The organism is Pantoea sp. alder81, assembly GCF_020179835.1.
Classification (GTDB): domain Bacteria; phylum Pseudomonadota; class Gammaproteobacteria; order Enterobacterales; family Enterobacteriaceae; genus Pantoea.
Genome location: NZ_JAIUDA010000001.1, coordinates 403,329 through 459,991, shown reverse-complemented (window position 1 = coordinate 459,991; position 56,663 = coordinate 403,329). Strand labels below are relative to the sequence as shown.

The following is a 56,663-nucleotide window of genomic DNA, read 5'->3' as shown; positions in this document are numbered from 1 at the left end:
TCCATCAATCAGCAGGTAATCTTTGGCATAACCCTCTTTCTCGAATCCGAGACGCGCCAGCAAATCGCCGCTGCGCTGATTATGCGGCATATAGTTGGCCATGATGCGGTGAATGCGTTGCTGTCGTTGCATATAGCGAATCGCTGACTGCAGTGCTTCAAACATCATTCCTTGCCCCTGCCACTTTTCCCCCAGCGAATAACCGAGGTAACAGGCGTGAAATGAACCGCGCAGCACGTTGCTAAAATTGGCGACACCGCGCACTTCATGCTCTTCCGGGTCCATCAGCACGAAATAGTAGGCTGAGCCCTGTTTATGCATATCCGCGATCAGTCCAAGGCGCGCCTGCCAGCCCGAGGGATAGCAGTGGCTCTCGTCGCGCACCGGCTCCCAGGGTTTAAGGAAGACGCGGTTCTCCGCATAATAATCTGCCAATCGCCAGGCATCGCGCTCGTGAACTAAACGGACCACCAAACGATCGGTAGTCAGGCGCACGCGGGGTCCAGCAGAACGATAGCCAAACATCATGACTCCTGAAATCCATAACTTTAAGAAAGATGTACGCCTGAGGCGATACTTCTCACTATAACCGTGACCTGAGCTACGGTAAAACCCTCGACAGCATGCCACGCCATTCATCCTTATCCAGGATTAATTTTTCTGCGGATTCGATGAAAAAATATCATCCTGGATACGCTGTCTTTCCCGTTAGCGCAGGCGGAAAATAGACCAACTGGTCCCTTTTCACCTCTCTTGCTCAGGATTAAGCATGTCTCGGGTTGCGCGGGCACGACGCCTCGGTAAAACATTCCTTTTAGTCGATAACATGTTGGTGGTGTTAGGCTTTTTCGTGGTATTCCCGCTGATTTCCATCCATTTCGTTGAACAGCTTGGCTGGGCGGCATTAATGGTGGGTATTGCGCTGGGTTTGCGCCAATTCGTGCAGCAGGGGCTGGGGATTTTTGGCGGTGCGGTGGCCGACCGTTTTGGTGCCCGCCCGCTGATCGTGACGGGCATGCTGATGCGCGCCGCCGGATTTGCCTGCATGGCGCTGGCTCACCAACCGTGGATGCTGTGGCTGGCTTGCTTACTCTCCGGACTTGGCGGCACTTTGTTTGATCCTCCCCGCAGCGCCATGGTAGTGAAATTGGTGCGTGCACGCGAGCGCGGTCGCTTCTTCTCGCTGCTGATGATGCAGGACAGCGCGGGGGCGGTGCTGGGTGCGTTGATTGGCAGTTGGCTGCTGGCGTGGGATTTCCGCCTGGTATGCTGGGTGGGTGCGGCGGTGTTTGTCGTCGCGGCGATATTTAACGCCGTGTGGCTACCGGCGTGGCGCATTTCAACCGAACGTATTGCCATGCGCGAAGGTATGCAGCGCGTCTGGCAGGATAAACGCTTCCGCCTCTATGTGCTGACGTTGACCGGCTACTACATTCTGGCCGTGCAGGTGATGCTAATGTTGCCGGTGATGGTGAATCAGGTGGCGGGCGCGCCCGCCGCTGTGAAATGGATGTACGCCATCGAAGCCATGCTGTCACTCAGCCTGCTCTATCCGCTGGCACGCTGGAGCGAAAAGCGCTTCCGCCTGGAAACCCGCCTGATGGCCGGTTTATTCCTGATGACCTTTAGCCTGTTGCCCGTCGGGATGACCCAATCTCTGCCTTCGCTGTTCCTGTTAATCGGCGTGTTTTACCTCGGTTCCATCATCGCCGAACCGGCGCGTGAAACCCTCAGCGCGTCGCTGGCCAGTTCACGCGCGCGTGGCAGCTATATGGGTTTCAGCCGACTGGGGCTCGCCATCGGCGGTTTAATTGGCTACTCCGGCGGCGGCTGGATGTTCGACGTCGGGCAGCAGATGGCGCTGCCGGAACTGCCGTGGATGCTGCTAAGCAGCGTGGGCATGGTTACGCTCATGGCATTATGGTGGCAGTTCCAGCCACGTTCCGTGGCACCGGCTATCTTCAGCAGCTAGTTTGCCCCTTCGGGTGATCTCTTCCATACTTCCCGCACGTCCGAAAAAAGGGTGACCTTCGTCACCCTTAGATTTACACAGGAGAAACGGGATGAAACTCTACATCTACGATCACTGCCCTTTCTGCGTGAAAGCACGCATGATTTTTGGCTTAAAGAACCTGCCGGTTGAACTGATCGTTATGCTGAATGACGACGAGCAGGTGCCTAAAAAACTCATAGGGCAGAAGATGGCGCCGATTCTGCAAAAAGCCGATGGCAGTGCGATACCGGAAAGTATGGACATTGTCCGCCTGGTGGATAAGCAGGATCGCGAGCCACTGCTGAACGGCAAAAACAACCCCGCCATCAGCGAATGGCTGCGTCGCGTTAACGGCTACATTAACAAACTGCTGATTCCACGTATCGCTGACGCCTCGTTTGCGGAATTTGCCACGCCGGAAGCGCGTAGCTACTTCCGTGAGAAAAAACAGGCCAGCATTGGTGATTTCACGGAACTGCGCAAACATGCACCGGGACTGATCAAAAACATCAGTGATGACCTGCGTCAGCTCGATAAGCTCATCGTCAAACCTAATGCTGTGAACGGTGAACTGTCAGAAGACGATATTAATCTGTTCCCACTGCTACGTTCTTTGACCCTCGTAGCAGGCATTGATTGGCCGAGTCGCGTTGCGGATTACCGCGACAATATGGCTAAGCAAACCCAGATTAACCTGCTCTCTTCCATCGCGGCTTAGCCCCGTCTGATGAGAAACGCTGCGGCGTTTCTCATCCCTCACCTGGTGACACCTGGCCCGGTTTCAGGCAGGCTATGGCTGTTTTGCCGTATCGTTCAGGATGAGGAACTATGAAAAAGGCGATGTCTGGGCTGCTGGCCCTGTTTTTAGCCGTGCTATTGAGCGGCTGTAACCAATTGACGCAATACACCATCAGCGAACAGGAAGTGAATCAGGCGCTGCAGAAGCGTAATAACTTCGAAAAAGACATCGGCGTGTCCGGGTTGGTCAATGCACATATTGTGCTGAGCGATCTCAACAGCCAGATTGGTCGTGAGGAACCCGGCAAGATTACTCTGTCCGGCAAAGCGAACATTAATGTCAGTTCGCTGTTTGGCCCGCAGCAGGCGGAAATGCAGCTGAAGATGAAAGCGCAGCCGATTTTCAATGCTCAGGAAGGCGCGATTTATCTGCATGATATTGAAATTGTCGATGCGCAGGTTCAGCCAGAAAAGATGGCGTCCATCATGAAAACGCTGACGCCTTATCTGAATGAATCACTCAAACGCTACTTCAATGAGAAGCCCGCCTATGTGCTGAGCGAAGATCGCAGCAAAGGCGAAGCGCTGGCGAAGAAATTTGCCAAAGGTATTGAAGTGAAGCCGGGTCAATTGGTGATTCCGTTTACGGATTAACCGCCATCACCGCACCTTCGGGTGCGGTTTTTGTTTGCCGCAATAAAATCCCGTGCAAACGGTTGCTCGCACCCTTATGATTACTCCCCGGCCTAAACGTGCCCATTCGTTTTTTCACAGCCGGAGCCTTTTTGAATGACAGCCCAACCCCAGCAAATCACGATTCGCCGCCCTGACGATTGGCATATCCATCTGCGCGATGGCGCAATGCTCAATGCAGTTCTGCCTTATACCAGTGCGGTCAATGGTCGTGCGATTGTCATGCCAAACCTGGTTCCACCGGTGACCAGCGTCGAGGCCGCCATTGCCTATCGCGAGCGCATTATGGCTGCGCTGCCCGCTGAACACGCTTTTACGCCACTGATGACCTGCTACCTCACCGATTCATTAGATGCGGATGAAATTGAGCGTGGCTTCCGCGACGGGACCTTCACGGCAGCAAAACTCTATCCCGCGCATGCCACCACCAACTCCAGCCACGGCGTCACCAATATTGACTCCATTGCCAGCGTGCTGGATCGTATGCAGCAGATCGGTATGCCGATGCTGGTACACGGTGAAGTCACGGATTCGCACATCGATATCTTTGATCGCGAAGCACGCTTTATCGAAACCGTGCTGGAACCGCTGCGTCAGCGCTTCCCTGCCCTGAAAGTGGTGATGGAACACATCACCACTAAAGAAGCGGCAGAATATCTGGCTGCAGGCAACGACCTGTTGGGTGCCACCATTACACCGCAGCATTTGATGTTTAACCGTAACCACATGCTGGTGGGCGGCGTTCGTCCTCATCTCTATTGCCTGCCCATCCTGAAACGCAATATTCATCAGGAAGCGCTGCGCGCCCTGGTGGCGAGCGGCAATCGTCGCGTGTTCCTTGGCACGGACACGGCACCGCATCTGCGTCATCTCAAAGAAGCAAGCTGCGGGTGTGCCGGCGTGTTTAACGCACCGACCTCGCTGCCCGCCTATGCCACGGTATTCGAAGAGTTGAATGCGCTGGAACATTTTGAAGCGTTCTGTTCAGAAAACGGCCCTAACTTCTACGGCCTGCCACTCAATGAAGGCACGCTGACGCTGATTCGCGAGTCATGGACAGTACAGGACACCATTAATGTGGCCGATGACACGCTGGTTCCGTTCCTTGCCGGCGAGACTCTGAACTGGCGTATTCAAGAATAATATTACCCAGCTTGCCTTTGGGATAATTTTACTGTACAAATAACCAGTATATTATCCCGGAGGCTTTTATGCGTGTTGAAATTACCGTAGCGAAAACTCAGCCCCTTCCCGCAGGTGCACTGGATGCACTGAGTGCCGAACTCACCCGTCGTATTTCCCGTGATTTTCCCGAAGATAATCACCATGTCAAAGTCCGTTATGCGGGCGGTAATCAATTGAGCGTATTTGGTGGCTGCAAAGAGTCACGCGAACGCATTAGCGATATTTTACAAGAAACGTGGGAAAGCGCAGACGACTGGTTTATTACTGATTAACTGCCACTGTGCCGTTTTTGCCGGGTTTCGCCACCCGGTTTTTTTGTTTTTATTTCTCTCTCGCCAGATAAAGTCGCTGCATCTAGACTCATGTTTAACGATCCCCTATTCTTGCCTCGTCATGCTGACAGGAGGTGTTTTACATGACTACTGAAAAACCAGAAGAGGCGATGACCTTCGGTGAATTGCTGGCATTGATTGCTGAACAGCAGCGACGTTTAACGGTAATAGAGAATGCCTTTGCCAGTTTGACGTTCTGTCTTGACGATCGCGCCAGTCAGTTACTGGTGCATAATCTGTTCCTCGAAGCGCAAAACCAGAACCATGACACACAGTTACAGCAGCATTTTACCCGGCTGGCGGAAGAGATTCAGCGGCGTAATGGTCAGGTTCCTCCGGAAGCACAGGCCTGAAGCTTGCCCTTTTTTATCGGTCGCGGCGGCGTAAAGTTTTCTCTTAACGCCGCCGATAACTAAGGTGTATCCGCTGTCACGATTATCGAATAAATGCCCGAAGCTGCGGGCACTTTATTATTCGACATAAGTCGCATTCTGAAGGCATTTATTACCGTTCTCTTTTTAATCGCCACACGTTTTAACTATTGTACCGCCTGTTTCATGTTATAATTGTTCCGCTAGTGCAAGAAAAGCCGCATTGAACCTCAAGAAGCACTTCGTTTAACGAGTAATATGGAGGTTATAATGGACAGAAATAAAGACGTCATTCAGACTCATCCGCTGGTTGGATGGGATATCAGTACTGTAGACAGTTATGACGCCATGATGATCCGCCTGCACTCGCTCTCATCGCAGGATCAGAAAGAAGAAGAAGCTGACGTAGGCCCCACCTACTGGCTGACTACCGATGTAGCCAGACAGTTCATCTCCATACTCGAAGCTGGCATTGCAAAGATTGAATCCACAGAGCAATACCTACGCGATAATCAAAAGCACTAATTTCTTATCTTCGCGTGAAAGGGCACCCAATAGGGTGCCTTTTTCATGAGCGCGCTCTTTTGGTATGCTGTTGAAAAATTTCGTCGTTTGGCAGGAGTGATGTGGTTATGGTTTATGATCTGATTGTGGTGGGCAGCGGTTCGGTCGGTGCCGCCGCCGGGTTTTACGCAACCCAGGCTGGCTTATCAGTATTGATGATTGATAGTGCGCATCCTCCGCACAGCCATGGTACTCATCACGGTGAAACCCGCCTGATCCGCCATGCCTACGGCGAGGGTGAACGCTATGTCCCGCTGGTGCTGCGTGCACAAACCTTGTGGGATGAGCTGGAACGTCAGGGCGGTGAACGCATCATGCATCGAAGCGGCATACTCAACCTCGCCCCGCTCACCTCCTCATTCATCCAGAATGTTATCGATAGTGCCAAAGCTTACCAGCTGGACGTCAAAATCCTGCAGGCAGATGAAGTGCGTAAGCGCTGGCCGCAGATCTCCGTGCCCGATGGCTACATTGGCGTATTCGAGCCACACTCCGGCTTCCTCAAATGTGAGCAAGCGGTACGCAGTTGGATACAGCTGGCTGAACAGGCGGGCTGCGCGCAATTGTTTAATTGCCCGGTTACTGAGATTGCGCGCGATGGCGACTTGCAGCAGGTTACCACGCATGATGGCGTGTTCCGCGCGCGCAAATTATTGGTCAGCGCCGGCACCTGGGTGAGTGAACTGGTCAAAGATTTGCCGGTACAACCGGTGCGTAAAGTCTTCGCCTGGTATCAGGCGGACGGACGTTACAGCGAGAACAACCAATTTCCGGGTTTCACGGTGGAGATGCCTGATGGCAGCCACTTTTATGGTTTTCCCGCGGACAACAATGCATTGAAAGTCGGACGTCATGATGGCGGACAACTGATGCACAAACCCGAAGATCGTAAACCTTTCGGCAGTATCGCTGCGGATGGTAGTGAAGCCTTCAGTTTCCTGCGGCAGTTCTTACCGGGTGTGGGCGTTTGCTTACACGGTGAGGCCTGCAGCTATGACAACACGCCTGACGAAGACTTCATTATTGATACCCTGCCTGGCGAACCGAATCGCTTGATCATTACGGGTTTGAGTGGACACGGATTTAAGTTTGCCAGCGTATTAGGCGAACTCGCCAGTGAATTTGCCCAGAATAAACCCTTCTCCTTCGACCTGAAGCCATTTTCACTTTCGCGTTTTGCTTAATGTGGTCACGCTGGCGCGCTCAGTGCGCCAGCGATATTGACTCAAGCTGACAATAATCGTTATTTCCTGACGTTGAATGCTGAAGATTGCCGCATTAGGTGTAGCAATATTCAATCTAATTTTATTTCCCTCCCGTCAGCTCCTTCATGGTCAATATTATTGACTTAATTGCCGATATAAACGCACGATTTCCGAATATCTTTTTTAACTTTATAGAAAGGTAAGCTCGATTGCTTTTATATTTCAAAGTGTGGATGATTATTGCCACCTATTTCAATATATTGGCCCATTCTTATGTGGCGTAACTCCAAACAACATTTCGGGCTACTGACCATTATGTTGCACTGGCTAATGGCGCTGGCTATTTACGGCATGTTCGCACTGGGTTTGTGGATGGTCGGGTTGGGATATTACGATGGCTGGTATCACAGCGCGCCTGAAATCCATAAAGGCATTGGCATCCTGCTATTTGCCACCTTACTGCTGCGTCTGGGCTGGCGTTTCATCTCGCCCCCACCGGCTCCTTTGTCAAATTACTCCCCTTTGATCCGCCGTTCCGCCACCGTTGCGCATGGGCTGTTGTACGGCGTGTTACTCCTGCTCCTGATTAGCGGCTACCTGATTTCCACCGCCGATGGCAAAGCTATCTCTGTTTTTGGTTGGTTCGAAGTACCAGCCCTGGTGAGTGGAGCCGGTGAACAGGCCGATTTGGCCGGCGCTCTGCATTTGTGGCTCGCCTGGGGATTGGTGTTGTTTTCCGCTCTGCACGGACTGGCAGCACTGAAACACCATTTTGTTGATCGAGACGTGACACTGAAAAGGATGTTGGGTTACCGCATCCCGTTAACCTCTGAAAAGGAAAAATAATATGCTAAAGAAGACGTTACTGACACTGAGCGCCGCCAGCCTGTTAGGCACCAGTTTGCTGGCCAGCGCTGCAGACTACAAATTTGATAATGAAGGCCAGCACGCCTTTGTACAGTTTCGCATTCAGCACCTCGGTTATAGCTGGCTGTACGGGACGTTCAAAGACTTTGACGGCACTTTTACTTTTGACGAAGCGAACCCAGCAGCTGATAAGGTTTACGTGACCCTGAACACTGCCAGCCTCGATACCAATCATGCAGAACGTGACAAGCATATTCGCAGCGCGGATTTCCTTAACACCGCCAAATTCCCACAAGCCACCTTTGCCTCAACCGCAGTCCAAAAAGAGGGTAAAGAGTACAAGATTACGGGTGACCTGACGCTCAATGGCGTGACTAAACCGATCACGCTGGATGCACGACTGCTGGGCGAAGGCAAGGATCCCTGGGGCGGTTATCGCGCCGGATTTGAAGCTAACGGTGAGATCGTGTTGAAGGAGTTCAATATCACTAAAGATCTTGGACCGGCATCGCAGAAAGCTGAGCTGATTATCTCAGTGGAAGGCGTGCGGCAGTAAGGCAAAACCAGCCTGAGGTCATGCGGCCTCAGGCTGGATGCGGTTTACTTCTTCTCTGGCGCGGGGATCGCCATGGTCATATTGAGTAAACCGCGCGACTTGTTGAACACCTTATTACCGTTTTCACGGCCTGCGCGGCGTGAACGCTGCTCTTCCGGTGTTAACGTCGCCTCTTCCATACACAGCGGGCTGCAGCAGTTTTGATATTTCTCCGCACAGCTTGGGCACTGAATGAATAACAGATGGCAACCGTCATTGACGCAGTTGGTGTGACTGTCGCACGGCACGCCGCACTGGTGGCAGCTGGAGAGAATATCGTCAGAGATACGCTCGCCCATACGTTCATCAAAGACAAAGTTTTTGCCTTTAAAACGCACCGGTAAACCCTGCTCACGCGCGCGTCGGGTGTATTCAATGATGCCGCCTTCAATGTGATAAACATCATTGAAGCCTTTGTGTTTCATCCAGGCGCTGGCTTTTTCACAGCGAATCCCACCGGTGCAGTACATGACAATCTTTTTGTCTTTATGCTCCTGCAGCATATCCACTGCCATCGGCAGCTGATCGCGGAAGGTATCGGCGGGCACTTCCATCGCCTGATCGAAATGGCCCACTTCGAATTCGTAATGGTTACGCATGTCGACAAACACCGCATCGGGATCGTCGAGCATCGCATTGACGTCTGCAGCTTTCAAATACGCACCGACATCGCTGGCATCAAAGCTTTCATCTTCAATGCCATCCGCCACGATACGCTCGCGGACTTTCAAACGCAGTACCCAGAATGATTTGCCATCATCATCCAGCGCAATGTTCATACGCAGATGATTTAACGCCGGATCAAACGCATACAGCGCGGTTTTCATGGCTTCGTATTGACTGGCAGGGACGCTGATTTGCGCGTTGATCCCCTCTTTAGCCACGTAAACGCGTCCAAATACCTTGAGCTTTGTTAGCGCAACGTACAGGGCATCACGGAATGCTTTCGGGTCGGCAATCTGGAAGTACTTATAAAAAGAGACTGTGGTACGCGGCTCGCTTTCAGCCAGCATGCGATCTTTCAGCTCTTTATTGGAAACAAGGTTATGTAACACTGGCATGGTGTTCGATCCTGTTAGCAATCAGAGAAATTTAGCGCGCACATGATACCTGAATTCAGCTCGATGCAAAGCCCCTGGTCGGATAATCCTGAACGTCGTGATTACAGGCGCAATTCTCCGCCACAATTGTAGATAAATGCGCAAACCCACTGCCCGAGACGCAGCGGCAGGCTATGCTTGATTTCAGTCAGCTCGAAAAAATGGCATAATCACGGCAAATAACAGAAACCGGACTCTCTGGCATAAGACGCAGGATACTGACATTTCAATGACTCAACTTCCCCAATTTTCCCGTGAACTTCTTCATCCTCGCTACTGGTTAACCTGGATGGGTATTGGATTTCTTTATCTGCTGGTGCTACTTCCTTACCCGGTGTTGCATGCAGTTGGCTGTGGATTGGGCCGCATAGCGATGCGTTTCCTGAAACGTCGTGTGGAAGTGGCACAGCGTAACCTGGAACTCTGTTTTCCAGATATGCCCACTAGCGAACGTGAAGCCATGGTGAAGCACAACTTTGAATCGGTTGGCATGGGGTTGATTGAAACCGGTATGGCGTGGTTCTGGCCTGACTGGCGCATTCAGAAATGGGTTGCGACTTCCGGGCTCGAGCATGTCAGCCATGCGCTGGCGGAAAAACGCGGTATTCTCCTGATTGGCATGCATTTTCTGACGCTAGAGTTAGGCGCTCGCGTATTTGGCATGCATAATCCCGGCATTGGTGTTTACCGCCCGAATGACAATAAACTCATCGACTGGCTGCAAACCTGGGGACGGATGCGCTCAAATAAGAGCATGCTGGATCGTAAAGATCTTAAGGGCATGATTCGCGCCATGAAGAACAACGATATCATCTGGTACGCGCCCGATCATGACTACGGCCCACGCAGCAGTGTGTTTGCCCCCTTCTTTGCCGTACAGGATGCCGCGACCACCACGGGCACGCATATGCTGATTCGTTTGGGCAATCCCAGCGTGATCCCCTTTCTCGCACGCCGCCTGCCCAACGGACGTGGCTATGAGCTCAAAATGATGCCTGACATTCGCCATAAGTTCTCGCTCGAGAATGAAATGGATACCGCTATCGTGATGAATAAAGTGGTAGAAGAGACCGTCCTGCTGGCACCTGAGCAGTACATGTGGTTGCACCGCCGATTTAAAACCCGCCCTGAAGGTCAACCATCACTGTATTAATGTGATGTGGAGCACAGTACGTGCTCCACCCTTTCCTGAGTTAATTTGTGTTATTTCACGATGTTACTCTGTCAATTTTAGTAAATTCGGACCAGTCTGAATTCAGGCTGAGAGCATTAACCGGTCCAGGTTAAGCTTTATCCGCAAGGTAGAATAACCTGTAGAAATGCAGAATCTTAATCTTTGTTAACGAAATGTGAACACAAAACTGCGCATCTTATTGAATTTACGTTCAACCGTATAAAAAAGCTTTATCCATGGAAACATCTGCTCACGGATCTAATTCCCACGCATTCCAGGCCTTTTCCTATTTAATTTTGCTGAATGCTTTGGCTTCGCTTATCAATCCAGTAAAATTAACTTACTTAACAAGGTTTTGTCTGAGTCCGCCCCCCGCATATTCTGTTTCTATAGAAGAAGTACTATCCTTATTCCTTTCTGGAATTTGTTAGCGAAATCGATTCCAGTTAATTTCAACCGTGACAGTTAGCCAATTAACTGCCCTTCTAAAAATATAAAAAGATTACACACAGCAAATATATCGCAGGAACCTATAATATGAATAAAGGCATCTATTACTACGTGACAATCAGTACCGATCAAGAGGGATATCACCTCTTGCATCGGAAAGAGTGTAAACGCCTACCCGTTAAGGAGGATATGGTTTTTATCGGTACGCTCTATAATTTAAATCAGGCTTTATCTACTGCTCGTATTAATTTCAAAAAGGTGAAACCCTGTATTAAATGCTGCATTCGTTACTCTGCTCCTATTATTCGCGAGTCAGTACGTCCTGTACTACATTTCCCGCAAAAGATGATTTAAACGGTTTGGGCGGCTGAATTTTATTCATCCGCCCGCCGTTATTCCCCTCCCGTCCTGCACACTCTCATTTTTCGTCTATTCTTCTGAGAAATCCATTTTCAACAGACAAGGAGTTCATCATGAGCTTGTACAGCACCCTTGAAGAAGCTATCGACGCCGCTCGCGAAGAGTTTCTGGCCAGTCAGCCCGATCTGCATGAAGACGATGCCAGTGTCAGCCAGTTTTCGCTGCAAAAGTACGTGATGCAGGATGGCGATATTATGTGGCAGGCAGAGTTCTTTGCCGGTGAAGATGAGCAAGGTGAATGCCTGCCGATCTGCAGTGGTGAAGCTGCTCAGGCGGTATTTGACGGTGATTTCGATGAGGTCGAACTGCGTCAGGAGTGGCAGTCGGAGAACACGCTGCACGAATGGGATGAAGGTGAATTCCAGCTTGAGCCACCGCGCGACCTCGAAGAGGGTGAAGCAGCCGCGCAGGAGTGGGAAGATGACGATAGCCCATCGGATAAATGGGCGTAAGCGTTATTCGTAAGGGCCGTGACTGGCATCGACGGGCAGCAACAGCGTATCCATCACCAGCGAGAGTGGCAGATCAAGGATGGTCAGCACACGCCAGGGGCCGTCACGAACATCCCATTGCACGCCAGGGTAATACTGGCTGCCATGTCCCTGCCCAGGAATGGTGCGACTGATAATGCTGCCGCAGCCACTCAGCAAAAACGCGGCGGCGCAAACAACCGTTAATTTCAGGAAATAATTCACAACATTTACTCACAATGAACTGGCGTTAGTTTAACCGGGCAACGGGTGGAATAACTACACCTGCGCGCGTAAAGATTGTGTTAGTCAGAATGTTGGCAAAAAAAAAGCGGCATCGCTGCCGCTTTTAGATTTTCAATGTTAGCGCTGTGGAAGCGCTTCAGGATTGAGTTTCAATTTCTGATAACTCTCCACCCATTGATGATATTTCTCTGCACTTTCCCACAGGCGTGAGTGCACGCGCGCCAGCACCACAGGATCGCTGATCAACTGCAAACGCTGCTCGCGGTTCAGTTTCTCAGGCGCATCGCTCAGTGCCTGGTCGACCCGGCGATCGCGAGCATGATCAAGCAACGCACTCTGCTTATGGCGCGAGGTTGCCATAGCAGTCGCCAGCGCGTTAAACGCAGGGTTGAACAAGGCATGCATAAAGCCATTCTTCAACGCACGCTCGCGGTTCAACTGCAGGTAGTGGTCGGTATCAACCAGCTCTTTCGGCGGTTCATACTCTTCCGGGATCAGGAACAGCTTCGCATTCTTACTCTTCTGCCCCACCGTTGCACGGCTCGACATCACCGACACAAATGGCGACAGGATCAGTGAGAACACAATCGGTGACAACCACCACAGGAAGTTCAGATCGAGCAGACCCATACCGCCCGCCCAAACGATACCTAACAGCATCTGAGAACCATGACGACGGAAGGCTTCACTCCACGGTGTCGCATCATCATCACGCTGCGGTGAATTCCATACCACTTCCCAGCCCAGGAAGGCACTGACCACGAACACCGTGTGGAACAGCATACGCACCGGTGCGAGCAGCACCGAGAACAGCATTTCCAGAATCAGTGAGCAGAACAGGCGAATAGCACCGCCGTATGGCTTCGCACCTTTAAACCAGATCAACACCACACTGAGCAGCTTCGGCAGGAACAGCAGCACCAACGTGGTAGAGAACAGCGCAATCGCCAGATCCGGACGCCACTGCGGCCACACCGGGAAGAGCTGGCGTGGTTGCAGGAAGTAGGTCGGTTCCATCAGCGTATGCACCACCTGCAACGCCGTGGACAAGGCAAGGAACATAAACCACAACGGCGCTGACAGATAAGACATCACACCGGTCAGGAACACCGCACGGTGAACAGGGTGCATGCCTTTCACCAGGAACAGGCGGAAGTTCATCAGGTTACCGTGGCACCAGCGACGGTCACGCTTCAGTTCATCCAGCAGGTTCGGCGGCAGTTCTTCATAGGAGCCCGGCAGATCATAGGCGATCCACACACCCCAACCGGCGCGGCGCATCAATGCGGCTTCAACGAAGTCATGCGACAGAATTGAACCGGCAAAAGAACCTTCGCCTGGCAGCGGTGCTAACGCACAGTGCTCAATGAACGGCTGAACACGGATGATGGCGTTATGGCCCCAGTAGTGCGATTCACCCAACTGCCAGAAGTGCAGACCGGCGGTAAACAACGGGCCATAGACGCGGGTAGCGAACTGCTGGCAACGTGCATACAGCGTATCCATGCCTGACGCTTTTGGCGAAGACTGGATGATACCGGCGTTCGGATTGGCTTCCATCATGCGGACCAGACCGGTAAGACACTCACCGCTCATCACGCTATCGGCATCGAGCACTACCATGTAGCTGTAGTTACTACCCCAGCGACGGCAGAAGTCATCGATGTTACCGCTTTTACGCTTCACACGACGGCGACGGCGACGATAGAAGATCTTGCCTGCGCCTCCGACATCACGTACCAGCTCCATCCAGGCTTTCTGCTCGGCGATGGCGATATCGGCATCGTAGCTGTCGCTCAGGATATAGACATCAAAGTGCTCGGCGTTACCAGTGCGCTGCACCGATTCCCAGGTCGCACGCAGACCGGCGAATACGCGTTCAACGTCTTCGTTACAGATCGGCATGATCAACGCGGTACGGTGTTCCGGGTTAAGCGGTTCATCGCCGGTGGTCGAATACGAAATGCTGTATTTGTCGCGACCAATCAGCAACTGCAGGAAGCCCATCAACGCGGTCCAGAAGCCTGCGGACACCCAACAGAACAGAATCGCAAACAGGAATAGAATTCCGGTTTGCAAAATGTACGGCAGGACCAGCTCCACCGACTGCAGCCAGTTCTGGTTAAACAACTCGATTGGATCGAGCAGTGTCCATCCCTGATACGGCAGAATGGTTTTCATGTACCAGGTCGCCACCACCGTCTGCAAAATCGTCAGAATCAGCAGCACATAACGACGCATGGAACCGACATGACGCCACTTGTCTTCGGTCTTTTGCTCTTCCGCTGTGGCATAGCGCGGCGTGGATTTTTTTCCACGCACGGAATCCCATGCACGCGCGATAGGGTTGGTGCGCCAGATCTCAGGGAACATCAACGAACGCTTCACTTTAGGCATCGCCTTCAGCGTGGTGCGATCGAGGTAGTCTTTACTGAGTTGTTGACCATTCGCCAGTGAATCCGGCCAGGCCATCTGCACGCGTGATGACACCGATTTTAACGGTGCATCATCCGGGCGATCGCTGGCGGCAACATCTTGCCCCAGCGCCGTATGAATAGCGTGGAACGCCTGTGCATTCTGTAACGAATCACTCAGACGAGCGCGCCCCGCCGCATCAAGCGGCAGGGCCTCCACGTAAGATTGAGGTAAATAAGTCGAATTATTCATTGGCAGGTAGCTGATAGCTCCAGGTTTCCGTCAATGTCTTGTCGCCGCTTACCAGCGCCGCACGCATTTCGGTCGGCTGCTTGTTATCTTTCACGCGCAGACGCAGTACCAGACGCCAGCCTTTGGTCACCGGGTTGTAGCGTACACTCTGCTCAACCACGTCGGCATTGTTGCCCACACTGACCTGTGGCGCGACCTGAGTATTGTCCGGCAATTTGCTCATCGCTTTACCGACGAAGTCGATGGTAAAGGCAATGGAGCCATCCGGCTGACGTACCAGGTTAGACTGTTTCACATCACCCGCAGAACGCAGCGTGTTTTTCACCCATGCCACATCGTCCTGATGCAGTTGGTTTTCATCACGCGTGAAGTGCAGACGATACTGGAAGTTCATCTCTTTGCCCGGCTCAGGCAATGACTCTGGCGTCCAGAAGGCGACGATGTTGTCGTTGGTTTCATCCGCTGTCGGGATTTCGACCAGTTCGACACGACCTTTACCCCAGTCGCCCTGTGGCTCAACCCAACCGCTTGGACGCAGGTCGTAGCGATCGTCGAGATCCTGATAATGGCTGAAATCACGGCCACGCTGCAGCAAACCGAACCCTTTAGGGTTTTCCACGGTGAACGTGCTCACCGCCAGATGTTTCGGGTTGTTCAGCGGACGCCAGATCCATTCACCGTTGCCAGCATGAATCGACAATCCGTTTGAGTCGTGCAGCTCATTACGGAAATTGGTCACCGGTGAAGGCTGGTTAGCCCCAAACAGGAACATGCTGGTCAGTGGCGCCACACCCAGTTTGCCGACGTTATCACGCAGGTAAACCTTGGACTGCACATCCACCGTCGACTCTTTGCCCGGCTTGATAATGAAGCGATAAGCACCTGACGCACGTGGTGAATCCAGCAGTGCGTAGATCACCAGCTGCTTGTCCTGAGGTTTTGGACGTTCAATCCAGAACTCTTTAAAGCGCGGGAACTCTTCACCTGATGGCAGTGCGGTATCAATCGCTAACCCACGAGCTGACAGACCATAAACCTGGCCTTCGCCAATTACGCGGAAATAGCTGGCACCCAGGAAGCTGGAGATTTCGTCGTCTTTACCCTTTTTATTTAAAGGATACAGTACTTTGAATCCGGCAAACCCGAGGTTTTTGACGGAATCAGCATCGTGTTTCACGTTGCCGAAGTTGAAATAGTCAGGGTTATATTTGATTTCACGTACCGACGAGGCGGTGACTTCATTAATTTTCACCGGCGTATCGAAATACATGCCCTGATGATAGAACTCGAGCTTAAACGGCGTACGCAGTTTGCCCCAGTAAGCTTTATCGTGGTTAAACTGGATCTGCTGATAATCCGCAAATTTCATATCACGAAACTGAGAGGGTAAATTGCTCTTCGGCGCTTCGTAACCTTTCCCTGCCAGCGCCTTGGCTTGTTTTGCTACATCATCAATGTTGAACGCCCAGCTATTGTTGGCGTACAACGCCAGCAGAACTGCCGCGCCTACCCAGCGCATTTTTACCAGTCCTACTTTTTTATTCACTTTATTTAGCACATCCCCCCCTTTCGTGTGCACAGATCAAACCCGTTTATCTTAAAGGATTATTCGGTATTCCGACAGCTTATGCACAAGATTGTTGCGCTGATTTGTAAGCTGAAAGTGTGCTTTTCAGATAATTAAACCCTTCAGGTTAAGATACAGAATCACCTGATAGTATACGCTGTTTACAGGCGGTAGAATTTTAAACCAGCATAATCCGGTTTCAGGGCGAAACCGGCAAGTAAACTGACAAATTGGAAGCTTATGAGTTCAGCAAAACCCGAACGCGAATATTTTCTCGACTCCATTCGAGCGTATTTAATGTTATTAGGCGTGCCTTTTCACGTCTCGTTGATCTACTCCACGCAGCGTTGGGCCGTGAATAGCCACGATGCCTCGATGTGGTTAACCGTTTTGAATGACTTCATCCACGCCTTCCGCATGCAGGTGTTTTTTGTCATTTCCGGTTATTTTTCCTACATGCTGTACCTGCGCTATCAACCACAGCGCTGGCTGAAGGTCCGCATGGAGCGCGTGGGAATCCCGCTATTGACGGCGATTCCGCTCATTACCCTGCCGCAGTTTTTTATGCTAAAAAATCTGACCGACAAAGTGGGTAATTGGGACAGCTTTTCTCTGTATGAAAAGTACAATACGCTGGCGTGGGAACTGATTTCTCACCTGTGGTTTTTACTGGTTTTAGTGATTCTGACCGCACTCGGCATGCTGACTTTCCGCTGGCTGCGCACCCAGAAGCGGAAAATTGATTATCAGCAAGTTGGCTGGGGAAAACTGACGCTGGCGTTTCTGGCTTATGCATTGGTCTGGTGCCTGTTCCGCCGCGTGCTGTTTTATGCCGTGCCTAATGTGTTCGCCGATGGTCTGTTTAGCGTGGCCGTGATGCAAACCCTGACGTTCCTGCCGTTCTTTATGCTCGGTGCGCTGGCATGGAAACATCAGGCGCTGAAAGCCTTGTTTGTGCGCTTCAACCCGGTGATGTGCTTTGGCGCCATTGCGGTGTTTATCGCTTACAGCCTGAATCAGCGTTACAGCAGCGGCGATGGCTGGTTGTATGAAATTGATGAGGTGATTTCAACCTTAATGGGGCTTTGTATGCTGAATGTCTGCTTTAGCTTTGGCCACAAGCTGCTGAACAGCCATTCACCGCGCATCATGTACTTAGTGAATGCCTCACTGTTTATCTACCTGGTGCACCATCCGCTGACCATTCTGTATGGCATTTACGTCACCCCGCACATTAGCAGCAACACGCTGGGCTTCTTTGTGGGTCTGCTAATGGTGTTTGGTATCGCCTTTGCGCTGTACGAAATCCATCTGCGCATTCCGCTACTGCGTTTCCTGTTCTCAGGTAAGCCACAACGTCAAACGCCGCAAAAGGCGTAAAGCGTGCACTGTCGCGGCGTGAGTTTGTGCGTCGCGACAGTGAATCAGGATAAATTGCGGCTACAGTAACCACTCCACCGGTAAGCGCCACACCAATCGCACCAGCAGTCTTTGTATCCAGGTACACTGCGGCTCATGCTTGTGTACCACTTCACCTGACTCCCCGGCATATTCGACCCAGTTTACACGCCCCCAATTGTCCAGTCGCAGTGTCCAGGCGCGATCGCGCATCCCGGCAATAAAACGCTGATGAGTTTGCTGCGCCAGGGTTTCACTCTCAATCACCAGTCCCATTTCGGTGTTAAGCACTGCAGAGCGTGGATCAAAATTGAAGGAGCCGATAAACACTTTCCGGTTGTCCACGGTAAAGGTTTTGGCATGTAAACTTGAGCCTGAATTACCGGTTAGGCCTCGGTCGTGTGGCGCATCTTTAGCATTGTCCTGTGGTTTCATCTCATACAGCGCAATACCATGACGCAGCAGCTTTTTGCGCCAGCGTGCGTAGCCTGCGTGCACCACTGATACATCGTTGGCCGCCAGTGAATTGGTGAGTATCGCGATTTTTACCCCCCGCCGCTTGAGCGCCACCAGCTGAGCCACCCCGGCGCGCGTGGGCACAAAATACGCCGAGATGATATCGAACTGCTGTTGGGGCGTGCCGATCACCTCCAGCATACGCTGCGGCAGCAGGCTGGAACGCTTAGCTTTACCCAATCCCTTACGCGGATCGTCACTCAACAGACGCGATTCGGCCCACGTCATCTGCATCGATCCCTGCTCCATTTGACTGACAAAGGACGAGTGTTCCAGCCGTGCCAGATAGCGCTGAACGGCTTCACTCTGCTGCCACTCAGCCGGTAAACGCACCGCCTGATGGGCATCGCCTGAGACATCCACCACCGCGCGTAGAGGCGATACCGCCTTGCTGTGCCAGTAGCGCTCAAAATCGTGCGCCACTTGTTGCACCACGGGTCCAATGGCTAGCACATCCAAATCGGTGAACAGCGGCTCATCACCCGTTCCGAAATATTCGTCGCCGATATTGCGCCCGCCAACCAGCGTCACCGCCTCATCCACCGTCAGGCTCTTGTTGTGCATACGTCGATTAAGGCGAGCAAAATCAGTCAGATAACCGAGTGCGCGCAGGGTGCGAAAGGAAAAAGGATTGAATAAACGCACCGCAATATTGGGATGGCGATCGAGTTCGGCCAGCGTGTCATCCAGGCCCGGCGTATTGTTGTCATCCAGCAGCAAGCGAACTTTGACGCCCCGTTCGGCGGCATCCAGCAGTGCGCTGAACAACAAACGGCCAGACATGTCGTTGTGCCAGATGTAGTACTGCACATCAATGGTGTGTTGCGCCATGCCCATCAGCAGATAGCGCGCGGCAAAGGCGTCCAAACCATCGTTGAGGGGATGGATACCACTCATCTCGGGATGCTGCGCACAACGTGCATCAACAATCTCTCGTAACCCTTCGCCCGTCGGCGTCTGCTGAACGGATGCTGCTTCACTCATACCGAATCCCTGAATTCACTGGATCTATTATTGTTGGTCTTACCGCATCGAATGGCAATCAGAGACATCTGCTACCGCTCGCTGACGCGTCTTTAGTTTACAGTCTAGACTTAGGCGTGCGTTCTGCACCCGACGTTTACCGTGAGGAGAGGATGATGACTCAGCAATCCCCGCGCCATCACCCGCAGCTTTTCCGCAGTTTCTTCCAGGGTAGCTTCCCCTGCTCTACCGCCTGTCGCAGCGGCGGTCGTCGTATGGATATGGTGATCAGTAGCGGTCACGACATGTTACTGGAAAAAGATTACGCCGCACTGGCGCAGGAAGGGTTACACACTGCCCGGGACGGTGCACGCTGGCATCTTATCGAAGCCAGGCCAGACGAATATGACTGGCGCAGCTTTTTACCGATGATTCATGCCGCCGCGCGCCACGATATGCAGATCATCTGGGAATTAGCGCATTTTGGCTATCCGGAACATCTCGATATCTGGCGCAGCGCCTTTGTCGATCATTTTGAGCGTTTCGCACGTGCCATGGCGCAACTGATGCGTGATGAAGGCGTCGAACACCCTTTTTTCACTCCGATAAACCAAATCTCGTTCTGGTCATGGGCGGGAGCGGATGTTTCCTGGCTCGATCCCTATGCCAGCGAGCGTGGTCGCGAGCTAAAACGTCAGTTAGTGCGCGCTTCCCTGGCGGCGATGCATGCGATTCGTGAGGTGTATCCTGATGCGCGCTTTGTGCTCACCGATCCGCTGGTGCAAATCGCCACCGATCCCGACAATCCCGACAGCAAGCCCTATGCTGATGCGCAGCATCAGGCACAGTTTGAAGCCTGGGACTGGATTGCCGGGCGTGATGCGCCTGAACTGGGCGGACGTGAAGATTTCCTCGATATCCTCGGCTTAAATTACTATCCCGATAACCACTGGTTCTTTTCCGGCGACACCATCCCTGCTGAACACGCGACTTATCAACCGCTGCATCGCCTGATGCTGCAATGCTGGCAGCGCTATCAACGTCCATTACTGCTGGCAGAGACCGGCGCGGAGGGTGACGCTCGCGCATCCTGGTTACGGCATGTCACGGAAGAAGCCCTGTTGGCATTAGACGAAGGGGTGGCGCTGGAAGGGATTTCGCTCTATCCGGTGGTGGAATATCCGGCCTGGGCAGACGATCGGCGTTCACCCGGCGCGCTGTTTGGCCTGGGCGATCCCAATGGCAATCGTACGCTGCACGAGGCGCTGGCGTTAGAGCTGCGCAGTCAGCAAATTAAATGGCATAACCGGGAAAAGCAGAGTTAAGAGTGTTGTGTCGGATGAACTTTTGGCGGACAGGTTTGAACATCAAGCGCGGGATCGACGGGATGGCGCACATCGGTCAACCATGTCATGGTGAACAGGAACACCACACCGATTAAACAGGCGGAGAGCAGGCCAATTATGGCGATCAGTTTGTCATCTCGGGCTTCCATCGACATCTCCTTGCAGGCTTCCATGAACTGTTGCTGACCTTAGCTCATCCATAACGTCACCATCAGGACGAAGATTATAAGGGTAACAGAGGTCACTGCAAGTACCACAATAGCGAAGTGCGCATCATCCAGAGATTGTCGTAAAGGCTCGTCGTGATCGTCAGGTGGCGCGGGTGAACTCATGTTGACTCAATAACAAAGGACTTTTATGCGCGGGATTGCCGCACTGAGTGTAATGGAATGCGTGGCAAGGTACAGAATTATTTCAGTATAAAATGACAACAGGGACGCGATGGCGTCCCTGTTATGAGCGGATTAGAAATCGTAGCTCATTGAGACTTTCAATGTGCGAGGATCGCCCTGCGCCAGATAGGTGCCGGTGCCATCAACGTTGGCCCAGTACTTCTCATTGGTCACGTTATCCACACCCACGCGCCAGACCAGATCGTTCTGGCTGACCTTCATGCGGTAACGCACACCCAAGTCCAGCGTGGTGTAGCTATCCAGCTTCAAGGTATTCGCGGAGTTAGCGTACTGCGAGCCCGTATGATTCAACATCGCGGTGGCGGTCAGACCATCAATCGGTTTGATGTCATACTCTGCACCCAGCACATAATTGTAACGAGGCACACCAATCGCCTGTTTGTCATCATAGGTGCCGCCGGAGGTTTTGGTCATCACTGGATCGATCCAGGTTGCACTTGCATTCAGACGCAGACCCAGAACCGGCTCACCAAAGACATTGGCTTCCAGCCCACGGTGACGCTGCTCGCCATCCATCACATAAGCACCGTCGCTGTTTAACAGGCCTGATGGTTTCTTAATTTCAAACAGACCTAACGATCCACCCACGCGGCCAAAGTCGGTTTTGACACCGATTTCGTTTTGCTTAGAGTGGGCAACACCGGTCACGCTGCCGTAGTTGGTCGCGGTGTTAGGTGCCACGCTGCCTGGCTGCAAGGCTTCAGTATGGTTCGCGTAGAAGGAAACTTCTTTCCATGGTTTATAAACCACGCCATACGTTGGCATCCAGCGATCGTTGGTATAGCGAGACGCAACATCTTCCGCGCCAGTGCCGTAAGCATAATTACGCACTACCACTTTCTGATGGCGCGCACCCACGGTGAACAGCAGCGTATCGTCAAACACGCCTAACGTGTCACTCAGCAGATAACCTTGCGTACGTGTGCGAGCTGTCGTCAGCGGATCTGAGAATTTACCACCGGCGAAGGTTGCTGCCGGCTCTGCGACATCGCCGCTGTTGTAAATGTTGAACGGCGTGCCGACCAGCGACATGTTGTAGGCGTTTTTGGCATTAGTGGTTAATGCTGAATAGCCCACATTGACTTTATGACTGACGAAACCGGTGTGGAAATCACCGCGCAGACCCACCATACCGCTCATGTTGTCCTGAATGCGGTTGGAGTAGAAGCTGCTGATAGTGCCATCACCATTGGTGTCGGCAACCGTTGGCGAACCATAGTTACCGGTTTCATGGGCGTGCTGTGCACCCAGTCCGGCATAGGCCGTCCAGCTATCGGTGATATCGTATTCCGCTTTCGCCATTCCGAATTCGGATTCCATATCGCTATACACCCATTTCTGGCTGTAGTTATGCGAATTGGAGGGAACTTCTGGAATGAAGTCGCCGAATTTCACGCCCTGCAGCGCATCATGATAGGTCTTTTTCTGATAGCCCACGTCCAGTGAGGTGCGCAGACGATCGCCACGATAATCCAGGCCCAATGATGCTGCCGTGGTGCGTTTCTTTTCGCCATCGACGCCAGTCTCACCTTCGCGATGGACTGCATTGAAACGTACGCCAAACTGGTTGTTATCACCGAAACGACGACCTACATCCAGCGTTCCGCCGACCTGAGAAGAAGAGGTGTAATCCACGCCAACGCGGGTGATCGGCGTATCTTCCGCGTGCTTCGGCTCAAGGTTGATCATGCCACCAACGCCAGATGACGCCGCGCCGTTGACCAGGCTGTTAGCGCCTTTGAAAATTTCGACACGATCAATCAGGGAAGCGTCCATCACCTGACGCGGCACCACGCCTGCCAGGCCACCGTATGTCATATCATCGCCATCCAGCTCGAAGCCACGGATGCGATAAGCCTCGGCAAAGTTACCGTAGCCTTTAACATTCTGAACGCCTGCGTCATTACGCACCACGTCAGCAATGGTTTTTGCCTGCTGGTCCTGAATCATCTTCGAGGTGAAGCCGATGACGTTAAACGGCACGTCCATGGCATTCTGCTCACCCAGCATGCCGAGGCGGCCGCCGTGGGCGATTTGCCCGTCAAGGAACGCAGGGACTAAATCGTTGCCGCCGGATTTAAAATCAGCTTGTGGCGTCGCGGTCACGGTCAGCGTCTGCTGCTCGTTTTTGGCCGCGGTTGAAGACGTTGTGGTGTTGGTGGTAGCAGCCATCACTGGCAAACAACCGGCACTGACCAGAACAGCAAGCAGCGTCGGTTTCAGTCCGGGATTGAAAGGCGAAGTACGCATGGATATCCCCTGATACGAAATATATTGATAATCATTTTTATTACGGTTTGCGATTATGCGGAGTGCTAATCCGAAAGCAAGCAAAATCGCTGAACTTTCTCAACTAAGCGTGGTCTGGAGCGCTTATTTGTTAAGAAAGCGAAAACACCGGGCGCTAATTGTACTTACCACTGTGATTTCACTGAGGAAGTGTGGGGATTTAAGGCCGGGGAAAATGAAAGTGCAGCGGCTTCGTTGATTGAAACCGCTGGTAGTCTGGGGGATTAAGGCGTTGTGACTTCGTTGATTGAAACCGCTGACAGTCGGAGAATTTAGGCGTCGCGGCCTCAATTACTTAAACCGCTGACAGTTGTGAATATTCAGGCGTCGCGCCAGCGTTTAAACACCAGCGAGGTGTTGATACCCCCGAAGGCAAAGTTGTTAGATTGAATATAATCGGTATCGATCGAGCGTGATTCGCCGATGATATAATCCAGATCGCCGCACTCTGCTGCGGGCTGCGTCAGATTCAGTGTGGGCGCAAACCACCCTTCTCGCATCATCTCAATGCTCATCCAGGCTTCCAACGCGCCGCAGGCTCCGAGCGTGTGGCCAAAGTAGCTTTTCAGCGATGAAATCGGCGTGTTATTGCCAAATATCGCTGCCGTGGCCTGACTCTCTGCGATATCGCCGCGATCGGTCGCCGTGCCATGGGCGTTGATATAACCAATCTGTTCCGGCGTGACGCCCGCCATTTTCAGTGCGCGTTCGATGCAAATCTGCATGGTTTCACGCTGCGGCTGGGTAATATGCGCCGCATCGCAGTTGGTGTGGAAACCCACCAGCTCGGCGTAAATCGTCGCGCCGCGTGCCTGGGCATGCTCCAGCGATTCGAGAATCAAAGTTCCCGCGCCTTCGCCAATCACTAACCCATCGCGCTGTTGGTCAAACGGTGACGGTGATGAATGCGGTGCATCGTTACGTTGGCTGGTGGCAAACAGCGTATCAAACACCGCCGCTTCAGAAGGACACAACTCCTCCGCACCGCCTGCCACCATCACAGTTTGATAACCATGGCGGATCGCTTCCCACGCATAGCCAATTGCCTGACTGCCCGAAGTACAGGCGCTGGAGGTGGGGATCACCCGGCCACGCAGGCCAAAGAACAGCCCGGCGTTCACCGCTGTGGTGTGCGGCATCATCTGCACATAGGTGGTGCCGGTGATGTTATTGGTGTGCTTTTCCGTCAGCATGGTGGCGAATTCGCTGACCGGGCCAGTACTGCCGGTGGAAGAGCCATAAGCAATGCCGGTTTCACCGCTGGTCAACACCGGATGATCGATCAAGCCCGCCTGTTCCAGCGCCAGCTCGGTGGCGCGCGTCGCCATTAACGACACACGACCCATCGAACGAATGCGTTTGCGCGTATAGTGCGCGGGCAGTTCGAAGTTATCGACCGGGGCACCGAGCAAGGTATGCAAGCCGTCGTAAATCTGCCATTCCGGCATTTTACGCACCGCATTTTGCCCCTGTTTGATGCGCGCAGCCACCGCTGGCCAGTTTTCGCCAAAGGCGGTGACGCCTCCCATTCCGGTTACCACGACCCGCTGCATCACAGCATACCTCCATTGATTGAAATCACCTGACGCGTCACGTAGCCCGCAATGTCTGACATCAGATAGCTGGCGAGTCCGGCGACTTCCTCAGCCGCGCCCATGCGCTTCATCGGGATGATCTTCAGCGCTTCGTCGATCACCATCGGCTCCAGATCCGTCATGCCGGTATCGATTAAGCCCGGTGCTATGCAGTTCACGGTGATTTTGCGTTTCGCTAACTCGATGGCCAGCGCTTTGGTGGCACCGATAATCCCGGCTTTAGCCGCGCTGTAGTTGACCTGGCCACGGTTGCCCATGATACCGGACACCGAGGATAAGGTGATGATACGGCCGCCTTTACGCAGACCAATCATCGGCATCACACAGGGATGAATCACATTGTAGAAGCTGTCGAGGTTAGTGTGGATCACGCTGTCCCACTCGTCCTCGGTCAGGGCCGGAAATGCACCGTCACGGGTAATACCGGCATTGTTCACCACGCCGTAATAGGCGCCGTGCTCCGCGATGTCATTTTCAATCGCATTGCGCGTGGCCTCACGTTCGGCCACGTCAAACTGCAGGATGCGCCCCATGCCACCCGCGCCAGTGATGTCCGCCAGCGTCTGTTGTGCGCCCGCCGCATCACGGTGGTAATGCACCACCACGTTGAAACCGTCCTGCGCCAGACGAAGCGCGATGGCGCGGCCAATCCCTTTACTCGCGCCGGTCACTAATACGCTGCGTGTCATGGCTGCATCCCTTGTTGTAATTGATTAAGTTCCTGTTCATCCGGCTGATAGGTATTCAGCCGACCGCTGGCAAGGACCCTGTCCTGGCTGCGGATTTCGCCTTCGAAGCTGCCGAGCTTGTCGTCACGCATTAACAGATGCATCTCCACCCGCAGCGTGATGTCTGCGGCAAAGGTGGCGGCTGTGGCACGATAGCCGCGCCCGCCTAATAACATACCGGGCCGGATATCCCGATCGCCGCGCTGGCGGGCATGAAACCCAGACCAAACGCCGACGGTCTGCGCCATGATCTCGACGCCAAACCACGCGGGCAGTTCGCCCTGTGCATTGAGAAACGGAGCGAGTACGCCATGGTGGTTGATCGTCACTTCACACACTACGCGCTCGTCGCTGACCTGAATCACGCGATCCAGCAGCAGCATCGGTGCACGGTGCGGCAGATAATCGCCCACCGGCAGAAAATCAGTCATGAGGCTTTCCTACAATCAGGCAGGTGTTATTCCCGCCAAAAGCAAAAGAGTTTGAAGCAATGATCGGACGCGCCAGCGGCTGCGGTGAAGTCAGCAATCCGCAATCAGGCAGCGTGCTATCCAGAGTAGTGGCGCTAAAATCCTGCGCCGGTAACGCCAGATTTTGTTGCACGATAAGTGCCGCTAGCGCCGCCTCGGTCGCACCTGCCGCGCCGAGCGTGTGGCCGGTCAGATGTTTGGTTGAGCTGCACGGCACGCTATCGCCAAACAGGCGATGAATCACGCCTGATTCGACCTGATCGTTGAGCGGCGTCGCGGTGCCGTGCAGATTAATGTAGCCAATATCCTGCGGCTCTAATTCGGCTTGCTTTAGCGCCATCTTCATCGCCTGCTCAGCGCCAATGCCTTCAGGATGCGGAGCCGACATATGCCAGGCATCCGAAGATTCACCCGCGCCAAGCAACGCCAGCGGCTGCGGTTCACGCGTCAGCAACAGCAGCGCCCCTGCCTCGCCAATCGAGATACCGTCACGCTCTGCGCTGAACGGCGCACACTGGCGCTCGGATAACGAATCCAGGCTGGCAAAGCCGTTAATTGGCATGCGGCTCAGCGAATCCGCGCCACCCACCAGCGCCACATCCACCAGACCAGCCTCAATCAGGCGCTGTCCGCTGATCAACGCGCGAGCGCTGGAGGAACAGGCGGTGGAAATGGTGTACGCAGGGCCATCCAGCTCAAGGTAGTGCGCCAGAAAACGCGACGGGTCGCCCAACTCCTGCATGCAGTAATCGTAACCCGGCAAGCCACCGTCGACCTGACGATCGCCCTCGTCCACGCCCGAGGTGCTGGTGCCCAGCACCACCGCGACACGTTCACGGCCAAAGCGGGCAATCGCGTCATCGACAGCCGGGCGGATCTGCGCCAGTGCCGCCAGCAGCAGCTGATTATTCCGCGTGTCATGCGCGGCAAGGGCGGCGGGCACTGGCGGCAGTTCGCCCGGCACCTCGCCCAGCCAGCAGGTTTTCTCTTGCTGCAACCAGCCTTCGCGCGGCTGCATACCAGGAGCCTGGCCTGACGTCAGCTGTGCGGCAATCTTCTCTAGCGAGTTTCCGAGCGCATTCACCATGCCAAACGCCGAAATGTAGATCATGAAGATGCGTCCAGATGCTGGATTTGAATTTGATAACCGAAGGCGCGCTGGTCGATGCTGATCGGTTCACGCACGGTTCCCCGCTGCAGATAGCGAATCAGCGTCACCACGTTACCGGCAGGATCGCGCAACTCACGACGATCGCCCTCGTCGACCAACTGCCAGCCCGGCGGCAACTGCGGCTGCCATGCACTGAGCGGCCAGTGGCTCAGCATCACATCTGCCAGTACCTGACTGGCTGGCGGCATTTCAGGCAGCGCCATCATCTGCTGAGTATGAATACCGTTCTTATCATAGGTCACGCGGAACAAGCGAATGCCCAGCGAGGACAAGCCTGCCAGGCTAACTTGCTGCGAATCAGCGCTCAGCAGCACCAGCAGTGACTGGGTTTTGCCTTTGGCGTGGCCGGTCAGCAGTTGCTGCTGCTGAAACGCGGGTGAGATGCCCGGCGCAGGCAAAGTCACGCGGACGCCCGGTTTTAGCCACGCGGTGGGCCGTTCGGATGGGCTGTCATGTTTTGCACAGCCGCTCAACAGCAGGCTCAGCATCAATAACAAAGCACCTGTTTTCATCGTTGCTTCCTTTTCCCGGGGGCCAGCGCCAGTGGAGCCAGCAAGAATGCACAAAAGATCCCGCTGCATAATACGGTGCCAAAACCACTGATTGCCGCCGTGCTGCTGAACACCAGCATGCCCAGCGTCAGGAGTGTGGTCATCATCGCCAGCGTAACCGCCAGCATTGAGGTGAGCGGCGTACCGCGTGGATTACTGAAGAACAGCGTGTAATTAATACCGATGCCGAGCACCAGAATCAGCGCCAGTAAGGCGAATAAGTTCAGGCTCGCGCCGATCCAGCCTAACGTCGCCAGCGCCGCTGCCAGCGACAGCCAGGATGGCAAGGCGCTACGTAAACCTGCCTGCAAACCAAGTCGTACGATGTAACTCACGGTGATCAGCAGCAGCGCCAGCCCCAACAGGCCACTCAGCAGCGTGCGCCAGAAACGGAACAGTTCATCGTAGCTGGCTTTGCGATCGACCCAGCTCACGCCCGCCTGCTGCGTTGCTAAGTCCAGTAACGCAGCACTGTTTTTCACGCCATTTACCGGCACCAACACGCTGCTACGTCCATCCGGCAGCGACAGCCATAGCAAACGCCAACCCTCGCTAAGTGGACTCGCCAGCCAGTCATCGGCATTGACTGGCATCGCCGCCAGATCGGCATTGGCTAAAGTGATGCCCGCCTGCTTTAACCGCGTCAGGATGTCTGGCGCGGCCTGCTGCAGCAGTTGCAGATCCTGCTGTTGCTGGTCCAGCGAATTAAGCGGCAAGATACGATAACCCGCCATCCAGCCTTGCTGTTGCGCCAGTTGCAACTTTGGCGTCAGGGCGCTGAGACGCTGTAATGCCTGCTGTTCATTATCGCCCCACACCACAAACCAGGTTTGATCGGCCTGCTGACCCGTCAGCTGTGCCAGTTGGCGATCCTGTGCCAGCAATTTAGCCGGAGCGCTCTGCAGATGGGCAATATCGTCATCGACGTGCAGCTGAATCATGCCGCTCAATGCATAGATCGCCACCAGCAGCGGCAATCCAACTTTCAACAGCTTGTTGCGACGCCATGCCGCTAACCAGCGCGCCAGCCACACCATTCCGGGAATCGGTCGCACTGGCAGGCCGCGTACCAGCCATGGATAAAAACAGATCACCGTCAGGCAAGACGCACTTAACCCGCTGGCGGCGAACACCGCCAGTTGGCGCAAACCGGGGAATGGCGCCAGCAACATCAGCAGCCAGGCAATCGCCGTGGTGCCCAGTGCCAGTAATAAGGTAGCGCGCACTTTGTGCAGGCTTTGCCACGGCGTGGATTGCTCGCCGTGCACCATGCGTTCGGTCAGGTAATACAGGGTATAATCGGCCGAGATGCCGACAATGCTGAGGCTCATCACTAAAGTCGTGAGATGCAGCTCACCAAAACAGATTAAGGTCAGCACCGTGCCGGCCATCGCGCCTATCGCCACCGAGAGCGCACACAGCGCCAGCGGCCGCAACGAGCGGAACACCAGCCACACCAGCAGCAACAAGCCTGCCAGCGTCACGCTGCCAAGCGTTTCAACATCATGCTGCGCGCGCTGGCTGGCATCATCGCTGAACAGCACCGTGCCGCGCGTTAACAGCTGCGCATCCGGCCAACGCGTTTTCAACTGCTGTTCCAGCTGGTTGAGGGCGGTCACCAGCTGATGGCTCTGCTGAATGCTAAAGGCATTGCTGGCCAGTTCGCCGTGCAGGAAATACCAGCGACGCTGTTGGGCATCATTCACGGTTAGCCAGCCGTTATGCAGCACCATTTTGCTGGCGTTCTGCTGCAATGCCAGCTGCGCGCCACGCACCAGCATTAACGGATCGTTTTGGATCTCTTTACTGCCGACACCAGCAAACGCTGAGAACAGCTGCGCCAGAATCCAGTCGGCTTGTGCTGTGCCACCGTTTTGCAAACGCGCTCGCGTCAACGGATCGATCAGGCCATTGCGATGCTGGAAAGCGTAGGTGCCCCAACGCTGCATCTGATCCTCATCCAACGCACCGCTGACCTGTTTCAGCATCGGCAGCGCCTGCAGCTGCGCTTGCCACCACTCTGCCACTTCATCGCCATGCGCATCATCGGCGCTCACCAGCCACACCAGTTGGCGATCCAGCCGCTGCATAAAGCCTTGCTGAATCTCTGCCGGCGCCTGCCCGAGATTTTGTTGCGGCAGTAAAGCCAGCACGCTGCTATTTAGCTGGCTGCGCGGCAACATAATGGCAAGGGCCACTGCCAGCACCAGACACACTGTCAGCCACAACAGCGCAGCAGTTTTCTCACTGCGCTGGGGCAAAACGCGCTCGCTCTTCATCAGTCAGTTGTTTTGGCTCGGTGCGGGTATCACTCAGGGTGATGGCGGTTTTATCGCCCTGCTTATCATCCAGCGTAATGCGGTTGAGGAAGGCCGCGCCCTGCAGATCAATGCGGTTGAAGATTTTATTCAGCGGCGCCGCTTTCGGTGTCAGGCTCAACTGCCATTGATCATTGCCTTGATCGCGGAAATTGAGTTCGAAATTCTCGCGCAGCACCTTTTCGTCGGCCTGGAACAAGGCGCGCAGCAGATGATTGAACTGAAACATCTGCGGATTGCTGTCGGCGGTGATCACCTGCGGCGGCTGACCACTCATGCTCTGCACCATACGCTTATCATCGAGAATCAAGGTCATGACAAACGGCGTGGCCTGATGCCACCATAAACCTTGCTGTTGGGCGATTAACAACTGGCCGCGCGACACCAGCGGCTGCGACATACCAGAAATGGTGCGCACCTGCTCGAAATTGGCACGGATCACTTGCTGGCTGGCAAAACGCTGCTGCAACTGTTCCAGCGTCACGGCATGCGCGCTAGCACAGATGAGTGTTAGCAGTAAGCAAAATAGTCTGATCACGGTTTAACTCCCAAACGCTCAAACAAAATGTCTGGCGAAACGAAATTCATCTCCTGACTCACCGCATCCACCGCCACCTGCAAGGTATGCGCTTTGGTGGTGATCTGGCCCGCGGCATTGCGGATCACATAATCGATACGCAGGCGGTTCTCGTATTCTGTAATACTGGCTTCGACACGGATCACCTCTTCGCAGCGCAGCGGCTGACGGTATTTAACGCGCGTGTCTACCACCGGCCAGACAAAACCGCTGGCGGTCATCTCACCGTAGCTGTAGTTGATGCTGCGCAACAGCGCTTCACGCGCCACTTCAAAAAAACGGAAATAGTTGCCGTGCCACACCACGCCCATCGGGTCACAGTCGTGGAACGACACGGTTAATTCAACCTCAGCGCGCCAGATACGTTCACTCATCGCGGCTCTTCTCCTCTGGTAATGTCCAGAAATCGTAAAAGTTAAACCAGTCCAGCGGCGCCATCAGCGCATGCTGTTGCAGTCGTTCGGCGTAGCGATCCACCGTGGCCTGCAGCGCCGCCTGTCGTTGGGCGCGCGGCAGCAGGATCGGATCGGCGAACGGTTCACAGTGCACGCGCAGTCGACCCTGTTCACGCAGGGCAAACATCAACAGCACCGGACAGCGCAACGCAGCGGCCAGCACAAAAGGCCCCTGCGGAAACGGCGCCGGACGGCCCATAAATTCACTCCACACCACGCGGCGTTCGCCCCCGCGCTGGCGATGCACGGCGGTACGATCGCCAACAATCGCCACCCATTCACCGGCATCCAGTTTTTGCTGCAGCAGGATGGCGGTATCCGGGCCGATATCAGTGACCGGCATCAGATTCACCCCGGCCTGCGGTGCAATGCTCTCCAGCACCTCGCGAAAACGCTGGGCGTTGTCGGTAAACACCAGCGCGTTGATCACCAGACCGCTGATCTGCTTTGCCATGGCGCGGCAGGCCTCGATATCCCCCAGATGCGACGCGAGGATCAAATGTCCTTTGCCATCTGCAGCACGGATGACCGCTTCGGCACCCGGCGCAAAATCAATATCGCGCCCCCACTGCACATCTCCGCGCCAGCTGGCCACTTTGTCCAGCATGCTGTAACCAAAGCGCAGAAAGTGGCGATAGCTATTGATTGGCGTTGGCAGCGCAATCTGCTGTTTGCTGGCTTCGGCCTGTACCCGCGTCAGCCACTGCTGAGAAGCGGCACGCGCTTGACGTCCGCTCAGCCAGTAAACCGCCACCACCGGCCACAGCAACAGCACAAACGGCAGCCGCCCCGCGCGACGATACAGCCACAGCATAAATCGCAATCCGCTCTGGCCACGGCGTTCTGGCGTAGCGGACCAGTGCTGTGCTGTTTTACGGCGGCTCAGTAGCTGTGGGATGCGCGGCAACATGCCAAAGAACAGGCGCGTGTGCATCCATGAGATACGCAGGTTGTCGTACAGCGCATCAAAATGCGACAGGCCACTTTCCGGATAGGTGACGCGCGTGCTGATAAAGCGGCTCGGCGTGCCCTGCCAGTACAAGCGCACCATGATTTCGGTGTCGAAATCCATGCGCTGGCCAATCGGGCGACGGTCACACAGTTGCAGTGACGGTTGCAGCGGATAGACGCGGAATCCGCACATGCTGTCTTTTAGCGAGAATGACAGGGTTTCGATCCACACCCAAAAATGAGTGATGTAACGGCCGTATAAGCGGGATTTAGGAATGGAATCATCGTATACAGGCTGGCCGGAGACCAGGCAATCGGGATGGTTTTCCGCTTCCGCCAGCATGCGCGGCGTGTCTTCGACCTGATGCTGACCATCTGCGTCGAGTTGCAGCGCGTGGCTATACCCTGCCGCGGCGGCTCTGCGCATCCCAGCGATCACCGCCGCGCCTTTGCCTTGATTCACCGGTAAAGTGAGGATATCCAGCTGCGGGGCATCGAGCGCGGCAATTTGCTGCTGAGTCTGCGCATCGCTGCCGTCATCGATAATAATCACCGGCAGATTAAAGGGGGCCAGCCGCGCCAGTACCGAGGCCAGCATGGCGCCGTGGTTGTAGCAGGGAATCAGAACACAGGGTTTGAAAGACGCACTCAGCACAGGCGAATCTTCCCGCTGCTGGCAATCTCAGCGCTGTCCGCGCGAATCAGGCTGTAGCTGAAGCTCAGCAGTGATTTTTCTTCCTGCCAGTTCAGCTGTAGCTCCAGCTCCGCATCTGGCGGCACCGGCTGCTGAAATTTGATGTTCTCAATTGAGCGGAAGTGTTTACCAATCGCCAGACGCGACAGGCCATAATGCAGCGCCCAATCGAGCTGCGCGACGCCAGGTAAAATCGGTAACGTCGGGAAGTGGCCGCGGAACCAAAACAGATCGGCGGCAGCATGCAGGCGCAACGTCAGCGTCGCGCCCTGCTGCTGGGCGTTGAGTTCAACCGGCAACATCAAACAGTTCCTCAATTTGGGGCCAGGCGCGCTTACTTTGCGCCGTAACCGGAATCGCGTTGACCACTCGCCAGTATCGCGGCATGGCGACCGGCTCTAGCCAGGGTTGCAGCGCAAGTTTCCATTGTTTCTTACGTTGGGTCAGCGTTGCGGCATCCAGCGTGTCCGGTAAGGCCAGCACCACGCCAATCGCCTGACGGCCATGACGCTGAATCGCCAGAGCGGCCGCGTCTTCTACGCCGGGCAAGGCTAGCAGACGCCGTTCAATCTCGCTCAGTGAGACGCGCTTATCTTCAATCTTCACCACCCGATCCTGACGGCCTGCCAGCTGAAAGGCACCGGAGGGCTGTTGCACGATGCGATCGTCGAGTGGCCAACCTTCGGTGGTTTCCAGCAGAGCCGAAAACACCCGCCAGCCGGATGCCTGCTGTACCAGCTTAACCTCAGGGAAACAGTGCCATGGGGCGTTTTCCGCCTGCGCACAGCGCCAGCCAATCACGCCGGTTTCGGTGCTACCGTAGATCTCATCCACCGCACAATCGAAGGCGCGCTGAGCATGTTGTGCATCAGCCCAAGGCAATGCCCCGCCTGCGGAAACAATCAGCGCACATGACGGTGCATCCAGGGCAGGATCGAGGCGGCGTAGAAAGGCCGGGCTGCTAATAAAAGCGTAGCGACGATCGCGGTGCTGATCGGCCAGTTGTTCACCGTAAAAAATTTGCTGGGCGGCGAGCGGCAAGCTCAGTGCCATCGGCAACACAATGCGAAACGTCAGGCCATACAGATGTTGATGGCTCACCGAGGCAATCACGTGGCATTGCTGCAGTCGATCGGCCCATAACTCCGCCAGCCACTGCGCTTCAAGATCGAGTGCACGCAGTGATTTCACTACGCAGCGGGGCGTGCCGGTGGAACCAGAGGTGAACAGCACCAGCGAGGCATCTCCGGCGATGGCAGGCAGTTCGCCCAGCGCCAGTGCGCCGTCCCAGCGCAACTGCGGCAGGGAAACCGCCAGTGGCATATCACTGATCACACCATCCAGCTGATCGGCCATCTCTTCCAGCTGCGCGGCGCGACAATGTCCGGGGATCACCGGTGTTTTACCAGCGTGCCATAGCGCCAGCAGCGCCGCCGTGAAGTGGTAACTGTTATCGAAGCACAACGCCCAGTGCTGGCCCGGCAGCCGTTGCAGTGTTTCCACTAACGCCAGCACCTGCTGACGCATCTCCGATAACCAATGCTGTTGCTGCCCTTGCCAGGCCACCACACGATCCGGCGCAGCCAGCCAGTCGCGGATACTCACCACCTTCATGCCTTGTTCCTCATACGCTGACGCAGCAACCATTCGCCGCCCATCAGCGTGCCCATCAGCAGATAGCTGATGCACCCATTCCAGAGTGTCCACAGCGAGAGATCATTGAGCAGACAAGTGACCAACGCCACGCTGCCATTAATAATGAAAAACCCACACCATACCTGTGTCACGCGGCGCGTATAACGCACGGCCCGCGCGGGCAAAGCCGGTTCACGCAGCCGCGCTAAACGCTCGACCAACGGCATGGGGCTCCACAAAGATGTGCCAAACAGCAGCAGCATCAGCCCATTCACGACTACCGGATACCACAGCAACAAATGCTGACTGCGCAACATCATGCTGGCGAGGCACAGTAACGTGCCCACCAGTGCCAGCAACAGCATTACCCGGCCCATCGCACCCTGCGCGTGTCGTAACTGCCAGATGCGCCAGCCAAACAGCAAGGCTAACAGAGCAATCACGCCGCGCCATTGCGGATGGGTGACGGCAAGCCACACCAGAAACGGCCAGGCCAGCAGGGCCAGACCATTTAACAGGCGCAGAAATGCTGTCATGCCGGGAATCAGGCTTCGTCGCGCATCAGTTGATCGACGGCGTCCACCACATCCTGCACGGTGCGAACGGCACGGAAGGCTTCGGGTTTGATTTTACGGCCGGTACGTTTTTGCAGGTGCACCACCATATCGACCGCATCGATGCTGTCGAGTTCGAGGTCTTCATACAGACGGGCATCCGGGCGGATATCATCGGCATCAATTTCAAACAGCGAGGTGAGCAGCGAGGCCACTTCCTGGTAAATTTCGTCTTTATTCATCATCTTGACTGTTCTCAGGCTTGCTGTTGTTCTACAAACGCGGCCAGCGTGGCCACGGAAAAAAAGTGCGCGCGTAAGGTTTCGCTTTCTGCGGAAAGCTGTACGCCGAAGCGATTTTTCACCGCCAGTCCCAGCTCAAGGGCATCGATAGAATCGAGTCCCAGCCCTTCACCAAACAAAGGCGCGTCGGTTTCTATATCGTCCGGGCTGATATCTTCCAGATTCAGCGTGTCGATAATCATCAGTTTGATCTCGTCAATCAGTGCTTGCATAACTTACTTTGTCTCTTCAGGGACCAGTGCCTGTTGCAGGTGACGCGTCAGTCGACGCGCAGCGAGCGGCTGTGCATCTTCATCGGCTTCACTGAAGGCCTGGCTATCAATACGCGATTGTACGCGTACAGTAAAAAGTGGTTTAACCAGCGGAATCTGATACCAGCGACTTTGCTTATCGAGCATACGCTGGGTGCAGCTAATATGTACCACGCGCAGATCGCATCCGGCACGCACCGCAATATTGGCGGCACCACGTTGCAGCTTCAGCGGTTCACCGTAACGGGTGCGCGTGCCTTCAGGAAAAATCAGGATGGTATCGCCGCGCGCAAGGCGTTGCTGGCTATCCGGCAGCAAGGTATCAGCCTCGCTGTTAATCAGATAATCGGCAGATTTGATGACGCCATTAAAAAAAATATTGTGCTGCAGTTCGGCCTTCACCAGACAATCCATTTCCGGCAGTACCGAGGCAATCATCACGTAATCAATTAACGAAGGATGATTAGCGACGATCAGACAGCCGCGATCCTGGCGCAGCAACTCTGCACCAATAATCTGATAATCGTAGACACCGACAAAGCGACAGAAACGCAGGAAACAGCGGAAGCTCCACGCAATGCTGCTGCGTGCAATCTGACGACGGCGCAGGCCATCGCGCTGAATCAAAAGTAGCAGGTTAAACCAGGTCACAGACAGCAGCAGACCGCCCACGCTGAACAGCGTAAAGCTCACGGCGGTCATCACCAGTCGCCAGTAAAAGTTGCAGCCAGCACGCCAGCGCTGGGCAAGCGAATTATCCGCCATCATGGCGCTCCCATTGCCACAGATGACGTTCACCGGCAATCGTCATTCGCGCGTCGTCCCGCAGCATTGCCCGCAGGAATTGCAGACTTTGCGGTAACGCTTCAGGCTCAGGCCGTGCAGATTCTGCTGTACAGCGCCACTCATCGCCGGATTGCAGCAACAGTGCCACCGCGTAAGGCGCATTGAAGCGATCAATTTCGGGTAGCCAGGGCTGATAATAGGCGGGCACGACGCCATCGAAATCCACCAGCAGCACCTGCGCATAACCCGCCTGATGCAGAGCCGTGACTTCAAGTAACCCCTGTTGAAAACTGTCCATTCCCGCTGAAATCGATGAAGAGACCAGCGGTTGTTTCGCCGCTATGGTTAAACTGCCCACCGCAGAGTTATGCACCGACATGGCGAAATCGGTCGGCGACAGCGCCTGTTGATCTTTTAACGCCGTCAGTATGCGCAGATTACGCTCCAGCTCACCGTGGCGGCTGGTGAACACAATGGCATCCACCGATTGACGCGCGAGAAGCGTCAGTCCGCACTCCACAGCTGCACGGCTGCCCGCACTCAGGCGACGCGCAGTCATCATCGGCAAAAATTGGGGTTTGGCGATCGGTAAGGTGGCGTCCAGCGCAGGCAGTTGCCTGGCCCAGTGCTGCCACTCATCGGCAGTGCTGTGACCCGGTGCAATCGCGTGCCAGTCAACCAGAGTGTAAGCGAGTTTCATACCTGTATTCTTTCTTCAGCCTCAGGGATGGTCAGACTTTCGCTGTGCGGCATCCCTTCCCTGCTTGCGTTCGAGTCCGTCATCCGTCTCATGCGGATGTCGCCGATTAACAAGGCGGGCACGTGGCCCGCCTGTTTTCTCTTTCGGCAGTATTAGCGCTTTCTTTAAAACATTATCTCAGCGATGACACCTGGCGCTTATTTGGCGACCTGGCCTGTAAGACGCGTCTGGATACCCTGGTTCAGATTCTGAATCCAGCGGTTGTAATTACGATGGATCTGACCGCTACCCGCTTTCAGATTGGTACTGCTGACGTAATCAATGCGGTAACTGTTCGCGGTGTAGGTAATGCGAATATCGGCCGTATGACCGCGCTCGGACAGTTGGCCGTTCATCACGCCTGGGCCTGCTGGAGAAATCACCCAGTGGTTGGCCGCACCGGCTTCAACAATAGCACGCTGCATTTGACTGTCCGTGTAGCTTTGCCCTACGGTCTGGCTCACGTTCTGAATCGGCGCGGTGCGCGGTGCGCAACCGGTCATTAATGCCGCTGTCACGATTAAGGCAAGCGCCGCTTTTTTATTCATCATTTCCTTTGTTTCCCCTGTCGTAGCCAATCGCCACAGATGGCGACCGTGTGCGTGATTAAACTTGCACTGATCCGTTCAGACTTTGTAAAGCGCACGAATAATACCACTATATGTAAAGACAAGTAAAAAAAAGCACGAATGACTTAAGAACCGCCCCACTTCATGGCAAAAGCAGAATTTGCCGGGTTTACAGCGAAAAATCTGCCGCAAAATCGATTTGCGGCATGATGTTTAGCCCTGCCAGCCGCCACCCAGCGATCGGTAAAGATCGATTTGTGCGAGCAGCAGAGTGTTTTTCACTGAAACGATATTGAGCTGAGTGCTAAACAGGGTGCGCTGAGCGTCCAGCTCATCCAGATACGAGGCGTAACCGTTCTGATAGCGATTACGTGCGATGCGGTACGCTTCTGTCACATAGCCTTCCTGTTTCTGCAATTCCGTTAGCTGTTCCTGACTGCGACGAATGGCATCCAGCGCGTTATCCACATCCGAAAAGGCACTGCGTACCACCTTTTCATAGCCATATAGCGCCTGGTTGCGGGCGGCCATCGCCACATCCACCTGCGCCGTCAGTGCTTCGCGGTTTAGCAGTGGTGCGAGAATGCTGCCACCAATACTCCACAGGCGGATCGGATTATCCAGCAGCTGATGCAACTGATAACTTTCCAGCGTGCCGGTCGCCGTCAGATTGAGCGACGGCAATAAATCCGCCTGCGCTGAGGCCAGCGAAGCATCCGCTGCAATCAACTGGCGCTGCGCCTGCACAATATCCGGGCGACGGTTGAGCAGTTGAGACGGCAACAGCGATGGTAGCGTTTGCGGTTTGATGTGGTCGAAGTTGCGGGTACGCGCAATCTCTCGCGGATTCATCCCCACCAGTACGCTCAGCGCATTTTCCTGCTGCTCGATTTGATGCTGTAACTGCGGCACCTGCGCTTTGGCGGTCTGATATTCAGATGCCGCCTGCATCCACTCCAGGCGCGAGGTATAGCCGGTTTCGAACTGGCGCTGCGCCAGATTCAGCGAGTTTTCGCGCGTAGCCAGCGTGGCTTCGGTGACGCGCAATTGCTCGTCCAGTGCACACAGGCTGAGGTAGCCGGAGGCCACCGAGCTGGCGACGGTCAATTCCGCCGCCGAAGCCGCGGCACGCTGTGCATCCAGTGACGCTTGCGAGGCACGAATGCTGTTGCTGCGGCTGCCCCACAGATCCACTTCATAGTTAGCCTGTAACAGCCCCTGGAATACCGCGTTTTCATACGGCTGCCCGGTTACAGCTGACAACGCGCGCTGATGGGTGGCGGCAACGCCCGCCGAAAGCGTGGGGAAATTATCGCCCTGCGCGGCACGCAATTGCGCACGGTACTGATCGACCCGTGAGCGGGCAATCAGGATATCGCTGTTGTGTTGCAACGCCTGATTGACTAACTGGTTAAGGTTATCGTCGCCAAAACGTTGCCACCACTGCGCTTCCGGTGCCGCCGAAGGGCCCACCTGCTGGCGCCAGCTATCCGGAATCGGTAAGGAGGTCGGGGCTTTTTCCACTTCTGTCGCACAGCCGCTGACCATCAGCGCCATCAGTGAGGCGAGGAATAACCGCTTCATGGCGCATCCTTGTGCGGCTCTGCTGCGGTATCAATGTTGACTTCAACCGACATGCCGGGACGCAATCCTTCCGTGTCATCCAGAATACGGATGCGCACCGGAATGCGTTGGGCAATTTTGACAAAGTTACCGGTGGCATTGTCTGGTGAAATGGCACTGAATTCAGAACCCGCGGCAGGTGAAATAAACTCCACCCGGCCGTTAAAACGCTTGCCGTCCAGCGCATCAACCCGAATGGTCACTGGCAAACCTGGGCGCACGCGTGCCAGCTGTGTCTCTTTCAGATTGGCGATCACCCACTTGTTATCCGGCACCACCGAAGTCAGTCGCGTGCCCGCCGTAACATAGGTGCCTTTACGCACCGACAATTGCCCCAGCTGGCCGCTGTCAGGCGCGATGATGCGCGTGTTGGCCAGATCGATATTGGCCAGTTCCAGCGCCGCTTTGGCACTTGCCACATCCCCTTCCAGTGAACCGCGATTCACAATCACCGTTTGTAAACTCTGCTGCGACACCGCAACCTGCGCATCGGCCTGACGCAGTTGCGCCTGAGCCTGCGCATTGGCCGCGCGCGATGCATCACGCTCGCGCACTGATAGCGATCCATCTGCTGCCAGGTTTTCCACACGCTTGAGGTCCAGACTGCTTTTCAGCGCCTGCGCTTTGGCATTCTCCAGCGCGGCTTTATTGCTGAGAATGTTGGCTTCCGCGCTGCGACGCTGCTGCTGGTTGTTATTTTGCGCGGCAATTTTCATGTCCAGCTGCGCCTGCGCCTGATGCACACGCTGGCGATAGATTCGATCGTCAATGGTCATCAGCAACTGCCCTTTAGTCACAGGCTGCAAATCCACCACGTTGACATCGGTCAGATAGCCGCTCACCTGTGGGCTGATAAAGGTGACCTGACCGCGCACATAGGCGTTTTCCGTAGACTGAATAGTGCTGGTAAACGGCCACAGCTGCCACGCGTATAAAATCACCAGTACGCCAACAATCACAATGCCGCTGCCGAAAGCGATGGAAAGAATGCGTCGGCGGTTGGCGCGTTCGCGTTCCGCAGCCTGAATATCGTCCTGTTGGCTCATGAATTCTCCGTCGGGGTTGAAGCTTGCTGACGCTGTTCCGTCAAAGTACGGCGTGCCTGACGCCAGTTGATGTAACGCAGCCGCGTCAGTCGCCACAGCACCCACATCAGGGTGATCAGCGCCAACGCGGCGGTCAGTAGATAGGTATCGTTATAAGCCAATACGTTAGCCTGCAGCGTGGCCACGATTTGCAACTGGCTGCTACTTTGCGCACTGAGCAGCACGTTATCGGGCAACTGGCTGCTGAACAGTGAACTGTATTGGCTGAGGCGCTCGGTGACATTGGGATCGAGTTGTGACAGCTGATCGCCCAGCAGGCTGGAGTGGTACTTCTCGCGCCAGGTCTGGAAGGTACCCAGAATGGCCGAGCCAATCAGCCCGCCGAGATTCTGGCTCATGCCAAATAGCACCACAAAACTCACCAGATTTTTCGGTTGCGTCACCACACCGCCAATCCCTAACAGCATCGCGGGCCCGAGGAAAAAGGCGCTGCTGAAGCCGAGCAGAAATTGACTGACATACAGATTGTCGCCGCGCGTCAGCGGGCTGGATTGTGCATCCATATACGAGGCGATGATCATCACCACCAGCGAGGTGACAATCGGCCAACTGAGATGCGTGGGTTTAATGGTAAGCGCACTGGCGATCATGCCAAAAATCACCCCGGCGATGATCGCTAACGCCAGCCCGCGCATCTGGTCATTCAGCAGCCCGAGCTGTTGCAGGAAGCCCACCGCACCGGTGTTCTGCTCGGCCAGCACGATACGCATCATGATCATCACAATGCCCAGCCGCACAATCATGCCGTTGCTCAGCCATCGCGTGTTGATCAACGGATTCGCGCGGTTATGTTCTACTACCACCGCCGCGACAATCAGCACCAGCGAGATGGCCAATGAAATGCCCAACCACGGCGTGGTAAACCACCATTCAATGCGGCCCAGCGACAACACGCCACACAGCAATGCCATGCCCGGCGCCAGCAGGATAAATGTGACAAAATCCATTTTTTCAAAGGCTTTGATACGATCGCCCGGCGGCAACTTCACCACCAAAACACAGCCGAGCGCTATCATCGCCAGCCCCAGTTCAAACAGGTAGAGTCCACGCCACTCTTCCAGCTGCAACAATTCTGTTGAGAACAAGCGAGCCAGCGGGATCGCTAACTGTGAGGCGGTAATGCCGATCACCAGAGCCTTGAGTCGGTGTTTCGCCGGCCAGGCCTGAATTTGGTAATAGATGCCGAGCGAGCTGAGAGCCGCGCCGACCATCCCGTGTGCAGTACGCACAATAATGGCCGAGCTGAGGTCGTTAGCCAGGATATGGAAGAACGCCACAATGACGTAAAGCACCAGGAAGGCTTCGGTAAACAGCCGCAGGCCAAACTGTTGACGGAATTTGACCAACAGCAGGTTGATGGAGATATTGCCCATCACATACACCGCGGGCAGCCAGGCAATCTCATTGCTGTAAGCACCAAAAGTGCCCTGAAGGTTGGTCAGATTGGCGGTGACCAGCGCATTGCTCAGCGCGCCGGTTATGGAGATAAGCAGTCCGATAATGCCAAACGCCACACGCTTCGAGGGCGAGTGGATCGGAGTGGAAGGTGAACCCGGCAGCATCGGTTTTTCATGCGGCAGCCATTCACGTTGTGCATAGGGATTGCGTTTTGCCACGATCACATACTTCCTAATCGCGCCAATAACTGTTGCAGCACCTTCTCGGTCACCGCCAGCGCTTCGGGATCGATATCAGCCAGCAACTGCGCGCGCAAGCTGTCTGCCTGGGTTTTCACTTCGGCAAACGCCACGCTCCCCTGCTCGGTGAGAACCAGCAGACGTTTGCGGCGATCCTCTTTCGGCTGAACACGCGCCAGCAACTGCTGTTTCACCAGTCGATCCACCAGTGGCACCACGCTCGCTTCCTCTAATCCCAGCAGCTGAGCCAGCGCTTTCTGCGTCGGCGGCTCCGTAGCCGTTGCCACTGTCGCGATAGCCATCCAGCTGCTCATACTTAAGCCACTTTCTTTTAGGCGGCGATCGACCGCCAGCCGCCATGCATGTGCCGTAAGATGTAATAAACGCGAAAAAGGTTGTGGGTAGTCACTCAAAACGTAGTAGCCTAATGGTTAGATAGCTAACTAAACAATTGCGTTATTATAAACAAAGCGCAGGCCTGAAGAAAAGTTTGCTTACATAAGCAATTTAGTTGGTGCTTTGCAGCCTTACCACTTTTCCCTCGAAACGATACAACCCGTCCTAAAACTCACCCCTGTACAGTTATTTTGTATAAGTTTACCTTAAGCCGATTAAATCAAGCCATTGATAAACAAAGATAAGCACAAATTCCTTAAAAAAATCATTGTACAAGTTAACTCTCATTGTATAAGTTTACTTCCCGTGAGCTGGCTAACGGCTCCGTAACGAATGATGCACTTTGCGTCGCCTCTGAAGGTGTTTTTGGATTTCCACCTTCAGAGGTGTCTTTTTTGCGTTGGTTGATGAGTTAGGGTCTTACGCGCCTGTCCGCGCGTATGTTTTTTCATCATGGAACTGAAGGCCAGGTTGCCATCAGACCGATCTGAAGGGCTTCATACATGCAAAACGCCGCCACCAGCAATGACGCTATCGCTGACTATTTCAAACTCGCCGGAAACAGCGACAGCACCGAGATGGAAGTTTTCGGGCAGATCATTGCTGAAATCCTGCAAGCCGGCATGCCGGTCACCAATAAAGCCATTATCGCTTCGCTGATTAATCGCCTTGAGATGGAAAGCGATGTGATTCAGCTGGATATTTATCGTCATCTGCTCGAACTGGTGGTTAATAAAACGCCTGACGATCTCTCGGTGTAATACCGGATTCCATGGACGGAATCGCTCTCTTCTACACTCTCCCGCTAGCTTCATCTCTCAATGCCCGCTAACATCATCCGCGTTTAGTGTCCAACTGGTTACTGCCGTGCCGTGACGGCATGCGCAAAATAATAAAAGAGCCTGCACATTTATGAGCCAATCTCCCAAGCTCGCCCCTGCGGCGAACGATATCACCGTAGGCAGCGTTTTACGCTCGCCTGCGCTGCTTACCCGTGAGTGTCTGGCGGGGGTGATTACCGCCCTGGCGCTGATTCCAGAAGTCATCTCCTTCTCTGTTATTGCGGGTGTCGATCCCAAAGTGAGTCTGGTCGCTTCGGTGGTGCTGTGCCTGACCTTGTCGATCTTAGGTGGCCGCCCCGCCATGGTCACGGCAGCCGCAGGATCGGTGGCGCTGGTGATTGGACCGATGGTGCACGCGCACGGCGTGGAATACATCCTTCCTGCGGTGATCCTCGGCGGTATTATTCAGATTATTTTTGGCCTTGCCGGGCTGTCCCGCATGATGCGCTACATTCCACGTTCGGTGATGCTGGGCTTTGTGAATGCGCTGGGCATTCTGATTTTCTTCGCGCAGGTTCCACACGTTTGGGGACAATCTGGGTTGGTGTGGGTGCTGTTCGCCGTAACCCTGGCCATTGTGCTGCTGTTACCCAAAATCCTGAAAAGCGTTCCGTCACCGCTGGTGGCCATTGTCGCCGTCACCGGTGTGGCATTGTTGCTGGGTTATCGCGTGCCTAACGTGGGCGATGAGGGGCCAATGAGTTCCGGTTTGCCTGGATTCACCACGCTGCTGGTGCCGTTCAATTTGCAGACGTTGCAGATTGTCTGGCCAACCGCCCTGAGTATCGCCTTTGTAGGTTTGATGGAATCTCTGCTTACCGCCAAATTGGTGGACGATATCACTGACACGCCTTCCGGTAAGCGCCGCGAGTCCTGGGCTCTGGGCGTCGGTAATATTTTGGCAGGCTTTTATGGCGGCATCGCTGGCTGCGCCATGATCGGTCAGACCATCGTTAACGTTGAGCTGGGCAAAGCACGCACGCGCATCTCCACCATTGCGGCGGGTATTGTGTTGCTGCTGCTGGTCACCGGGCTGAGTCAGATCATGGCGCAGATTCCGATGGTGGTGCTCGCCGCGATCATGATGGTGGTGGCAGTGAAAACCGTTAACTGGCACAGCCTGCAACCCGCCACGCTGAAGCGCATGCCATGGTCAGAAACCTCGGTGATGGTGCTAACGGTGGTGGTCACCGTTTGGACCGGCAATCTGGCGCTGGGCGTACTGATTGGCGTGATCCTTGCCATGATGCTGTTTGCGCGTCGTATTGCTCATGTTATCCATGCTGAACGCAAGCTAAGCGATGATGGCGAGCAGGTCTATTACACGGTGCGCGGTCCGCTGTTCTTTGGCAGCAGTAACGATTTATTCGAGCATTTCGATTACGGACACGATCCGAAAACCGTCACCATTGACCTGACCCATGCACAAATCTGGGATGCATCCAGCGTTGCGGCACTGGATGCCATTGAATACCGCTATCAACGGCATGGTGCGACGGTCACGGTTATCGGGTTGGATAACCGTAGCAGCGATTTCCGCGACCGCCTGAGCGGTAATCTGGGGTGATGATTTTAATGAAGTGAGTTTGAGTCACTTCGTCCAGATTGATTTTTCTCTAAGCTGCCATCTTCAACGAGATGGCAGCTTTTTTATGTGCTTTAGTCAGCAAGAGATCAACTACGCTTAGGAGGCAACGCTTAGTTGCCTGAAGAAAGGACGTGACTGATGAAGAATCTTTTCGCTGGGATGATGATTATCACCTGTCTGGCAACGTTAACAGGCTGCCAGCAATCCGACAGGCCAATTGGGCCAGATGGACGTCCCAATGTGCCCACTGAGCAGCCTATTCCGGGCGGGCCGATGAGCAAAGGGCCTGTTGGGCAACCGCAAGCCTGATGCTGATTGAGCAGGCACAAAAAAACCGCCCTTGGGCGGTCACGACATTACTGCATATTGCTTTTATTTGGTTTTAGCGACGACTAAATATGGTGCCCGGGGCGGGACTTGAACCCGCACAGCCATAAGCCGAGGGATTTTAAATCCCTTGTGTCTACCGATTTCACCACCCGGGCAGGGTATAAATTGGAGGCGCGTCCCGGAGTCGAACCGAGGTAGACGGATTTGCAATCCGTTGCATGGCCACTCTGCCAACGCGCCTTTATTCTGATATGTCATCCGTTAAGAACAAATGACTAAATTTGGAGCGGGAAACGAGACTCGAACTCGCGACCCCGACCTTGGCAAGGTCGTGCTCTACCAACTGAGCTATTCCCGCATAATCTTCGTCTTTCAATTTACTGCTGCGTTAGCTTCCTTCACTCACACAGGTCACTTACTGAAGTAAGCTCTCTGTGATTCGCTCAGTTGCCGCCTTGCTGCAAACTGAAATACTCGATTCTTTAACTGACCGAACTCGCTGATTTTATTCAGCTTCTTGCAGACTCGCTGCCGTTCGATGCGATGCATTCTACTTATCTGACGCAATGAGTCAATAGAATTATCCACACACTGCGTCCGTTTGCTGCTTTTTAAATCGTATCGATCAGCTATCGAGCAAATCACCGCGTGCGGCGCTCAGATACTGGAACATAGACCAGAAGGTCAGCACCGCGGCGATATACAGCGCCACCACGCCCACGCCAACCACAGTGGCATCTGGACGCCACAGCAAGGCGAACAGTGAGAACATCTGCGCCGTGGTCTTCACTTTGCCAATCCATGAAACAGCCACGCTGCTGCGCTTGCCAATTTCCGCCATCCACTCACGCAAGGCAGAGATGATAATTTCACGCGCAATCATGGTGGCTGCCGGTAAGGTAATCCACCAGGCGTGGAAATACTCAGCGACCAGCACCAGTGCAATCGCAACCATGACTTTGTCAGCCACAGGATCGAGGAAGGCGCCAAAACGTGTGGTTTGCTTCCAGCGGCGGGCAAGAAAACCATCAAACCAGTCAGTTACGGCGGCAACCACAAAGATCAATGCGGTGGCAAAAGGTGCCCAGTAAAAGGGCAGATAAAATGCCAGCACAAAGAATGGAATCAGTACAACTCGGAACAGGGTAAGACACGTCGGAATGTTAAATTGCATATGCCAGTAACTGTCTGGTGTGAGTAGAATTTAACGTATGTTCCTACATTGCCCCCCCTGTTTCAATGCTAGTGTTTCAGCGAGCAGTAGATTTTTTCCGCCAGGGCGAAGGAAATCCCCGGCACTTTAGCAATCTCGTCCACGCTGGCATTCATCAGAGGTTGCAGGCCCCCCATATACTTAAGCAGCTGTTGACGCCGTTTTGGCCCTACCCCTTCAATGCTTTCCAGCGCGCTGGTGTTCTTCACTTTCGCGCGTTTTTTCCGGTGACCCGAAATTGCATGATTGTGAGAGTCATCACGAATATGTTGAATCACATGCAGCGCAGGCGAGTCCGGCGGCAACGAAACGCCCTCGCCCTCCGCTTCAAAGAACAGCGTTTCCAGCCCCGCTTTACGGTCAGTGCCTTTCGCCACGCCCAACAAGATGGGACGGTCTTTATCCCAGGGCACATCCAGCTCCGCGAACACCTGTTTCGCCTGCGCCAGCTGACCTTTGCCGCCATCGATGATGATCACATCAGGGATTTTGTCCTCTTCCAGCGCTTTACCATAGCGACGGCGTAACACTTGATTCATCGCGGCGTAATCATCGCCTGGCGTGATGCCTTCAATGTTGTAGCGACGATAATCGGAACGCAGCGGACCATCGCGATTGAACACCACACATGAGGCAATCGTCTGCTCACCCATGGTGTGACTGATGTCGAAGCACTCCATGCGTTTGATGATATCGAGTTCGAGAAACACCGCCAGCGCCGCCAGGCGTTGCTGAATGGTGGAGTGCTGAGACAGTTTCGTGGTCAAGGCGCTGGCAGCATTGGTGCGCGCCAGTTTAAGGTAACGCGCACGGTCGCCACGCGGCTTGCTTTGAATATTCACCTTGCGCCCGGCGAGTTCACTCAATGAATCTGCCAGTAACTCACGTTCGGGAAGGCTGAAGTCCAGCAGAATATCGGCCGGCAAGGTGCGTGCTTCGCTGCCCTGCAGGTAAAACTGGCCGACGAAGGTTTGCACCACTTCGGTGAGATCGGTATCGGCAGGTACTTTCGGGAAGTAGCTGCGGCTGCCTAGCACTTTGCCCTGTCGAATAAACAGCACATGCAGACAGGCCATACCGGCATCGAATGCCACGCCCATCACATCAAGATCATCGCCCTGATTGGAAACAAACTGCTTCTCGGTGACGCGTCGCACCGCCTGAATCTGATCGCGCAGACGCGCCGCCTCTTCGAAGCGCAATCCATAACTGGCTTCTTCCATGCGTTTGACCAGTTGATTGATCACTTGATCATCTTTACCGGCGAGAAACAGCCGCACGTAATCCGTCTGCTGTGCATACTCTTCTTCGCTGACCAGACCTGCAACGCACGGCCCAAGGCAACGGCCAATCTGATACTGCAAGCAGGGACGAGAACGGTTGCGATAAACACTGTTTTCACACTGTCGAATCGGGAAAACTTTCTGCAACAGCGCCAGGGTTTCACGCACCGCATAGCCATTGGGGAAAGGACCAAAGTACTCCCCTTTCGCGTGTTTGGCACCACGATGCATCGCCAGTCGCGGATGTGTATCCGCACTCAGGAAAATATAAGGGTAGGATTTATCATCGCGTAACAGCACGTTGTAGCGAGGCTGATAGAGCTTGATGTAATTGTGCTCAAGCAGCAAAGCTTCAGTTTCGGTGTGGGTCACCGTCACGTCGATGTTTTGGATGTTACTGACCAGGACTTCGGTTTTGCGGCTGCCCACCTGTGTACGGAAGTAGCTGGTCAGGCGCTTTTTGAGGTCTTTCGCTTTGCCCACATAGATCACTGTGCCTGTCGCGTCATACATACGGTAGACGCCGGGCTGACTGGTCACGGTGCTGAGAAAGGCTTTAGAATTGAAAACGTCACTCACTACTGATTAACGGCTCCGCATTATACAGACCATGTCGAATGGCCAGATGCGTTAACTCTACATCGCCACTGATATTCAGCTTACTGAACATGCGATAGCGATAGCTGTTAACGGTTTTCGGGCTGAGATTAAGCTGCTCGGAAATTTCCGTCACCTTTTGCCCTCGGGTGATCATCAGCATAATCTGCAATTCCCTTTCCGACAAACAGCTAAACGGTGATTCGGCTTTTTGCGGCTCGATTTGGCTGAGAGCCATTTGTTGGGCGATATCGGAGGCAATATAGCGCTGCCCAGAGTGCACCGAACGAATCGCACTGACCACTTCCTGCGGGGCCGCACCTTTACTCAGATAACCCGCCGCACCGGCTTGCATCACTTTTGCTGGCAGCGGATTTTCGGTATGGATGGTCAGCATAATGATGCGGATGTCAGGATTGAAGCGCACAATTTTGCGCGTCGCTTCCAGTCCACCGATGCCAGGCATATTCATGTCCATCAGCACTACGTCAACCGGATTGCTGCGGCACCATTTCACCGCATCTTCACCACAAGCCACTTCCCCGGCAATTACCAATCCCTTCATATCTTCCAGTATGCGGCGAATACCGGCGCGTACCAGTTCATGGTCATCAACAAGAAGCAGACTGATCAACGGGACATACTCCGCAGGTTAGTGAGGGGAAAAATATATTTCAGGAGGGCCATCTTACCGGGTTTACCGGGGAAAAAACATCTGGTTACGCAGATAAATCCCAAATGAAATGACGCATATCAAATAGAGGTCAATCCCAGATATTTTTTGAGTAAAATGCATTACCATGCAAGAATTAAAATGTGAAATTGTGACTAATATCATTATGTTATAATTTATAATCTTTTTATCGACCGTCAGGCGCTCGGTAATAAAAATAACGTCATTACCTGTTTTTTCCTGCCTGTAAATAGCGCAAACATCCCTTTAATGTTGGTTTAATCTTCACCGCTTCGCCTGGGATAAATTCATCCGCCAACCATATGATATACTCTGTTTTTTACACACAGGTATTGTGTCAACATTCAGTAACACCACCAAGGAGTCAATGATGAGTGATGAAGACTTTTCAACATCGCAGGATACCCAGGCGCTGGCCGACGAAGTGGCTTGCCTGAAAATGATGGTGACGCTGATTCTGAAAGGAATGGGTCAGGCGGATGCCGGTAAGGTGATCATTAACATGGAGCGCTATGTGCAGAGCGCGTTAGTGGATAAACCGCAGGCGGAAGTGTTTAGTAACACGATTCGTCAGATTAAAACCGCCTACCGTCAGTAAGCGGCCAAGCCCCGCGCAGCGCGCGGGGTGATCAACTGTGCGACTGCCAGTTCACAGAAACACCCAGTGATGGCAGCACCTCTTCCGGACTGAAGCGACGTGTACCGCGATACTTATCCGCCAATGCCGGCTGGTGAACCGGAATACGAATGGCAAACAGGTTATCCTCAGATTGAATTAAACCCGGTGACAAAGGTTCGTACACCACGCCATGCTGCTCAAACATTTTTTCCAGCATCGGTGTCGCTGAACTGATCAAATACTCCATACCGCTGAGTTCTGCCAACTGCACCGAATGCCATAAAATCGTCAGCGGCAGTTCTGCATCCACTTCAAGACGTGCCGAAAAGCGCGACATTTCCCAGACTTTATCCCGATCGAACGGCAGCACCATCCCTTCAGGCACTTCTGGTTCATGCCAGGGCAACAAACGTGCACAGCCGCAAATCCCCTGACGCGCATTCCACGCGATGATCCAGGTGACGTCGGAGCGATCAAAGCGATCGTACTCCTGTCCGGGCGTACTTAAGCGCGGCGGGATTGACCATCCTTCACCCCGCGCAAAAACGCTGTAGCGATAGGTTCCCAATTCTGCCAACAGAGAGGACGGCATATCCTTAAGCTGTGTTTGAATTACTTTCATCATGCGCCCCTGACATCCCCATGTTTGCAATGATTTCTTTGCGCCAGCCTGGCAAAGTTCCGGCGCAGGGTAGACAACTGACTAAAGAGTGGGAACTACTAAAATTAGTAGTTGCCTTTTTGCTATATCAGGCCAATTGCCGCCGCATAACACGCAATCTGCGTTTTATTGGAAACATTAAAACGCTTTTGCATATTCTTTTGGTGAAAATTCACCGTATGTTCTGAAATCGCTAAAATCAGAGAAATTTCCGCAGAAGTTTTTCCTTCTGCCGTCCATTTCAATATTTCCAGTTCGCGTTGGCTAAAATCGTTAGATAAAACTGCCATTGAACTATCATTGAGCCGCTCTAGCACGCGCAAACTCAGTTCCGCCAGAAAGTGCAGTTTCACCTCTAGCTGAACGCGTAAGTGTTGAGTCTGACTGTGAAGCGATGATGCTATAGATAATATACCAATGGCACGATTTGGCGCCATGGCCGAACAAGAAAAGCCGCTGTTAAGGCCTGCCGCATTCGCTTCAGCCCATAAATTACCGGCGCCGGTGAAGAGATCTCTCGTCCATTCCACGCCACGTCCCGCCCGCTGACAAAGTAACAGCACTGGGTCGACTGCATAATAATTTTCGCTTTCGTAGCGCTTAACCCAACTTTCCGGGTAAGTACTGAACAAAAACACGCGCGGCCGGGTAAAAGGCACGGGATGTTGAACCAGGAAAGCGAATGAATCGAAACCCATCGCTTCAATGTGTTTTTGTAATAGCGTTTTTACTTGAATCACTTCCGTCAGCGCCTGAAATTCATTTTCAGTTTCGCCACGCCAGACGAAATAATTATCGGTAGTCATTATTGCCTCAGCGTTGTTTCACGCTTTAACTTGTTATTCGTTCTGATTAACACAAAAAATAAATTAACTAGAGAAAAAATATTGATTGAAATGAGAGCAGCCCGCGGGGTAACAATCATAACTATCCTGTTGTCAATGCGTTACCATTATGTGGGGAACTGAAAGCAGAGACATTTTGCCAACTGCTTCACAACTTTAATCCTCTTTCCTGATTAGAATAGGATTTTTCCGAAGGAGTTTCAATCACCCTATTCATCGAAAATTATCATTAGATTGATAAATTTTTAGCATCGTCATTAACTAAAATCACTCACTCTTAAAGCGGATACTGAGGGTAATAGAGGTATTTGTGGGACGAATGGCATTCGGTTCATTCTTAATCCCAGCCATTTCTGTGGTGAGCTGTATGGCGTGATTTCCGTCACCCTCTTTTCCAGCTACGCTTAGAGGATGTGCGGGGGATCACGCCGAGAATTTTTCCAGGGGAAGACGTTACGCCCTCACCCATAATGGCGCATCGTCATGCGTATTCGAGCATCATAACGGGGCTGACTATGATGAACCAACTGGCATTACCTTTCCTTGTTCTGGGCGGTTGCACAGCGCTGATGATTTTAAAAGATCTTTTCCGCCACCCGCATCCGGTGGCCATCATGAATATCATCTGGCCACTAACCGGCCTCTATATGCCCTTCATCGGATGGTTAGCCTGGTGGTATCTGGGGCGAAAACCTTCACGTCAGGTAAAACTCGCGCTGCTGGTTCCGCAAAAAATTCAGAGTAACGCCAGCTGGCAAACAATATTTATTTCTACCTCATTATCCGCTGCAGCCTGTATATTTGGCGACATAATGACCCTACCAATAATCACCATACTAAACCAATTCGCCATTATGCCCACGCTCTGGATGCAGGCGATTATTTGCGTGATAGTTTCATTGGTGGTGGGTTTATTTTTCCAATTCCTGGCCATTCGCCAACATGAAAAACGTTCATTTGGCCGGGCGTTATTATTAGCATTTAAAACGGAAACTTTTCCGTTACTGATTTATCAATTAGGTATTTTTATCTTTATGGCGCTGGCACTAAAATTTGTTCTTAACCAGCAAATCAATCCATTGCTGGTGGCTTTCTGGTTTATGCTACAACTGGCCATGATCATCGGTTTCCTATTCTCCTGGCCTGCTAATCATTTCCTGATAAAACGTGGGCTTAATCCCGCCGTCTAGTTAACGACAGTATCCTGCACCGCGCATGCCCAGGTGAAAATGTCCGGCATGCGCGGCGTTATAATCCGGTCCTAATGCATTGCCAAAGGTCGCACAACCGTTACGCCACAATGCGTGAAGCCCTGCCGCCGCATCGTCGGGTTGCTGCCAGTTTTTACTTACCTGCAACCAGCGCCCATTAGCCAGTTGAAATCCTGTCACATCCCATGCATCTGCTGTCGCATGCTCGCTTAAGCGCCCCTGCTGACGATGATAGATATTACGACAGGCGTAACTGCCGACGTGGCTAATGCGCCGTAATGGGCTGTTGATGCCTGCCTGCTGCAATGCGGTGCTGCTGTTGACGACAAACATTGTGCTACTTACCGCCATGGGACAACTGGCAAGAAAACTGCTGCTTAAGGTGACTTCGCCAAATCCACTCACGCGCATAGGTTGTTCTAAAGGACAATCACCTTGCATCGCAGGCACGGTACGAAATTGTACCCACCCCTGCTGGCTGGCACGCTGCATCACTGCCAGACAGGCAGCAGGATCGTGACTGAGCCGCTGCAATTTGTAGCGCATCATCCATCCTGGTGGGTCAGTCACCGACAATGGCGTAAACGGATTCCACTGCGGCGGTAAATGCGTTTTCAACCAGGGTAGACTCCACCAGCCACATAAAGCCAACAGGGCAATCGCTAATAATGCGCGCACTACACCTCACGTTTACTCATTAAAGGAAGACGTAAGTGTAGGTGGCAAAACGAGGAAATGACGCAGAAAAGGCTTAATTGCTGAAGATTTACGCAAACTCACCGTGGATTATGCCATGTAAATATTTACTGACAGACGAAACCCCGTAAAAGGTCACAATTGTAAAAAAACAATTACCGAGAGTTGCAAGCTTTCCACTATCTTATGCCACTTGCCCTATTAAACGGCACGCTATCTAACAGCCAGTAGAGCTGACACAACATCAAAACAGGAAAGATATATTTATGGTTGATCAATCCAAAGAGGCGCTTGTTGAGGCCGAACAGCCGGATAAGCTCCAGCGTAATCTTCATAACCGCCATATCCAACTGATTGCCATCGGTGGCGCGATCGGCACCGGGTTGTTTATGGGCTCAGGTAAAACAATCAGTCTGGCCGGCCCCTCGATCATTTTCGTTTATATGATCATCGGCTTTATGCTGTTCTTCGTGATGCGCGCCATGGGCGAATTGCTGCTCTCAAATCTCGAATATAAATCCTTCAGCGATTTTGCCGCCGATTTACTCGGCCCCTGGGCAGGCTATTTTACCGGCTGGACTTACTGGTTCTGTTGGGTAGTGACCGGTATTGCCGATGTGGTGGCCATCAGTGCCTATTTCCAGCTCTGGTTCCCCGACTTTTCCATCTGGATGAGTGCACTGCTCTGCATAGTTGTTTTCCTTGCACTGAATATCGCGACAGTGAAGTTGTTTGGCGAAATGGAGTTCTGGTTCGCGATTATTAAAATCGTGGCGATTGTTGCCCTGATCGTGACCGGCATCGTGCTGGTGAGCATGCATTACCCTTCACCCAGTGGCAGCGCAGCAGCTCTGAGCAATATCTGGGATCACGGTGGTATGTTCCCGAAAGGATTAAGCGGCTTCTTTGCTGGCTTCCAGATTGCGGTGTTTGCCTTCGTCGGTATTGAGTTAGTCGGAACAGCAGCAGCGGAAACGAAAGATCCGCACAAGGTGCTGCCACGCGCGATTAATGCCATTCCGCTACGAATCATTATGTTTTACGTTCTGGCGCTGCTGGTGATCATGGCGGTGACGCCGTGGAATCAGGTTATGCCTGACCGCAGCCCGTTCGTTGAGATGTTTGTGCTGATTGGTTTACCTGCAGCTGCCAGCATCGTGAACTTCGTGGTGCTGACTTCAGCCGCGTCATCCGCCAACAGTGGTATTTTCTCCACCAGCCGTATGCTGTACGGCCTGGCAGAACAGGGTGTGGCGCACAAAGCGTTTGGTCGTCTGTCGGCTCGAGCGGTTCCCACTACCGGACTGTTCTTCTCCTGCTTCTGCCTGCTGTGTGGCGTTGCACTGATTTACCTGATCCCCGATGTGATGACGGTATTCACCATGGTCACCACGGTATCGGCGATTCTGTTTATGTTCGTCTGGACCATCATCCTGTGCAGCTACCTGGCTTACCGCAAACAGCATCCGCAGCGTCACGCTGAGTCGAAGTTCAAGATGCCGCTGGGCAAGCTGATGTGCTGGGTGTGCATGGCGTTCTTCGCCTTTGTGATTGTCCTGCTGACCTTGCAGGACGACACTCGCCAGGCGCTGATGGTCACGCCGCTGTGGTTCGTCATCCTTACCATGGGCTGGTTATTACGTCGTCGTAAGGCCTGATAATCCTGCTGAAAAAAAGCCCCGAATTTTCGGGGCTTTTTTTATAACCTTTCGCGTAATTTATGCCATGCCTGCGCCAATGATGGTCGCACCGAAGGCTCTCTTTCCAGTGCCGGTTCCGGGGAATGTGCCGATCCCAGATTGAAGGTGAAGGTGTAATTTGGCGCTTCCCCCATCCTCAAATCCGATATCAAAGTATCTTCACCCTGTAGACGCATGGCGTAAAAACCGTGGCTGAACCACGCCACTCGCTCGGCATACCAGTCGCCTTTAAACGCATCGAACAATTGCGGGTTGCGCGGATGCCAATGAATTTCCAGCGCCCGATCGGGTGACAGCATTGACCAGTAAGCTTCTCCGTAGCGATCGGGGGTCATAATTACGGTTCGCCACACCAGGGTATTAAACGCGGTTGGCGTCACCAGCACTTGCTGTGGCTGGATGGATTGCTGGGTTAAGTCACGATTAATATGCTGCGTCGCGATACCCTGCACCACCATACTCCAGCCGAGATACAGGGTACTGATCAGCAAACCCGCCTGATTCCAGCGCAATCCCACCCCGTCACGCCGCCATAACGCCACCAACAGCGCGATCAGCAACGGCAAAGTATACAGCGGGTCGATGATGTACATACTGCCAATTGCGTAGGGGAAATTGGTAAACGGCAAACCCAGCTGTGTGCCGTATACCGTTGTCAGGTCGAGTAAAGGGTGAGTAATCAGGGCCAGCCAAATCGCCAGGCACCAACCGCGCCAGTGCGGGCGACTGCGCGACACAACCGCAACCAGCCAGGCCAACAGGGGCGCAATCAACGTCAGCCACAACAGCGCATGGCTCTCGGTGCGGTGCAGCGTCATATTGCGGATCGCATCGCCGTGATCGATAAACACATCAAGATCGGGCAAGGTGCCGGCAATCGCGCCCACCAGCGCCGATTGCCATAAAGGCACGCGCTTGCCCATCACCGCGACGGTGACCGCCGCGCCCAACGTCAGTTGTGATAGCGAATCCATGCACTCTCCTGGCTAAAGCGGGATCAACGCACGCGGATCCCTTCAATAATCATGCGCTGAACATTCTCCAGCGTTTGCTCGAAAAATTCCGGGTCACTCAGGGTCTGGCCGGTGATCGCTTCAACCTGTGAAGCAAAATCTGCGTAATGTTGCGTGGTGGCCCACAGCAGGAAAAACAGATGCTGCGGCTGCACCCCGGCTAAACGCCCTTCCACAATCCACTGTTCGATGATTGCTGCTTTCTCATCCACCAGCGCTTTTAAATCCCCGGCCAGTTCGCCTTTAAGTAACGGAGCACCCTGGAGCATTTCCAAACAGAACAAGCGCGAGGCCTGCGGGTGATCGCGCGACACTTCCAACTTAAGACGAATATATTTCCGGATGGCGGTCAGTGGATCCTGATCGTGACGCAGCGCGCGCAATGGTGCCAGCCAGACATCAAGGATCTCTTTCAGCACCGCGATATACAGCACTTCTTTTGAGGGATAGTAGTAGAGCAAATTGGTCTTTGAGACGTCGGCACGCTCCGCCACTTTATCGAGGCTGGTACCGTGAATACCGTATTGTGAGAAGAAGGTTAGCGCCGCTTCCAGTATCGCGGCCCGTTTCGCGGCAACGGCTCGTGAACGTCGGCCCGGCTTTTTTTCATCGTTTTTCACACTGTTACCTCTTCAATCCTGCCTATCCGCATCATAACAAAGCCCCTCTTTCCTGCCTAATCGCTCTCCCTGCACCTTTTT

The 56,663-nt window shown here is 53.8% G+C and carries 59 protein-coding genes and 3 tRNA genes (1 of these 62 only partly in view); 21 read left to right on the top strand and 41 right to left on the bottom strand.

What is annotated here, in order from left to right; genetic code table 11:
- A protein-coding gene (gene rimJ, locus LBW88_RS02190) for a ribosomal protein S5-alanine N-acetyltransferase (protein WP_034820126.1) crosses the window boundary here: on the bottom strand, window positions 1–525 show its 5' portion. It extends 69 nt beyond the left edge of the window; 525 of the gene's 594 nt are visible here — the first part of the coding sequence; the start codon lies at window positions 523–525; the stop codon falls past the left edge of the window.
- Between the two features lie 244 nt (window positions 526–769).
- Here rimJ and mdtH point away from each other — a divergent pair, with 244 nt between their 5' ends.
- From mdtH to LBW88_RS02140, 10 genes are all read left to right on the top strand, one after another.
- Entirely contained in the window at window positions 770–1,972 is a 1,203-nt protein-coding gene (mdtH, locus tag LBW88_RS02185; RefSeq protein WP_224929280.1) for a multidrug efflux MFS transporter MdtH, read from the top strand.
- A gap of 91 nt (window positions 1,973–2,063) precedes the next feature.
- Window positions 2,064–2,711 (top strand): glutaredoxin 2, encoded by a 648-nt coding sequence (grxB, locus tag LBW88_RS02180; RefSeq protein WP_224929283.1) that lies wholly within the window; start codon window positions 2,064–2,066, stop codon window positions 2,709–2,711.
- Between the two features lie 110 nt (window positions 2,712–2,821).
- Window positions 2,822–3,385: a lipoprotein gene (locus tag LBW88_RS02175; protein ID WP_034820132.1), complete on the top strand. Its 564-nt coding sequence runs from the start codon at window positions 2,822–2,824 to the stop codon at window positions 3,383–3,385.
- 135 nt (window positions 3,386–3,520) lie between these two features.
- A complete protein-coding gene (pyrC, locus tag LBW88_RS02170) occupies window positions 3,521–4,567 on the top strand; it encodes a dihydroorotase (protein ID WP_224929286.1) in 1,047 nt (348 codons plus the stop codon).
- A gap of 68 nt (window positions 4,568–4,635) precedes the next feature.
- A complete protein-coding gene (gene dinI, locus LBW88_RS02165; protein ID WP_200571235.1) occupies window positions 4,636–4,881 on the top strand; it encodes a DNA damage-inducible protein I in 246 nt (81 codons plus the stop codon).
- 143 nt (window positions 4,882–5,024) lie between these two features.
- Window positions 5,025–5,294, top strand: a complete 270-nt coding sequence (locus LBW88_RS02160) for a hypothetical protein (protein ID WP_224929290.1) — start codon at window positions 5,025–5,027, stop codon at window positions 5,292–5,294.
- A gap of 288 nt (window positions 5,295–5,582) precedes the next feature.
- Complete coding sequence (gene bssS, locus LBW88_RS02155) at window positions 5,583–5,837, top strand: biofilm formation regulator BssS (RefSeq protein WP_013508627.1); 255 nt, start codon at window positions 5,583–5,585, stop codon at window positions 5,835–5,837.
- A gap of 107 nt (window positions 5,838–5,944) precedes the next feature.
- Window positions 5,945–7,060, top strand: coding sequence for an N-methyl-L-tryptophan oxidase (solA, locus tag LBW88_RS02150; protein ID WP_224929292.1), 1,116 nt, complete (start codon window positions 5,945–5,947; stop codon window positions 7,058–7,060).
- 294 nt (window positions 7,061–7,354) lie between these two features.
- On the top strand, window positions 7,355–7,927 hold the full coding sequence (locus tag LBW88_RS02145) for a cytochrome b (protein ID WP_224929295.1): 573 nt from the start codon (window positions 7,355–7,357) through the stop codon (window positions 7,925–7,927).
- Window position 7,928: 1 nt separating this feature from the next.
- Window positions 7,929–8,504: a YceI family protein gene (locus LBW88_RS02140; RefSeq protein WP_224929297.1), complete on the top strand. Its 576-nt coding sequence runs from the start codon at window positions 7,929–7,931 to the stop codon at window positions 8,502–8,504.
- A gap of 44 nt (window positions 8,505–8,548) precedes the next feature.
- Here LBW88_RS02140 and LBW88_RS02135 read toward each other — a convergent pair whose 3' ends face one another.
- A complete protein-coding gene (locus tag LBW88_RS02135) occupies window positions 8,549–9,604 on the bottom strand; it encodes a rhodanese-related sulfurtransferase (protein WP_224929299.1) in 1,056 nt (351 codons plus the stop codon).
- Between the two features lie 268 nt (window positions 9,605–9,872).
- Here LBW88_RS02135 and LBW88_RS02130 point away from each other — a divergent pair, with 268 nt between their 5' ends.
- The 3 genes from LBW88_RS02130 (at window position 9,873) to LBW88_RS02120 (ending at window position 12,139) form a co-directional block, all read left to right on the top strand.
- Window positions 9,873–10,796: a Kdo(2)-lipid IV(A) acyltransferase gene (locus tag LBW88_RS02130; protein WP_224929302.1), complete on the top strand. Its 924-nt coding sequence runs from the start codon at window positions 9,873–9,875 to the stop codon at window positions 10,794–10,796.
- A 558-nt stretch (window positions 10,797–11,354) separates the two neighbouring features.
- Window positions 11,355–11,621 carry a hypothetical protein gene (locus LBW88_RS02125; protein WP_034820172.1) on the top strand — a complete coding sequence of 89 codons (267 nt, stop codon included), beginning with the start codon at window positions 11,355–11,357 and terminating at the stop codon, window positions 11,619–11,621.
- A 119-nt stretch (window positions 11,622–11,740) separates the two neighbouring features.
- The gene (locus tag LBW88_RS02120) at window positions 11,741–12,139 is read left to right on the top strand and encodes a MysB family protein (protein WP_224929305.1); all 399 of its coding nucleotides are present in this window, start codon (window positions 11,741–11,743) and stop codon (window positions 12,137–12,139) included.
- Window positions 12,140–12,142: 3 nt separating this feature from the next.
- On the opposite strand, the gene LBW88_RS02115 is transcribed toward LBW88_RS02120, so the two are convergent.
- The 3 genes from LBW88_RS02115 to LBW88_RS02105 form a co-directional block, all read right to left on the bottom strand.
- Window positions 12,143–12,382, bottom strand: coding sequence for a YceK/YidQ family lipoprotein (locus LBW88_RS02115; RefSeq protein ID WP_414004068.1), 240 nt, complete (start codon window positions 12,380–12,382; stop codon window positions 12,143–12,145).
- Window positions 12,383–12,520: 138 nt separating this feature from the next.
- Window positions 12,521–15,070 (bottom strand): glucans biosynthesis glucosyltransferase MdoH, encoded by a 2,550-nt coding sequence (mdoH, locus tag LBW88_RS02110; protein WP_224929308.1) that lies wholly within the window; start codon window positions 15,068–15,070, stop codon window positions 12,521–12,523.
- A complete protein-coding gene (locus tag LBW88_RS02105) occupies window positions 15,063–16,598 on the bottom strand; it encodes a glucan biosynthesis protein G (protein ID WP_224930296.1) in 1,536 nt (511 codons plus the stop codon). The genes mdoH and LBW88_RS02105 overlap by 8 nt, the downstream gene beginning before the upstream one ends.
- Window positions 16,599–16,877: 279 nt before the next feature.
- On the opposite strand from LBW88_RS02105, the gene mdoC reads away from it, so the two are divergent.
- Window positions 16,878–18,017 (top strand): glucans biosynthesis protein MdoC, encoded by a 1,140-nt coding sequence (mdoC, locus tag LBW88_RS02100; protein ID WP_224929311.1) that lies wholly within the window; start codon window positions 16,878–16,880, stop codon window positions 18,015–18,017.
- Between the two features lie 60 nt (window positions 18,018–18,077).
- Here mdoC and LBW88_RS02095 read toward each other — a convergent pair whose 3' ends face one another.
- On the bottom strand, window positions 18,078–19,535 hold the full coding sequence (locus tag LBW88_RS02095) for a phospholipase D family protein (protein WP_320442524.1): 1,458 nt from the start codon (window positions 19,533–19,535) through the stop codon (window positions 18,078–18,080).
- A 155-nt stretch (window positions 19,536–19,690) separates the two neighbouring features.
- On the opposite strand from LBW88_RS02095, the gene LBW88_RS02090 reads away from it, so the two are divergent.
- Complete coding sequence (locus LBW88_RS02090) at window positions 19,691–20,839, top strand: beta-glucosidase (protein WP_224929314.1); 1,149 nt, start codon at window positions 19,691–19,693, stop codon at window positions 20,837–20,839.
- On the opposite strand, the gene LBW88_RS02085 is transcribed toward LBW88_RS02090, so the two are convergent.
- The 24 genes from LBW88_RS02085 to LBW88_RS01970 form a co-directional block, all read right to left on the bottom strand.
- Window positions 20,836–21,009, bottom strand: a complete 174-nt coding sequence (locus LBW88_RS02085) for a hypothetical protein (RefSeq protein WP_224929315.1) — start codon at window positions 21,007–21,009, stop codon at window positions 20,836–20,838. The genes LBW88_RS02090 and LBW88_RS02085 overlap by 4 nt on opposite strands.
- Window positions 21,010–21,048: 39 nt before the next feature.
- Window positions 21,049–21,192, bottom strand: a complete 144-nt coding sequence (locus LBW88_RS02080) for a hypothetical protein (protein ID WP_166931877.1) — start codon at window positions 21,190–21,192, stop codon at window positions 21,049–21,051.
- Window positions 21,193–21,324: 132 nt separating this feature from the next.
- Window positions 21,325–23,523, bottom strand: a complete 2,199-nt coding sequence (locus LBW88_RS02075) for a TonB-dependent receptor (RefSeq protein ID WP_224929317.1) — start codon at window positions 23,521–23,523, stop codon at window positions 21,325–21,327.
- A 359-nt stretch (window positions 23,524–23,882) separates the two neighbouring features.
- On the bottom strand, window positions 23,883–25,115 hold the full coding sequence (locus LBW88_RS02070) for a beta-ketoacyl-ACP synthase (protein WP_224930302.1): 1,233 nt from the start codon (window positions 25,113–25,115) through the stop codon (window positions 23,883–23,885).
- On the bottom strand, window positions 25,115–25,846 hold the full coding sequence (locus LBW88_RS02065; RefSeq protein WP_224929319.1) for a 3-ketoacyl-ACP reductase FabG2: 732 nt from the start codon (window positions 25,844–25,846) through the stop codon (window positions 25,115–25,117). The genes LBW88_RS02070 and LBW88_RS02065 overlap by 1 nt, the downstream gene beginning before the upstream one ends.
- Window positions 25,843–26,316 carry a hotdog family protein gene (locus LBW88_RS02060; RefSeq protein WP_224929321.1) on the bottom strand — a complete coding sequence of 158 codons (474 nt, stop codon included), beginning with the start codon at window positions 26,314–26,316 and terminating at the stop codon, window positions 25,843–25,845. The genes LBW88_RS02065 and LBW88_RS02060 overlap by 4 nt, the downstream gene beginning before the upstream one ends.
- Window positions 26,309–27,466: a beta-ketoacyl-[acyl-carrier-protein] synthase family protein gene (locus LBW88_RS02055; protein ID WP_224929322.1), complete on the bottom strand. Its 1,158-nt coding sequence runs from the start codon at window positions 27,464–27,466 to the stop codon at window positions 26,309–26,311. The genes LBW88_RS02060 and LBW88_RS02055 overlap by 8 nt, the downstream gene beginning before the upstream one ends.
- Entirely contained in the window at window positions 27,463–28,038 is a 576-nt protein-coding gene (locus LBW88_RS02050) for a DUF3261 domain-containing protein (protein WP_224929325.1), read from the bottom strand. Before LBW88_RS02050 ends, LBW88_RS02055 begins: the two co-directional genes overlap by 4 nt.
- Complete coding sequence (locus LBW88_RS02045; RefSeq protein WP_224929326.1) at window positions 28,035–30,356, bottom strand: MMPL family transporter; 2,322 nt, start codon at window positions 30,354–30,356, stop codon at window positions 28,035–28,037. The genes LBW88_RS02050 and LBW88_RS02045 overlap by 4 nt, the downstream gene beginning before the upstream one ends.
- Window positions 30,322–30,933 (bottom strand): outer membrane lipoprotein carrier protein LolA, encoded by a 612-nt coding sequence (locus LBW88_RS02040; protein ID WP_224929328.1) that lies wholly within the window; start codon window positions 30,931–30,933, stop codon window positions 30,322–30,324. The genes LBW88_RS02045 and LBW88_RS02040 overlap by 35 nt, the downstream gene beginning before the upstream one ends.
- Window positions 30,930–31,346, bottom strand: a complete 417-nt coding sequence (locus tag LBW88_RS02035) for an acyl-CoA thioesterase (protein WP_224929330.1) — start codon at window positions 31,344–31,346, stop codon at window positions 30,930–30,932. Before LBW88_RS02035 ends, LBW88_RS02040 begins: the two co-directional genes overlap by 4 nt.
- Window positions 31,339–33,033: a glycosyltransferase family 2 protein gene (locus LBW88_RS02030; RefSeq protein WP_224929333.1), complete on the bottom strand. Its 1,695-nt coding sequence runs from the start codon at window positions 33,031–33,033 to the stop codon at window positions 31,339–31,341. Before LBW88_RS02030 ends, LBW88_RS02035 begins: the two co-directional genes overlap by 8 nt.
- A complete protein-coding gene (locus tag LBW88_RS02025; RefSeq protein WP_224929335.1) occupies window positions 33,027–33,374 on the bottom strand; it encodes a hydroxymyristoyl-ACP dehydratase in 348 nt (115 codons plus the stop codon). The genes LBW88_RS02030 and LBW88_RS02025 overlap by 7 nt, the downstream gene beginning before the upstream one ends.
- Window positions 33,361–34,686 (bottom strand): AMP-binding protein, encoded by a 1,326-nt coding sequence (locus LBW88_RS02020; RefSeq protein ID WP_224929337.1) that lies wholly within the window; start codon window positions 34,684–34,686, stop codon window positions 33,361–33,363. The genes LBW88_RS02025 and LBW88_RS02020 overlap by 14 nt, the downstream gene beginning before the upstream one ends.
- Window positions 34,683–35,243 carry a hypothetical protein gene (locus tag LBW88_RS02015; protein WP_224929339.1) on the bottom strand — a complete coding sequence of 187 codons (561 nt, stop codon included), beginning with the start codon at window positions 35,241–35,243 and terminating at the stop codon, window positions 34,683–34,685. The genes LBW88_RS02020 and LBW88_RS02015 overlap by 4 nt, the downstream gene beginning before the upstream one ends.
- Window positions 35,244–35,251: 8 nt before the next feature.
- On the bottom strand, window positions 35,252–35,506 hold the full coding sequence (locus LBW88_RS02010; protein WP_034820249.1) for an acyl carrier protein: 255 nt from the start codon (window positions 35,504–35,506) through the stop codon (window positions 35,252–35,254).
- 11 nt (window positions 35,507–35,517) lie between these two features.
- Window positions 35,518–35,775: a phosphopantetheine-binding protein gene (locus tag LBW88_RS02005; protein ID WP_224929342.1), complete on the bottom strand. Its 258-nt coding sequence runs from the start codon at window positions 35,773–35,775 to the stop codon at window positions 35,518–35,520.
- Between the two features lie 3 nt (window positions 35,776–35,778).
- On the bottom strand, window positions 35,779–36,579 hold the full coding sequence (locus LBW88_RS02000) for a lysophospholipid acyltransferase family protein (RefSeq protein ID WP_224929345.1): 801 nt from the start codon (window positions 36,577–36,579) through the stop codon (window positions 35,779–35,781).
- Complete coding sequence (locus tag LBW88_RS01995) at window positions 36,569–37,300, bottom strand: beta-ketoacyl synthase chain length factor (protein ID WP_224929348.1); 732 nt, start codon at window positions 37,298–37,300, stop codon at window positions 36,569–36,571. The genes LBW88_RS02000 and LBW88_RS01995 overlap by 11 nt, the downstream gene beginning before the upstream one ends.
- 197 nt (window positions 37,301–37,497) lie before the next feature.
- On the bottom strand, window positions 37,498–37,890 hold the full coding sequence (locus tag LBW88_RS01990; protein WP_224929351.1) for a hypothetical protein: 393 nt from the start codon (window positions 37,888–37,890) through the stop codon (window positions 37,498–37,500).
- A 231-nt stretch (window positions 37,891–38,121) separates the two neighbouring features.
- Window positions 38,122–39,492, bottom strand: a complete 1,371-nt coding sequence (locus LBW88_RS01985; RefSeq protein ID WP_224929354.1) for an efflux transporter outer membrane subunit — start codon at window positions 39,490–39,492, stop codon at window positions 38,122–38,124.
- Window positions 39,489–40,577, bottom strand: a complete 1,089-nt coding sequence (locus tag LBW88_RS01980; protein WP_200571177.1) for an HlyD family secretion protein — start codon at window positions 40,575–40,577, stop codon at window positions 39,489–39,491. The genes LBW88_RS01985 and LBW88_RS01980 overlap by 4 nt, the downstream gene beginning before the upstream one ends.
- The gene (locus LBW88_RS01975) at window positions 40,574–42,253 is read right to left on the bottom strand and encodes an MFS transporter (protein ID WP_224929357.1); all 1,680 of its coding nucleotides are present in this window, start codon (window positions 42,251–42,253) and stop codon (window positions 40,574–40,576) included. Before LBW88_RS01975 ends, LBW88_RS01980 begins: the two co-directional genes overlap by 4 nt.
- A gap of 2 nt (window positions 42,254–42,255) precedes the next feature.
- Window positions 42,256–42,687 (bottom strand): MarR family winged helix-turn-helix transcriptional regulator, encoded by a 432-nt coding sequence (locus LBW88_RS01970; RefSeq protein ID WP_224929360.1) that lies wholly within the window; start codon window positions 42,685–42,687, stop codon window positions 42,256–42,258.
- Between the two features lie 486 nt (window positions 42,688–43,173).
- Here LBW88_RS01970 and LBW88_RS01965 point away from each other — a divergent pair, with 486 nt between their 5' ends.
- The 3 genes from LBW88_RS01965 (at window position 43,174) to LBW88_RS01955 (ending at window position 45,409) form a co-directional block, all read left to right on the top strand.
- Window positions 43,174–43,431, top strand: coding sequence for a biofilm/acid-resistance regulator YmgB/AriR (locus tag LBW88_RS01965; RefSeq protein WP_224929364.1), 258 nt, complete (start codon window positions 43,174–43,176; stop codon window positions 43,429–43,431).
- A 151-nt stretch (window positions 43,432–43,582) separates the two neighbouring features.
- Window positions 43,583–45,079 carry a SulP family inorganic anion transporter gene (locus tag LBW88_RS01960; protein ID WP_224929367.1) on the top strand — a complete coding sequence of 499 codons (1,497 nt, stop codon included), beginning with the start codon at window positions 43,583–43,585 and terminating at the stop codon, window positions 45,077–45,079.
- 159 nt (window positions 45,080–45,238) lie between these two features.
- The gene (locus tag LBW88_RS01955; protein WP_224929370.1) at window positions 45,239–45,409 is read left to right on the top strand and encodes a hypothetical protein; all 171 of its coding nucleotides are present in this window, start codon (window positions 45,239–45,241) and stop codon (window positions 45,407–45,409) included.
- Between the two features lie 90 nt (window positions 45,410–45,499).
- On the opposite strand, the gene LBW88_RS01950 is transcribed toward LBW88_RS01955, so the two are convergent.
- The 6 genes from LBW88_RS01950 to uvrY form a co-directional block, all read right to left on the bottom strand.
- Window positions 45,500–45,585: transfer RNA gene (locus LBW88_RS01950), tRNA-Leu, on the bottom strand.
- 11 nt (window positions 45,586–45,596) lie between these two features.
- Window positions 45,597–45,670: transfer RNA gene (locus LBW88_RS01945), tRNA-Cys, on the bottom strand.
- A gap of 42 nt (window positions 45,671–45,712) precedes the next feature.
- Window positions 45,713–45,788 (bottom strand) — tRNA-Gly (locus tag LBW88_RS01940).
- 267 nt (window positions 45,789–46,055) lie between these two features.
- Window positions 46,056–46,604 (bottom strand): CDP-diacylglycerol--glycerol-3-phosphate 3-phosphatidyltransferase, encoded by a 549-nt coding sequence (pgsA, locus tag LBW88_RS01935; RefSeq protein ID WP_160868253.1) that lies wholly within the window; start codon window positions 46,602–46,604, stop codon window positions 46,056–46,058.
- Between the two features lie 68 nt (window positions 46,605–46,672).
- Complete coding sequence (gene uvrC / locus LBW88_RS01930) at window positions 46,673–48,505, bottom strand: excinuclease ABC subunit UvrC (RefSeq protein ID WP_224929373.1); 1,833 nt, start codon at window positions 48,503–48,505, stop codon at window positions 46,673–46,675.
- Window positions 48,498–49,157 carry a UvrY/SirA/GacA family response regulator transcription factor gene (uvrY, locus tag LBW88_RS01925; protein WP_034820300.1) on the bottom strand — a complete coding sequence of 220 codons (660 nt, stop codon included), beginning with the start codon at window positions 49,155–49,157 and terminating at the stop codon, window positions 48,498–48,500. Before uvrY ends, uvrC begins: the two co-directional genes overlap by 8 nt.
- Window positions 49,158–49,587: 430 nt before the next feature.
- Here uvrY and LBW88_RS01920 point away from each other — a divergent pair, with 430 nt between their 5' ends.
- Window positions 49,588–49,815, top strand: coding sequence for a DUF2594 family protein (locus LBW88_RS01920; RefSeq protein ID WP_200571684.1), 228 nt, complete (start codon window positions 49,588–49,590; stop codon window positions 49,813–49,815).
- A gap of 31 nt (window positions 49,816–49,846) precedes the next feature.
- Here LBW88_RS01920 and LBW88_RS01915 read toward each other — a convergent pair whose 3' ends face one another.
- Window positions 49,847–50,458: an acyl-homoserine-lactone synthase gene (locus LBW88_RS01915; protein WP_224929377.1), complete on the bottom strand. Its 612-nt coding sequence runs from the start codon at window positions 50,456–50,458 to the stop codon at window positions 49,847–49,849.
- A gap of 122 nt (window positions 50,459–50,580) precedes the next feature.
- Window positions 50,581–51,303, bottom strand: coding sequence for a transcriptional regulator SdiA (gene sdiA / locus LBW88_RS01910; RefSeq protein ID WP_224929380.1), 723 nt, complete (start codon window positions 51,301–51,303; stop codon window positions 50,581–50,583).
- Window positions 51,304–51,857: 554 nt separating this feature from the next.
- On the opposite strand from sdiA, the gene LBW88_RS01905 reads away from it, so the two are divergent.
- Window positions 51,858–52,532, top strand: coding sequence for a DUF4396 domain-containing protein (locus LBW88_RS01905; protein WP_224929382.1), 675 nt, complete (start codon window positions 51,858–51,860; stop codon window positions 52,530–52,532).
- Here LBW88_RS01905 and LBW88_RS01900 read toward each other — a convergent pair whose 3' ends face one another.
- A complete protein-coding gene (locus LBW88_RS01900; protein ID WP_224929385.1) occupies window positions 52,533–53,231 on the bottom strand; it encodes an extensin family protein in 699 nt (232 codons plus the stop codon).
- 284 nt (window positions 53,232–53,515) lie between these two features.
- On the opposite strand from LBW88_RS01900, the gene cycA reads away from it, so the two are divergent.
- Entirely contained in the window at window positions 53,516–54,907 is a 1,392-nt protein-coding gene (gene cycA, locus LBW88_RS01895; RefSeq protein ID WP_224929387.1) for a D-serine/D-alanine/glycine transporter, read from the top strand.
- Between the two features lie 41 nt (window positions 54,908–54,948).
- Here cycA and LBW88_RS01890 read toward each other — a convergent pair whose 3' ends face one another.
- Both LBW88_RS01890 and rutR read right to left on the bottom strand, forming a co-directional pair.
- Window positions 54,949–55,923, bottom strand: a complete 975-nt coding sequence (locus LBW88_RS01890) for a metal-dependent hydrolase (protein WP_224929390.1) — start codon at window positions 55,921–55,923, stop codon at window positions 54,949–54,951.
- Window positions 55,924–55,946: 23 nt separating this feature from the next.
- A complete protein-coding gene (gene rutR, locus LBW88_RS01885) occupies window positions 55,947–56,582 on the bottom strand; it encodes an HTH-type transcriptional regulator RutR (RefSeq protein WP_224929394.1) in 636 nt (211 codons plus the stop codon).
- Window positions 56,583–56,663 lie beyond the last annotated feature (81 nt).

Excerpts from the sequence above, each read along its gene's own strand:
- LBW88_RS02095 (WP_320442524.1), bottom strand. The coding sequence starts at position 19,535 with ATGAGTGAAGCAGCATCCGTTCAGCAGACGCCGACGGGCGAAGGGTTA.
- LBW88_RS01890 (WP_224929390.1), bottom strand. The coding sequence starts at position 55,923 with ATGGATTCGCTATCACAACTGACGTTGGGCGCGGCGGTCACCGTCGCG.
- mdtH (WP_224929280.1), top strand. The coding sequence starts at position 770 with ATGTCTCGGGTTGCGCGGGCACGACGCCTCGGTAAAACATTCCTTTTA.
- LBW88_RS01905 (WP_224929382.1), top strand. The coding sequence starts at position 51,858 with ATGATGAACCAACTGGCATTACCTTTCCTTGTTCTGGGCGGTTGCACA.
- LBW88_RS01920 (WP_200571684.1), top strand. The coding sequence starts at position 49,588 with ATGAGTGATGAAGACTTTTCAACATCGCAGGATACCCAGGCGCTGGCC.
- LBW88_RS02010 (WP_034820249.1), bottom strand. The coding sequence starts at position 35,506 with ATGATGAATAAAGACGAAATTTACCAGGAAGTGGCCTCGCTGCTCACC.
- LBW88_RS02130 (WP_224929302.1), top strand. The coding sequence starts at position 9,873 with ATGACTCAACTTCCCCAATTTTCCCGTGAACTTCTTCATCCTCGCTAC.
- bssS (WP_013508627.1), top strand. The coding sequence starts at position 5,583 with ATGGACAGAAATAAAGACGTCATTCAGACTCATCCGCTGGTTGGATGG.
- mdoC (WP_224929311.1), top strand. The coding sequence starts at position 16,878 with ATGAGTTCAGCAAAACCCGAACGCGAATATTTTCTCGACTCCATTCGA.
- LBW88_RS02090 (WP_224929314.1), top strand. The coding sequence starts at position 19,691 with ATGACTCAGCAATCCCCGCGCCATCACCCGCAGCTTTTCCGCAGTTTC.
- LBW88_RS01965 (WP_224929364.1), top strand. The coding sequence starts at position 43,174 with ATGCAAAACGCCGCCACCAGCAATGACGCTATCGCTGACTATTTCAAA.
- LBW88_RS01980 (WP_200571177.1), bottom strand. The coding sequence starts at position 40,577 with ATGAGCCAACAGGACGATATTCAGGCTGCGGAACGCGAACGCGCCAAC.
- LBW88_RS02120 (WP_224929305.1), top strand. The coding sequence starts at position 11,741 with ATGAGCTTGTACAGCACCCTTGAAGAAGCTATCGACGCCGCTCGCGAA.
- LBW88_RS01985 (WP_224929354.1), bottom strand. The coding sequence starts at position 39,492 with ATGAAGCGGTTATTCCTCGCCTCACTGATGGCGCTGATGGTCAGCGGC.
- pgsA (WP_160868253.1), bottom strand. The coding sequence starts at position 46,604 with ATGCAATTTAACATTCCGACGTGTCTTACCCTGTTCCGAGTTGTACTG.
- pyrC (WP_224929286.1), top strand. The coding sequence starts at position 3,521 with ATGACAGCCCAACCCCAGCAAATCACGATTCGCCGCCCTGACGATTGG.
- LBW88_RS02035 (WP_224929330.1), bottom strand. The coding sequence starts at position 31,346 with ATGAGTGAACGTATCTGGCGCGCTGAGGTTGAATTAACCGTGTCGTTC.
- LBW88_RS01990 (WP_224929351.1), bottom strand. The coding sequence starts at position 37,890 with ATGATGAATAAAAAAGCGGCGCTTGCCTTAATCGTGACAGCGGCATTA.
- LBW88_RS02140 (WP_224929297.1), top strand. The coding sequence starts at position 7,929 with ATGCTAAAGAAGACGTTACTGACACTGAGCGCCGCCAGCCTGTTAGGC.
- LBW88_RS02055 (WP_224929322.1), bottom strand. The coding sequence starts at position 27,466 with ATGATCTACATTTCGGCGTTTGGCATGGTGAATGCGCTCGGAAACTCG.
- LBW88_RS02015 (WP_224929339.1), bottom strand. The coding sequence starts at position 35,243 with ATGACAGCATTTCTGCGCCTGTTAAATGGTCTGGCCCTGCTGGCCTGG.
- LBW88_RS02160 (WP_224929290.1), top strand. The coding sequence starts at position 5,025 with ATGACTACTGAAAAACCAGAAGAGGCGATGACCTTCGGTGAATTGCTG.
- LBW88_RS02080 (WP_166931877.1), bottom strand. The coding sequence starts at position 21,192 with ATGAGTTCACCCGCGCCACCTGACGATCACGACGAGCCTTTACGACAA.
- LBW88_RS02075 (WP_224929317.1), bottom strand. The coding sequence starts at position 23,523 with ATGCGTACTTCGCCTTTCAATCCCGGACTGAAACCGACGCTGCTTGCT.
- LBW88_RS02000 (WP_224929345.1), bottom strand. The coding sequence starts at position 36,579 with ATGGCGGATAATTCGCTTGCCCAGCGCTGGCGTGCTGGCTGCAACTTT.
- LBW88_RS02045 (WP_224929326.1), bottom strand. The coding sequence starts at position 30,356 with ATGAAGAGCGAGCGCGTTTTGCCCCAGCGCAGTGAGAAAACTGCTGCG.
- LBW88_RS02020 (WP_224929337.1), bottom strand. The coding sequence starts at position 34,686 with ATGAAGGTGGTGAGTATCCGCGACTGGCTGGCTGCGCCGGATCGTGTG.
- dinI (WP_200571235.1), top strand. The coding sequence starts at position 4,636 with ATGCGTGTTGAAATTACCGTAGCGAAAACTCAGCCCCTTCCCGCAGGT.
- LBW88_RS01995 (WP_224929348.1), bottom strand. The coding sequence starts at position 37,300 with ATGAAACTCGCTTACACTCTGGTTGACTGGCACGCGATTGCACCGGGT.
- LBW88_RS01915 (WP_224929377.1), bottom strand. The coding sequence starts at position 50,458 with ATGAAAGTAATTCAAACACAGCTTAAGGATATGCCGTCCTCTCTGTTG.
- grxB (WP_224929283.1), top strand. The coding sequence starts at position 2,064 with ATGAAACTCTACATCTACGATCACTGCCCTTTCTGCGTGAAAGCACGC.
- LBW88_RS01960 (WP_224929367.1), top strand. The coding sequence starts at position 43,583 with ATGAGCCAATCTCCCAAGCTCGCCCCTGCGGCGAACGATATCACCGTA.
- LBW88_RS02145 (WP_224929295.1), top strand. The coding sequence starts at position 7,355 with ATGTGGCGTAACTCCAAACAACATTTCGGGCTACTGACCATTATGTTG.
- LBW88_RS02085 (WP_224929315.1), bottom strand. The coding sequence starts at position 21,009 with ATGGAAGCCCGAGATGACAAACTGATCGCCATAATTGGCCTGCTCTCC.
- LBW88_RS01955 (WP_224929370.1), top strand. The coding sequence starts at position 45,239 with ATGAAGAATCTTTTCGCTGGGATGATGATTATCACCTGTCTGGCAACG.
- LBW88_RS02065 (WP_224929319.1), bottom strand. The coding sequence starts at position 25,846 with ATGACACGCAGCGTATTAGTGACCGGCGCGAGTAAAGGGATTGGCCGC.
- mdoH (WP_224929308.1), bottom strand. The coding sequence starts at position 15,070 with ATGAATAATTCGACTTATTTACCTCAATCTTACGTGGAGGCCCTGCCG.
- solA (WP_224929292.1), top strand. The coding sequence starts at position 5,945 with ATGGTTTATGATCTGATTGTGGTGGGCAGCGGTTCGGTCGGTGCCGCC.
- cycA (WP_224929387.1), top strand. The coding sequence starts at position 53,516 with ATGGTTGATCAATCCAAAGAGGCGCTTGTTGAGGCCGAACAGCCGGAT.
- LBW88_RS02005 (WP_224929342.1), bottom strand. The coding sequence starts at position 35,775 with ATGCAAGCACTGATTGACGAGATCAAACTGATGATTATCGACACGCTG.
- LBW88_RS02025 (WP_224929335.1), bottom strand. The coding sequence starts at position 33,374 with ATGTTGCCGGTTGAACTCAACGCCCAGCAGCAGGGCGCGACGCTGACG.
- LBW88_RS02070 (WP_224930302.1), bottom strand. The coding sequence starts at position 25,115 with ATGCAGCGGGTCGTGGTAACCGGAATGGGAGGCGTCACCGCCTTTGGC.
- sdiA (WP_224929380.1), bottom strand. The coding sequence starts at position 51,303 with ATGACTACCGATAATTATTTCGTCTGGCGTGGCGAAACTGAAAATGAA.
- LBW88_RS02060 (WP_224929321.1), bottom strand. The coding sequence starts at position 26,316 with ATGACTGATTTTCTGCCGGTGGGCGATTATCTGCCGCACCGTGCACCG.
- LBW88_RS02125 (WP_034820172.1), top strand. The coding sequence starts at position 11,355 with ATGAATAAAGGCATCTATTACTACGTGACAATCAGTACCGATCAAGAG.
- LBW88_RS02175 (WP_034820132.1), top strand. The coding sequence starts at position 2,822 with ATGAAAAAGGCGATGTCTGGGCTGCTGGCCCTGTTTTTAGCCGTGCTA.
- LBW88_RS02135 (WP_224929299.1), bottom strand. The coding sequence starts at position 9,604 with ATGCCAGTGTTACATAACCTTGTTTCCAATAAAGAGCTGAAAGATCGC.
- LBW88_RS02050 (WP_224929325.1), bottom strand. The coding sequence starts at position 28,038 with ATGAAAACAGGTGCTTTGTTATTGATGCTGAGCCTGCTGTTGAGCGGC.